Annotated in this window: 50 protein-coding genes; 32 read left to right on the top strand and 18 right to left on the bottom strand. The window is 71.0% G+C overall.

All coding sequences use genetic code 11. The features are described 5' to 3' along the window. Positions 1-279 precede the first annotated feature (279 nt). From leuC to VFV67_RS00255, 3 genes are all read left to right on the top strand, one after another. Positions 280-1,701 (top strand): 3-isopropylmalate dehydratase large subunit, encoded by a 1,422-nt coding sequence (gene leuC, locus VFV67_RS00265; RefSeq protein WP_326466283.1) that lies wholly within the window; start codon positions 280-282, stop codon positions 1,699-1,701. A gap of 21 nt (positions 1,702-1,722) precedes the next feature. Then, positions 1,723-2,328, top strand: coding sequence for a 3-isopropylmalate dehydratase small subunit (gene leuD, locus VFV67_RS00260; protein WP_326466282.1), 606 nt, complete (start codon positions 1,723-1,725; stop codon positions 2,326-2,328). A 155-nt stretch (positions 2,329-2,483) separates the two neighbouring features. After that, positions 2,484-3,095, top strand: coding sequence for an HU family DNA-binding protein (locus VFV67_RS00255; protein WP_326466281.1), 612 nt, complete (start codon positions 2,484-2,486; stop codon positions 3,093-3,095). 147 nt (positions 3,096-3,242) lie between these two features. On the opposite strand, the gene VFV67_RS00250 is transcribed toward VFV67_RS00255, so the two are convergent. The 3 genes from VFV67_RS00250 to cofC are packed head-to-tail and all read right to left on the bottom strand — an operon-like array spanning position 3,243 to position 7,028. Then, the gene (locus VFV67_RS00250) at positions 3,243-4,169 is read right to left on the bottom strand and encodes an NUDIX hydrolase (RefSeq protein WP_326466280.1); all 927 of its coding nucleotides are present in this window, start codon (positions 4,167-4,169) and stop codon (positions 3,243-3,245) included. Between the two features lie 7 nt (positions 4,170-4,176). Beyond that, complete coding sequence (locus tag VFV67_RS00245; RefSeq protein WP_326466279.1) at positions 4,177-6,348, bottom strand: RNA degradosome polyphosphate kinase; 2,172 nt, start codon at positions 6,346-6,348, stop codon at positions 4,177-4,179. A 53-nt stretch (positions 6,349-6,401) separates the two neighbouring features. Beyond that, on the bottom strand, positions 6,402-7,028 hold the full coding sequence (gene cofC / locus VFV67_RS00240) for a 2-phospho-L-lactate guanylyltransferase (protein WP_326466278.1): 627 nt from the start codon (positions 7,026-7,028) through the stop codon (positions 6,402-6,404). Positions 7,029-7,094: 66 nt separating this feature from the next. On the opposite strand from cofC, the gene VFV67_RS00235 reads away from it, so the two are divergent. Both VFV67_RS00235 and VFV67_RS00230 read left to right on the top strand, forming a co-directional pair. Next, positions 7,095-7,829, top strand: a complete 735-nt coding sequence (locus VFV67_RS00235; protein ID WP_326466277.1) for a lysophospholipid acyltransferase family protein — start codon at positions 7,095-7,097, stop codon at positions 7,827-7,829. Next, positions 7,829-8,833 carry an NAD(P)H-dependent glycerol-3-phosphate dehydrogenase gene (locus VFV67_RS00230; protein WP_326466276.1) on the top strand — a complete coding sequence of 335 codons (1,005 nt, stop codon included), beginning with the start codon at positions 7,829-7,831 and terminating at the stop codon, positions 8,831-8,833. Before VFV67_RS00235 ends, VFV67_RS00230 begins: the two co-directional genes overlap by 1 nt. A gap of 24 nt (positions 8,834-8,857) precedes the next feature. Here the strand turns inward: VFV67_RS00230 and VFV67_RS00225 are convergent, their stop codons facing one another. Together VFV67_RS00225 and VFV67_RS00220 are read right to left on the bottom strand one after the other, a co-directional pair. Then, positions 8,858-9,574 carry an anti-sigma factor gene (locus VFV67_RS00225; RefSeq protein ID WP_326466275.1) on the bottom strand — a complete coding sequence of 239 codons (717 nt, stop codon included), beginning with the start codon at positions 9,572-9,574 and terminating at the stop codon, positions 8,858-8,860. After that, positions 9,571-10,170: a sigma-70 family RNA polymerase sigma factor gene (locus VFV67_RS00220; RefSeq protein WP_326466274.1), complete on the bottom strand. Its 600-nt coding sequence runs from the start codon at positions 10,168-10,170 to the stop codon at positions 9,571-9,573. Before VFV67_RS00220 ends, VFV67_RS00225 begins: the two co-directional genes overlap by 4 nt. Positions 10,171-10,308: 138 nt before the next feature. Between VFV67_RS00220 and VFV67_RS36705 the strand changes: the two genes are divergently transcribed. Further along, on the top strand, positions 10,309-10,389 hold the full coding sequence (locus tag VFV67_RS36705; protein ID WP_414636149.1) for a putative leader peptide: 81 nt from the start codon (positions 10,309-10,311) through the stop codon (positions 10,387-10,389). Positions 10,390-10,461: 72 nt separating this feature from the next. Continuing rightward, a complete protein-coding gene (locus tag VFV67_RS00215; protein WP_326466273.1) occupies positions 10,462-10,941 on the top strand; it encodes a cysteine dioxygenase family protein in 480 nt (159 codons plus the stop codon). Positions 10,942-10,960: 19 nt separating this feature from the next. On the opposite strand, the gene VFV67_RS00210 is transcribed toward VFV67_RS00215, so the two are convergent. Then, positions 10,961-11,620, bottom strand: a complete 660-nt coding sequence (locus tag VFV67_RS00210) for a pyridoxamine 5'-phosphate oxidase family protein (RefSeq protein WP_326466285.1) — start codon at positions 11,618-11,620, stop codon at positions 10,961-10,963. Positions 11,621-11,695: 75 nt separating this feature from the next. Between VFV67_RS00210 and VFV67_RS00205 the strand changes: the two genes are divergently transcribed. Both VFV67_RS00205 and VFV67_RS00200 read left to right on the top strand, forming a co-directional pair. Next, the gene (locus VFV67_RS00205) at positions 11,696-13,165 is read left to right on the top strand and encodes a PLP-dependent aminotransferase family protein (RefSeq protein WP_326466272.1); all 1,470 of its coding nucleotides are present in this window, start codon (positions 11,696-11,698) and stop codon (positions 13,163-13,165) included. Positions 13,166-13,253: 88 nt separating this feature from the next. Next, positions 13,254-14,348, top strand: a complete 1,095-nt coding sequence (locus VFV67_RS00200) for a D-alanine--D-alanine ligase family protein (RefSeq protein ID WP_326466271.1) — start codon at positions 13,254-13,256, stop codon at positions 14,346-14,348. On the opposite strand, the gene VFV67_RS00195 is transcribed toward VFV67_RS00200, so the two are convergent. Then, entirely contained in the window at positions 14,340-14,852 is a 513-nt protein-coding gene (locus tag VFV67_RS00195; protein ID WP_326466270.1) for a DUF3515 domain-containing protein, read from the bottom strand. The genes VFV67_RS00200 and VFV67_RS00195 overlap by 9 nt on opposite strands. Before the next feature lie 43 nt (positions 14,853-14,895). Next, the gene (locus tag VFV67_RS00190) at positions 14,896-15,129 is read right to left on the bottom strand and encodes an Lrp/AsnC ligand binding domain-containing protein (RefSeq protein WP_326466269.1); all 234 of its coding nucleotides are present in this window, start codon (positions 15,127-15,129) and stop codon (positions 14,896-14,898) included. 107 nt (positions 15,130-15,236) lie between these two features. Here VFV67_RS00190 and VFV67_RS00185 point away from each other — a divergent pair, with 107 nt between their 5' ends. From VFV67_RS00185 to VFV67_RS00175, 3 genes are read left to right on the top strand one after another with little or no spacing between them, the layout of a single operon-like run. Then, positions 15,237-16,205, top strand: a complete 969-nt coding sequence (locus tag VFV67_RS00185; protein ID WP_326466268.1) for a thiamine-phosphate kinase — start codon at positions 15,237-15,239, stop codon at positions 16,203-16,205. Between the two features lie 8 nt (positions 16,206-16,213). Then, positions 16,214-16,663 carry a GNAT family N-acetyltransferase gene (locus VFV67_RS00180; protein ID WP_326466267.1) on the top strand — a complete coding sequence of 150 codons (450 nt, stop codon included), beginning with the start codon at positions 16,214-16,216 and terminating at the stop codon, positions 16,661-16,663. A 50-nt stretch (positions 16,664-16,713) separates the two neighbouring features. Further along, positions 16,714-17,391: a uracil-DNA glycosylase gene (locus VFV67_RS00175; protein WP_326466266.1), complete on the top strand. Its 678-nt coding sequence runs from the start codon at positions 16,714-16,716 to the stop codon at positions 17,389-17,391. Positions 17,392-17,462: 71 nt separating this feature from the next. Here VFV67_RS00175 and rpmB read toward each other — a convergent pair whose 3' ends face one another. Further along, on the bottom strand, positions 17,463-17,654 hold the full coding sequence (rpmB, locus tag VFV67_RS00170; RefSeq protein ID WP_325159017.1) for a 50S ribosomal protein L28: 192 nt from the start codon (positions 17,652-17,654) through the stop codon (positions 17,463-17,465). Positions 17,655-17,799: 145 nt separating this feature from the next. Here rpmB and VFV67_RS00165 point away from each other — a divergent pair, with 145 nt between their 5' ends. From VFV67_RS00165 to recG, 4 genes are read left to right on the top strand one after another with little or no spacing between them, the layout of a single operon-like run. Next, entirely contained in the window at positions 17,800-19,413 is a 1,614-nt protein-coding gene (locus VFV67_RS00165; protein WP_326466284.1) for a DAK2 domain-containing protein, read from the top strand. A gap of 40 nt (positions 19,414-19,453) precedes the next feature. Then, positions 19,454-19,825, top strand: coding sequence for a MerR family transcriptional regulator (locus VFV67_RS00160; RefSeq protein WP_326466265.1), 372 nt, complete (start codon positions 19,454-19,456; stop codon positions 19,823-19,825). Continuing rightward, positions 19,810-20,133, top strand: coding sequence for a thioredoxin (trxA, locus tag VFV67_RS00155; protein ID WP_326466264.1), 324 nt, complete (start codon positions 19,810-19,812; stop codon positions 20,131-20,133). Before VFV67_RS00160 ends, trxA begins: the two co-directional genes overlap by 16 nt. A gap of 39 nt (positions 20,134-20,172) precedes the next feature. Then, a complete protein-coding gene (gene recG, locus VFV67_RS00150; protein WP_326466263.1) occupies positions 20,173-22,353 on the top strand; it encodes an ATP-dependent DNA helicase RecG in 2,181 nt (726 codons plus the stop codon). Here recG and VFV67_RS00145 read toward each other — a convergent pair. Then, positions 22,260-22,562, bottom strand: coding sequence for a DUF397 domain-containing protein (locus VFV67_RS00145; protein ID WP_326466262.1), 303 nt, complete (start codon positions 22,560-22,562; stop codon positions 22,260-22,262). The two genes, recG and VFV67_RS00145, sit on opposite strands and share 94 nt — an antisense overlap. Then, positions 22,549-23,415, bottom strand: a complete 867-nt coding sequence (locus VFV67_RS00140) for a helix-turn-helix transcriptional regulator (protein WP_326466261.1) — start codon at positions 23,413-23,415, stop codon at positions 22,549-22,551. Before VFV67_RS00140 ends, VFV67_RS00145 begins: the two co-directional genes overlap by 14 nt. A gap of 100 nt (positions 23,416-23,515) precedes the next feature. Here VFV67_RS00140 and VFV67_RS00135 point away from each other — a divergent pair, with 100 nt between their 5' ends. Next, positions 23,516-23,848: a hypothetical protein gene (locus VFV67_RS00135; protein ID WP_326466260.1), complete on the top strand. Its 333-nt coding sequence runs from the start codon at positions 23,516-23,518 to the stop codon at positions 23,846-23,848. Positions 23,849-23,851: 3 nt separating this feature from the next. Here VFV67_RS00135 and VFV67_RS00130 read toward each other — a convergent pair whose 3' ends face one another. Then, complete coding sequence (locus VFV67_RS00130; RefSeq protein ID WP_326466259.1) at positions 23,852-25,435, bottom strand: hypothetical protein; 1,584 nt, start codon at positions 25,433-25,435, stop codon at positions 23,852-23,854. 97 nt (positions 25,436-25,532) lie between these two features. Next, entirely contained in the window at positions 25,533-27,746 is a 2,214-nt protein-coding gene (locus VFV67_RS00125; protein WP_326466258.1) for an MMPL family transporter, read from the bottom strand. Positions 27,747-27,945: 199 nt separating this feature from the next. Here VFV67_RS00125 and VFV67_RS00120 point away from each other — a divergent pair, with 199 nt between their 5' ends. Beyond that, entirely contained in the window at positions 27,946-29,055 is a 1,110-nt protein-coding gene (locus VFV67_RS00120; RefSeq protein WP_326466257.1) for a S8 family peptidase, read from the top strand. A gap of 5 nt (positions 29,056-29,060) precedes the next feature. On the opposite strand, the gene VFV67_RS00115 is transcribed toward VFV67_RS00120, so the two are convergent. Then, positions 29,061-29,738: a GOLPH3/VPS74 family protein gene (locus VFV67_RS00115; RefSeq protein ID WP_326466256.1), complete on the bottom strand. Its 678-nt coding sequence runs from the start codon at positions 29,736-29,738 to the stop codon at positions 29,061-29,063. 72 nt (positions 29,739-29,810) lie between these two features. Here VFV67_RS00115 and VFV67_RS00110 point away from each other — a divergent pair, with 72 nt between their 5' ends. Beyond that, positions 29,811-33,188, top strand: a complete 3,378-nt coding sequence (locus VFV67_RS00110; RefSeq protein WP_326466255.1) for a pyruvate carboxylase — start codon at positions 29,811-29,813, stop codon at positions 33,186-33,188. 12 nt (positions 33,189-33,200) lie between these two features. On the opposite strand, the gene VFV67_RS00105 is transcribed toward VFV67_RS00110, so the two are convergent. Further along, entirely contained in the window at positions 33,201-34,427 is a 1,227-nt protein-coding gene (locus VFV67_RS00105; RefSeq protein ID WP_326466254.1) for an HNH endonuclease signature motif containing protein, read from the bottom strand. 880 nt (positions 34,428-35,307) lie between these two features. Continuing rightward, entirely contained in the window at positions 35,308-37,431 is a 2,124-nt protein-coding gene (locus VFV67_RS00100; protein ID WP_326466253.1) for a HelD family protein, read from the bottom strand. A gap of 91 nt (positions 37,432-37,522) precedes the next feature. Between VFV67_RS00100 and rsmD the strand changes: the two genes are divergently transcribed. Next, on the top strand, positions 37,523-38,089 hold the full coding sequence (gene rsmD / locus VFV67_RS00095; RefSeq protein WP_326466252.1) for a 16S rRNA (guanine(966)-N(2))-methyltransferase RsmD: 567 nt from the start codon (positions 37,523-37,525) through the stop codon (positions 38,087-38,089). Between the two features lie 53 nt (positions 38,090-38,142). Then, a complete protein-coding gene (coaD, locus tag VFV67_RS00090) occupies positions 38,143-38,625 on the top strand; it encodes a pantetheine-phosphate adenylyltransferase (RefSeq protein WP_326466251.1) in 483 nt (160 codons plus the stop codon). Here coaD and VFV67_RS00085 read toward each other — a convergent pair. Beyond that, complete coding sequence (locus VFV67_RS00085; RefSeq protein WP_326466250.1) at positions 38,622-39,071, bottom strand: GNAT family N-acetyltransferase; 450 nt, start codon at positions 39,069-39,071, stop codon at positions 38,622-38,624. The two genes, coaD and VFV67_RS00085, sit on opposite strands and share 4 nt — an antisense overlap. Positions 39,072-39,162: 91 nt before the next feature. Here VFV67_RS00085 and VFV67_RS00080 point away from each other — a divergent pair, with 91 nt between their 5' ends. The 7 genes from VFV67_RS00080 to VFV67_RS00050 all read left to right on the top strand — a co-directional run bounded on the left by VFV67_RS00080 (position 39,163) and on the right by VFV67_RS00050 (position 43,900). After that, positions 39,163-39,852 carry a DivIVA domain-containing protein gene (locus VFV67_RS00080; protein ID WP_326466249.1) on the top strand — a complete coding sequence of 230 codons (690 nt, stop codon included), beginning with the start codon at positions 39,163-39,165 and terminating at the stop codon, positions 39,850-39,852. A gap of 106 nt (positions 39,853-39,958) precedes the next feature. Further along, positions 39,959-40,537 (top strand): DUF177 domain-containing protein, encoded by a 579-nt coding sequence (locus tag VFV67_RS00075; RefSeq protein WP_326466248.1) that lies wholly within the window; start codon positions 39,959-39,961, stop codon positions 40,535-40,537. 40 nt (positions 40,538-40,577) lie between these two features. Continuing rightward, positions 40,578-40,760, top strand: a complete 183-nt coding sequence (rpmF, locus tag VFV67_RS00070; RefSeq protein ID WP_326466247.1) for a 50S ribosomal protein L32 — start codon at positions 40,578-40,580, stop codon at positions 40,758-40,760. A 23-nt stretch (positions 40,761-40,783) separates the two neighbouring features. Then, the gene (gene rnc / locus VFV67_RS00065) at positions 40,784-41,515 is read left to right on the top strand and encodes a ribonuclease III (RefSeq protein WP_326466246.1); all 732 of its coding nucleotides are present in this window, start codon (positions 40,784-40,786) and stop codon (positions 41,513-41,515) included. Between the two features lie 21 nt (positions 41,516-41,536). Further along, positions 41,537-42,394, top strand: a complete 858-nt coding sequence (mutM, locus tag VFV67_RS00060; protein ID WP_326466245.1) for a bifunctional DNA-formamidopyrimidine glycosylase/DNA-(apurinic or apyrimidinic site) lyase — start codon at positions 41,537-41,539, stop codon at positions 42,392-42,394. Positions 42,395-42,456: 62 nt separating this feature from the next. Next, entirely contained in the window at positions 42,457-42,780 is a 324-nt protein-coding gene (locus VFV67_RS00055) for a PadR family transcriptional regulator (protein WP_326466244.1), read from the top strand. Positions 42,781-42,814: 34 nt separating this feature from the next. Beyond that, positions 42,815-43,900, top strand: a complete 1,086-nt coding sequence (locus tag VFV67_RS00050; protein WP_326466243.1) for an HAAS signaling domain-containing protein — start codon at positions 42,815-42,817, stop codon at positions 43,898-43,900. Between the two features lie 62 nt (positions 43,901-43,962). Here the strand turns inward: VFV67_RS00050 and VFV67_RS00045 are convergent, their stop codons facing one another. After that, on the bottom strand, positions 43,963-44,403 hold the full coding sequence (locus tag VFV67_RS00045; protein ID WP_326466242.1) for a hypothetical protein: 441 nt from the start codon (positions 44,401-44,403) through the stop codon (positions 43,963-43,965). Between the two features lie 113 nt (positions 44,404-44,516). Here VFV67_RS00045 and VFV67_RS00040 point away from each other — a divergent pair, with 113 nt between their 5' ends. The 4 genes from VFV67_RS00040 to VFV67_RS00025 all read left to right on the top strand — a co-directional run. Further along, positions 44,517-44,816, top strand: a complete 300-nt coding sequence (locus VFV67_RS00040; RefSeq protein WP_326466241.1) for an acylphosphatase — start codon at positions 44,517-44,519, stop codon at positions 44,814-44,816. Between the two features lie 53 nt (positions 44,817-44,869). Continuing rightward, complete coding sequence (locus tag VFV67_RS00035) at positions 44,870-45,388, top strand: sigma-70 family RNA polymerase sigma factor (protein WP_326466240.1); 519 nt, start codon at positions 44,870-44,872, stop codon at positions 45,386-45,388. After that, entirely contained in the window at positions 45,385-46,149 is a 765-nt protein-coding gene (locus VFV67_RS00030; RefSeq protein WP_326466239.1) for a zf-HC2 domain-containing protein, read from the top strand. Before VFV67_RS00035 ends, VFV67_RS00030 begins: the two co-directional genes overlap by 4 nt. A gap of 91 nt (positions 46,150-46,240) precedes the next feature. Continuing rightward, positions 46,241-46,742 (top strand): AAA family ATPase (locus VFV67_RS00025; RefSeq protein ID WP_326466238.1); only part of this gene is annotated, 502 nt, incomplete at its 3' end.

Raw genomic sequence — 46,742 nt, 5'->3', positions numbered from 1 at the left:
GAGGTCGCGGCCATCCGCTCGGTCGACGCCATCCAGATCGGCAACGGCAAACGCGGCCCGATCACGGCCAAGATTGCGAATGCCTACTTCGCACTCGTCCAGGGCAAGACCGATGACAAACACGGCTGGCTCGACTACGTCGACATGAATGCACCGCGGGCGGTAGTCGCCGGCTGACGAACTGGCGTCGCCGGTCACTCTCGCAAGCGAGTGACCGGCGGCGCTCTCCTCAACATCTCAGTTACGAGAGTGGGTGCCCGGCACCTCGCTCTCCATCAAATGACAACGCAACCGAAAACCATGTTCGAGAAAGTCTGGGACGACCACGTGGTCGTGCCCGAGACTGCCGATACGCCCGCCGTCCTGTTCATCGATCTGCACCTCACGCACGAGGTGACCACGCCGCAGGCTTACACCGAGCTCCGCAATCGCGGCCTCAAGCTTCGCCGCCCCGATCTCACGCTCGCCACGATGGATCACTCCACCCCCACGCGCACCGAGCAGGTGTTCGGCGGCGTGCCGATCTCCATCGATTCCGCCGCGAAGCAGGTGAAGCAGCTCGAAATCAATGCCCAGGAGTTCGGCGTCGAACTCTTCAATCTCCAGGACAGCCGCCGCGGCATCGTGCACATCATCGGGCCGGAGCTCGGGCTCACACAGCCGAACAAGACCATCGTCTGCGGCGACAGCCACACCTCCACGCACGGCGCGTTCGGCGCGCTCGCGTTCGGCATCGGCACCTCCGAGGTCGAGCACGTGCTGGCCACCCAGACGCTGCCGCTGCGCCCGTTCAAGACCATGGCGATCAATGTGGACGGACGGCTGGCCCCCGGCGTCACCGCCAAGGACGTCATCCTGGCCGTGATCGCCCGGATCGGCACCGGCGGCGGCCAGGGCTACGTGCTGGAATACCGGGGCGAGGCGATCCGGGCGCTGTCCATGGAGGCCCGGATGACGGTCTGCAACATGTCGATCGAGGCCGGCGCCCGGGCCGGGATGATCGCCCCGGACGAGACCACGTTCGCCTACCTGAAGGACCGCCCGCACGCGCCCCGGGGATCGGCCTGGGACACCGCGGTCGAGTACTGGCGAGGGCTCTGCACCGATCCGGACGCCGAGTTCGACGCCGAGGTGCACATCGACGCCGCCGCACTGTCCCCGTACGTCACCTGGGGCACCAACCCCGGGCAGGGACTCCCGCTGTCCGACCGGGTCCCGGATCCCGCGCGGATCGCCGACGAGAACGCCCGGCAGGCCGCCGAGAAGGCACTGTCGTACATGGATCTCACCCCGGGCACCCCACTTCGGGACATTTCGGTCGACACGGTCTTCCTGGGCTCGTGCACCAACGGCCGGATCGAGGACCTGCGGGCCGCCGCCGAGGTGTTGCGCGGCCACAAGGTGGCGGCCGGCGTGCGGATGCTCGTCGTGCCCGGTTCCATGCGGGTCCGGGCGGCCGCCGAGGCCGAGGGACTGGACCGGGTGTTCACCGAAGCCGGTGCGGAATGGCGCTCCGCGGGCTGCTCGATGTGTCTCGGCATGAACCCCGACCAGCTCCGGCCGGGCGAGCGATCGGCGTCCACATCGAACCGCAACTTCGAAGGCAGGCAGGGCAAGGGCGGCCGCACCCACCTGGTATCTCCGCTGGTCGCCGCCGCGACCGCGATCCGCGGCACGCTGTCCTCCCCCGACGACCTCTGAGCAGCCGAGGAGAATCCCGTCATGCAACCGTTCACCAGCCACACCGGGGTGGGCGTGCCCCTGCGCCGGTCCAACGTGGACACCGACCAGATCATTCCGGCGGTCTACCTCAAGCGGGTCAGCCGGACCGGGTTCGAGGACGGCCTGTTCGCCGCCTGGCGGGCCGAGGAGGGGTTCGTGCTCAACCTCGAGCCCTACCGGGCCGGCAGCGTCCTGGTCGCCGGGCCGGACTTCGGCACCGGGTCGTCCCGCGAGCACGCCGTCTGGGCGCTGGGCGACTACGGCTTCCGGGTGGTGATCTCCGCCCGGTTCGCCGACATCTTCCGGGGCAATGCGGGCAAGCAGGGGCTGCTGGCGGCCCAGTGTGACCAATCTGACGTCGAGATGTTGTGGAAGCTCCTCGAAACCCACCCGGGCACCGAAGTGACGGTCGACCTGCGGGAGAAGACCGTGCGCGCCAACGAGTTCACCGCACCGTTCGCGGTGGACGACTACACCCGATGGCGCCTGCTAGAAGGCCTGGACGACATCGCGCTGACCCTTCGACACGCTGATTCCATCGCGGAGTTCGAAGGCAACCGGCCGCAGTGGATGCCGTCCACCACCCCTGCCGGAAGGGCCGGCTAGACCCCCTCCAGATAGCCCGCGCGGCAAGGGTTTTGGACGCCTAAGGGACGAATTTGGGCGAGTCGCGTGGAAATTGTGGCGAGAAAGGCATACGGTGTCGTGAAGTCGGCCAAGTGGGCCGAAGACGGCAGTATGTTCTCATGGAGGACTGAAGGGTGAACAAGGCCCAACTCATCGAGGCTCTCTCCGAGCGCCTGGGCGACAAGAAAGCAGCGGGTGCCGCGGTTGACGGCCTCGTCGACGTCATCGTCCGTACGGTCAACAAGGGCGAGAAGGTCAACATCACCGGGTTCGGCGTGTTCGAGAAGCGCGCCAGGGCCGCCCGCACCGCGCGCAACCCGCGCACGGGCGAGACGGTGAAGGTGAAGAAGACGACGGTGCCGGCGTTCCGCGCGGGCACGACCTTCAAGGACGTTGTCAGCGGGGCGAAGAAGCTGCCGAAGGTGGCGACCCGCCCGGCCTCGCGCAGCACCGCGACCGCCAGCCGCAGCACCACGACGGCCGGCCGCACCACGGCTACCCGCACCACGGCCACCCGGGCCGCGGCGACTACGACCCGTTCGCGTGCAACGGCGGCCAAACCGGCCGCACGTGCCACCAGCACGCGGGCAGCGGCAGCCAAGACAACGGCGGCCAAGCCGGCCGCGCGCACGGCGGCCAAGAGTACGGCGGCCAAGAGCACGGCCAAGAAGGCCACTCCGGTCAAGAAGGCCACGCCGGCCCGGACCGCCGCGCGTCCGGCGGCTCGCAAGACCACCAAGAAGTAGCGGTACAACGAGGGAGCCCGGCCCACCCGAACGTGTGGACCGGGCTCTTTTTCATGTCAGTTGGACGCCGAACAGCCGATCGCGCACCGCCCGTTCGCCCAGCGGTGTATCCCGTGCGGGTCTGCTTCGCGACACCGCGTGTGCGCCTCAGGGTTGCGGTTCATAAGTCGCACCGGCCAACCGGATCTCCGGCGCCGGCCGAAAGGACAGCAACCACGCGCTGCCCTTGCGGGCGGCCGGCTCGCGCAACTCCAGCCCCGAGTCCGCGGCCAACCGGGAAAGCAGGTCCGGGATCACCCCGCCCTGACTGCACACCACGGGGGTTCCGCCGGCCGTGACGATCTGCCGCAACCGGGCCACGGCCGCGTCCGGGTCGTCCCGGTAACCCTGTTCGGACAGCAGCGGTTCCTCGACCTCCACGACGCCGATGTCCTCGGCCACCTGCCGCACGGTCTGGACGCAACGCAGCAGCGCCGGGGAGTGCACCCGATCCACCCCGAACAGCGTCAGGAAACCGTGCAGCGCCTTCGCCTGCGCCCAGCCCTCGACGCTGAGCGGGCGCAGGTGGTCCGGTCCCGGCCAGGTGGCCCGCTTGCCCGCCTTGGCGTGCCGGACCAGCAGCACCGTCGTCGTGTTCGCCGGCAACCGGCGGAACTCCTGGAGCACCCGGGCATCCGTGTCGTAGCTCAGCACGGCGGCCGCCTCGCCGGGCGGCAACCACACCAGGGCGTCGACCTCGCGGTTGGGCTGGAACCGTCCGGGACGGGCCCGGGCGGACACGAAGTCCACGGTCTTGTGCCCCCGCACCGGCTCGGTGACCGGGTAGTCGACCCGGCACAGGTGGCGGCGCAGCACCGCGGGGAATCCCGTCTCCTCGGCCACTTCCCGGGCCGCCGCCGCCCAGATCGTCTCGCCCGGCTTCAGCTTCCCCTTCGGCAGGCTCCAGTCGTCGTAGCGGGGCCGGTGCACCAGGGCGATCTCCACCGCGGTTTCGGCCGCGGCGGTGTCCTGGTCCGGGTTCGCGCCGGCCGGGCGCCACAGCACGGCGCCGGCGGCCTGGATCTGCGTTGCCACGTGCCGGTCAGCCCGCGGTGCGGTGGGTGGCCACCAGTTGGGCCTGGTGGTCCCGCACGGACGAACCGTCCTCTGGAGACGGCTTCCACTCCCCGTCCGGCTCGAGCACCCAGCAGCGGATCGCCGGGTCCAGCGCGGAGTCGAACATCGCGTCCAACTCGGCGGTGAGCAGCGGATCGGTGATCCGCACCTGCACCTCGACCCGGCGGTCCAGGTTGCGGTGCATCAGGTCCGCGCTGCCGATCCAGTGCTCGTTCGCGCCGGCGAAATGCAGCACCCGGGAGTGCTCGAGGAACCGGCCGAGGATCGAGCGCACCCGGATGTTCTCGGACAGCCCCGGGATTCCCGGTTTGAGCGCGCAGATGCCGCGGACCACGATGTCGGTGCGGACACCGGCCTGCGACGCCCGGTACAGCGCGTCGATGACCTGCTCGTCCACCAACGAGTTGATTTTGATCCGGATCCCGGCCCGGTCCCCGGCCCGGAAATGCTCGACCTCCTGCTCGATCCGCTCCACGATCCCCTTGCGGATGCCGTACGGGGCAACGAGCAGGCTGCGGTACTCCTCCTGGCGGGCGTAGCCGGTCAGCACGTTGAACAGGTCGGTGAGGTCCGCGCCGATCATCGGTTCCGCGGTCAGCAGGCCGATGTCCTCGTAGAGCCGAGCGGTCTTCGGGTTGTAGTTGCCGGTGCCGATGTGGCAGTAGCGGCGGATCGTCGCCCCCTCCTGGCGCACCACCAGTGCGGTCTTGCAGTGCGTCTTCAACCCGACCAGCCCGTAGACCACGTGCACGCCGGCCTTTTCCAACGTCCTGGCCCACTTGATGTTGGCCTGCTCGTCGAACCGCGCCTTGATCTCCACCAGCGCGACCACCTGCTTGCCGGCCTCCGCGGCGTCGATCAGCGCGTCCACGATCGGCGAGTCACCCGACGTTCGGTACAGCGTCTGCTTGATGGCCAGCACCTTGGGATCGCTGGCCGCCTGCTCGATGAACCGCTGCACGCTGGTGGAGAACGAGTCGTACGGGTGGTGTACCAGTACGTCGCCCTCGTCCCGCAGGGTGTCCAGCACGCTCTTGGGCGTCTCCCGGTCGGCGAAGGCCGGATGCGTCGCCGGGACGAACGGGGGATCCTTGAGCTGCTTGCGGTCGATTCCGTACAGCTGCCACAGGCAGGACAGGTCCAGCAGCCCGCCGACCACGACCACGTCGTTGGGGTGCACCTCCAACTCGCGCAGCAGCCGCTCGAGCATGTGGTCGCTCATGTCGTCGGCGACCTCCAGACGCACCGGCGGACCGAACCGGCGCAGGGCCAACTCCCGTTCCAGCGCCTCGAGCAGGTCCTCGTCCTGGTCCTCCTCCACCTCGAGGTCGGCGTTGCGGGTGACCCGGAACGCGTGCACCTCGGTGACCTGCATGCCGGTGAACAGATCGGACAGGTGCGCGGCGATCAGCGCCTCGAGCGGCAGGAAGGTGTCCGCCTCGGCGGTGGGGCCGCCGTGCACCGGAACCAGTCGCGGCACGTTGTCCGGCACCTTGACCCGGGCGAACCGCTCGACGCCGATCTGCGGATCCCGCACGGTCACCGCGAGGTTGAGGGAGAGCCCGGAGATGTACGGGAACGGGTGCGCGGAGTCCACCGCAAGCGGGGTGAGCACCGGGAAGACCTGCTCGCTGAAGTAGGAGGTCAGCCGCAGCCGCTCGGGGTCGGCCAGATCGGCCCAGCTGACGATCCGGATGCCGTGCTCGGCCAGTTCGGCGCGGACCCGCTCCTCGAACGCGCGGACGTGCTGCTCGACCAGTTCCTGGTTGCGCTTGGAGATGTAGGCCAGCTGCTCGCGCGGGGTGAGCCCGTCGGCGCTGCGCACGGAAAGGCCGGTCTCGGCCCGGCGCTTCAGCCCGGCCACCCGGACCATGTAGAACTCGTCCAGGTTCGAGGCGAAGATCGCCAGGAACTTGGCCCGCTCGAGCAGCGGCTGCGAGGCGTCCTCGGCCAGGGCGAGCACCCGGGCGTTGAAGTCCAACCAGGACAGTTCCCGGTTGAGGTACCGGTCGTCGGGCAGGTCGGTCTCGGCGATTTCCGGCGTGACCGCCGGCGGCGCGGACGGCACACCCCGGGGCTCGGGCAGCTCCACGCCGACGACCTCCTGTGCGATCTCCTGGACGTTCTCCGGGCTCACCACTCCATCATGCGACACCCCGGCCGGACGGAGTAGGGCTCGTTCTCCGGCGTTCACCCAGGTGTCACACAGCCGGCCAGAATGGACGTTCGCGGGCCGAGGCCGAGCCCGGCGGCCACCCGCAGGTCCTCGTCGGTGTCGACGTCGCAGCGCAGCGACGGCAGCGGCGCACGGATCGGCACCGCGCCGCTGTCCGCGTGCGCCGCGGCCGAGCCCGGCCCGAACCGCGGATCCAGCGGCCCGCCGGGCGCGGACAGCAGCAGCGTGCTGCCGGTGCCGGCGCGGTCGGCGCAGAACGCCCGCCGGCCGGCCGCCTCGGCCAGCGCCGTGGCCAACTCGGCCGGCCGCAGTGCCGGCAGATCGGCCTGCAGCGCGCCGACCACGCCGCCCGGCTGCGCCGCGCGCAGCACGGCCGCCCCGAACTCCAGCGCCGCGGTCAGGCCCGGCAACCCCCGCTCGTCCACGCATTCCGCGCCGGTACCCCGCAGCGCGGCCGGAACCCGTTCGTCCTCGCACACCACGAGCACCCGCCGCACGCCCGGGGTCGAGCGGGCCGCGGTCACCGTGTCGACCAGCAGCGCGAGCACCAGGTCGACGTGCCGGGGCAGCACCCCGCGCAGCCGCGACTTGGCGCGGTCCAGGCGCTTGACTGGAACGATGAGGTCCACCACCCGGTCCATCCTGCACGAAGTGGCGACCTGGCATCCTGGTTGGACCAGGAGGGACCGGCGGATGAGGAGGAGCAGTTGGCGAGACGGGAGAAGGGTGGGTTCTGGATCGGCGTGATCGCCGTCTTCTTCTACCCGCTGAGCTGGATAGCCAAGGTCGCCTACCGGGGAGGCGAGCGGATTCCCCGCAAGGGCGGCGTGCTGCTGGTGATGAACCACGTCTCGCACTACGACCCGATCGTCGACGCGGTGTTCATCCACCGCAACAAGCGGGTGCCCCGGATCCTGGCCAAGGAGTCGGTGCTGCGGATCCCCGTGTTCGGCCGGATGGCCCGAGCGGTCGGCACGATCCCGGTCTACCGCGGCAGCGCGGAGGCCAAGCAGAGCCTCACCGCCGCCGTCGCCGCGCTGGGCGAGGGCAAGCTGGTCCTCATCTACCCGGAGGGGACGATCACCAAGGACCCCGAGGGTTGGCCGATGCACCCGCGCACCGGCGTGGCCCGGCTGGCGCTGGACAGCGACGTGCCGGTGCTCCCGGCGGCCCGCTGGGGCACCAAGGCGATCCTCGACGCCTACTCGCGCAAGTTCCGGCCGCTGCCGCGCAAGCGGGTCTGGTACGCGGTGGGCGAGCCGATCGACCTGTCCGGCCACCGCGGCCGCGAAGTCACCCCGGAGCTGCTGCGCGAGGTCACCAACCTGATCATGTCCGGGGTGCGCGACCTGGTCGCCGAGATCCGCGACGAGCCGGCGCCCGCGGAGTTCTACCGGCCGGTCGCCGTGGCGAAGAAGTCCGATGAGGAGCGCGCGAGCTGATGTCCGTGCGGTTCGCGGTGCTCGGCTCGGGCTCGTGGGGCACGGTCTTCGCCAAGGTGCTCGTCGACGCGGGCAGCGAGGTGACGCTCTGGGCGCGCCGGCGCGAGGTCGCCGAGGCGGTCGCGCAGCGCCGGGAGAACCCCGACTACCTGCCGGGGGTCCGGCTGCCGGACGCGCTGGTGTCCACCTCGGACCCGCGGATCGCGCTGGACGGCGCGGACGCGGTGGTGCTCGCGGTGCCCAGCCAGAGCCTGCGGCACAACCTGACCGCCTGGCGCGGACTGATCAAGCCGGAGGCGACGCTGATCAGCCTGGCCAAGGGGGTGGAGCTGGGCACGCTCAAGCGGATGAGCCAGGTGATCACGGAGGTCACCGGCATCAGCGCGCACCAGGTGGCGGTCGTGTCCGGGCCCAACCTGGCCCGCGAGATCGCCGAGGAGCAGCCGACCGCGACGGTGATCGCGTGCACCGACCACGACCGGGCGGTGGCGATCCAGCAGGCGTGCACCACCGGGTACTTCCGGCCGTACACGATCACCGACGTGGTCGGGGTGGAGCTGGGCGGGGCGTGCAAGAACGTGATCGCGCTGTCCTGCGGCATGGCGGCCGGGCTCGGGTTCGGCAGCAACACGCTCGGCACGCTGATCACCCGGGGGCTGGCCGAGATGGCGCGGCTCGGCGTTGCGCTCGGCGCCGACCCGCTGACCTTCGCGGGTCTGGCCGGGCTGGGCGACCTGGTGGCCACCTGCCTGTCGCCGCTGTCCCGCAACCGGGTGTTCGGTGAGCGGCTCGGCCGGGGCCAGACGCCGGCCCAGGCACAGGCGGCGACGCACGGCCAGGTCGCCGAGGGGGTGAAGTCCAGCTCGGCGATCCGCGAGCTGGCCCTGACCCACGGCGTGGAGATGCCGATCACCGAGGTGGTGCACCGGGTCTGCCACGACGGCTTCGACCCGCGCGAGATGGCCGCGGACCTGATCGGCCGCAAGACCAAACCGGAGCGCTGATCCGGGTCGCTGTTTGCCCCGCCCTTACACCACCTGGATCTGGGCGAGTACCGGCAGCGTCGGCGACGTGGAGCCGCCGGCCGGTTCGATGGTGATGCCGATCTCGGTGGTGGCCTCGCCGAGATTGTCGATGGTGAGGCGGTTGCCTTCCATCACGCCGGCGGATTTGGGGTCGCCGTCGCCGAGCTTCCAGGCCTGGTAGACCTTGCCCGCACCGGGGTCGGCCAGGCCCGAGGACAGCAGCAGGGCCTTGTTCTCGACGTCGGAGGAGATCACCGTGGCGGTGCCGCCGTTCACCTCGGCACTCTGCACTTCGGCGTCCCCGGCCTGCAGCAGGGATGCCAGCGCGGCGGCGGACTGCTGGGTGTCGTCGAGGTTGTTCTGGGTGTTGACCAGGGCCACGCCGAGGGCGACGGAGGCGACCAGCAGGACGGCCGCGGCGGCGGTGGTCAGCCGCAGGGCCCAGCCGGGGGTGCGGCGCTGGCCACCGCTGAGCAGGCTCTGCTCCGGCGGGAGCTGGCGGGTCTGGGAGATCCGGGTCAGCACCTGGCCGCGCAGCCAGGGCGGCGGCTCGGCGGCGGCGACCCGGCCGAGCCGGGTGGCGGTCTCGCGCAGCTCGCTGACCTCCTGGGTGCAGGCGTCGCACTGGGACAGGTGACGTTCGAACGCGGCCCGCTCGAGCTCCGGCACGGCGTCCAGTACGTAGGCGCCGGTCAGGGCGTGCACGTCGGGAGTCGTCATCGGGTCACTCCGAGGCAGTCGCGGAGACGGATAAGTCCGTCCCTCAGTCTGGTCTTGATCGTCCCCAGCGGCGTGTCCAGTAACTCACCCACCTCCCGGTAGGTGCGCCCCCCGTAGTAAGCCAGCGTGATCGACTCGCGTTGCAGGTCGGTCAGGGTGCCGAGGCACCGGCGAACCTGCTCGTGCTCGAGCTTCATCGTGACCAGCTCGGCGACCTCGTCGAACGGCCTGGACGCCTCGCTGATGGACACCCGGGTCTCCCGGTCGGCGGCCGACTGGGCGGACCGGACCCGGTCCACCGCGCGCCGGTGCGCAAGGGTCATCACCCAGGTCATCGCCGAGCCCCGCTCCGGGGAGTACCGGGTGGCGGTGCGCCACAGCTCGACCATCACCTCCTGGGCGACCTCCTCGGACTGCGCCGGATCCCGCACGACCCGTCTGATCAGCCCGAACACCGGTCCGATGACCTGGTCGTAGAGCCGCTCGAAGGCCGCCTCGTCGCCCCGCGCGACGGCCTGGAGTAGCTGGTCGGCGTCCGGCTCGGCCCCCTCGGTGGCCTGGCCCCCGGTCGGCACACGTCGAAGCTTTTCGCGCATGGCGTTCTGCTCCCGCACTGGTGGTCCCCTGGCGTTGTCGGGTTTACCGGATGATTCGTGACTAAGGCACCCCCGGATGGGCCCAACTTGGCGACAATCCGTTGACGATCCGGCCGGCCGGATGCTTCCCTATTCCCCATGTTGTTGCGCGCGATGAGTGAGCGGCGGGGTCACATCGACCTGCGCCGTGTCGCCAGCGCGCTGTGTCCTTCTTGCTGAGCAACCCCGCCAATCAATCGAGCCGCCCGTACGGCGGCGACTCCGGCTGCTCCTCGAGAAGGTCACCACATCATGTTCGCAGTGCCCCCGAACACCATCGCACTCGCCACCACACCGGCGTCCGCCCACCCGGCCCTGATCGCCATGGAACTGGCGGCGGACACCGAAAGCTGGCGCCACCTGCTCCGGTTCCACACCCGATCGCGGTTCGTCACCCTGGTCGAACGCACCGAAGCGCAGGAGATCTGGCTGATGACCTGGCTCCCCGGCCAGGGCACCGACCCGCACAACCATGGTGGCGCGACCGGAGCCTTCACCGTGGTCGCCGGCCTGCTCACCGAACACGTCGCGCGCGGGGCGGGCACCGAGCCCGCGACGGAGACCCGCCACCGCGTCACCGCCGGCCAGTCCCGGGTCTTCGGCCCCGGCTACCTCCACCGCGTCAGCAACGACCACCCCACCCCCGCCGTCAGCATTCACGTCTACCGCCCGGCCCGCCTCCCCATGATCACCTACCGGCTCGACTCCGGCACGCCGGAGCGGGTCGTCTAGCACCCGGGTTGCCTGGCGGTCAACCGAGCGTGGCGCGGCCGGCGACGTGTGGCGGCACCGCGTGGCGACCGTCGAGCAGCGGGCAGGACTCGGGAGCGGCCCAGGCTCGGCTGACCGGCAGCACGCCGGCCCAGCGTTCGTCGGCCGCGACGTCGGCGTCGTCGTCGACCGGCGGGCCACTGCGGATCTTCACCGCCGCCTCGCCGAGGTCGAGGGTGAGCAGCGCGGTCGCGGCGAACTCCTTGGGGCTGGGGGCCCGGGCGTAGTCCCACGATCCGGGAGCAAGATGTTCGGTGAGCACCCGCAGGCCGTGCAGCTTCGCCTCCGGGTCGGTGATCGTCTCGGCCCGGCCGTGGATCACCGCCGACCGGTAGTTGGCCGAGTTGTGGAACACCGACCGCCCGTACACGATCCCGTCCAGCAGCGTGACGTTGACGCAGATCTGCGCGCCGCCGGCCGCGACCCGCAGGCTGCCGGCCCCGGTCGAGCCGTGCAGGTAGAGCGTGTCGCCCTCCCGGCCGTATCCGGTCGGGATCACCACCGGCGCCCCGTCGACGACGAACGCGAGGTGGCAGATCAGCCCGGCGTCGAGCACGGCGTACAACTCGGCCCGGTCCAGCACGGCCCGGTTCTTGCCCCGGTTGATCGTGCTCCGAGTGGTAGGCGAGAGCGGCGTCATCGTCATGCCCTTCAGCATGTGCGGATTAGTGGCATGCTTGAATAGCCACAACTTAGCGATTCTGAAAGGCCACTCGTGGTATCCACGCCAGCGCTTCCGGTCTCGCTCGACCGGGACTCCGCCATCCCGCTCGCCGTTCAGCTCGCCGAGGAACTGCGCTCCGCGGCCGGCGACGGCCGCCTGCGCGCCGGCGACCGCCTGCCGTCCACCCGGGCCCTCGCCGCCCAGCTCAAGGTGAGCCGCACGGTCACCGCCGCCGCCTACGAGCAGCTGCACGCCGAGGGCTGGATCGCCGGCCGGCACGGCTCGGGCACCTACGTGACCACAGAACCCCCGGGTGCGATGCGCAGGCCGAGCAAGCGACCGCGCGCCGAGGACTGGGACGACGCCCTCGTCGACCTCACCCCCGGCTCCCCGTGGGCGGGCGGCATCGACCGGGCCGCCTGGCGCCGGGCCTGGCGGGCCGCCGCCGACGGCGTCCCGCTGGCCCGGCCCCAGCGCGCCGGCCTGCGCGCCTACCGCGCCGCCGTCGCCGAGCACCTGTTGCGCCACCGCGGACTCCGGGTCCGCGACGACCTCGGCGACCCGGCCGGATGGCACCCGGGCCACCACAACTCCGCCGGCCGCCACCCCGCCGGTCGCAACCCCGCCGGCCGGGACGCGGGCGAGGCGGTCGTGGCCACCGCGGGCACGTCGGCGGCCGTGGCGGAGCTGGCCGCGTCGGTGCTGCGACCGGGGGACAGCGTGGCCGTCGAGGAGCCCGGGTACCAGCGGGCCGTCGGTGCCATGCGGGCCGCGGGGCTGCGCATCCTCCCCGCACCGGTCGACGCGGACGGCCTGCTGGTCGACTCCGTGCCCGAGTCGGTGCGCGCCGTGTACTGCTCGCCTGCGCACCAGTACCCGCTGGGCGGCCGGATGTCAGCCGGGCGCCGGGTGGCGCTGGTCGAGCGGGCCCGCCGGGAGGGCTGGCTGGTGATCGAGGACGACTACGACGGAGAGCTGCGCTACGACGTCGCCCCGCTGCCGCTGCTCGCCGCGCTGGCTCCCGATGTCGTGGTGCACCTCGGCACCACCAGCAAGATCCTCACCCCGACCCTCGGCGTCGGCTGGATGGTCGCCCCGCCGCCGGTCGTCTCGGCGGTGCTCGCCCACCGGGAGGCCTCCGGCACCGGGCCCGCCCCCGCGGGACAGCTCGTGCTCGTCGAACTCGCCCGCCACGGCGACCTGGGCCGCCACCTGCGCCGTCTGCGCCGCGAGCTCTCCGAACGCCGCTCCATCCTGGTGGACGCCCTGGTCGCCGGCGGCGTCCCCGTCGTCGGCGACGAAGCCGGTGCCCACGTGGTCGTCCTGGTCGACTCCGCCGACAAGGAACGCGATCTCCTGCACTCCGCTCGTCGTCATGGCCTCCTTCTCGACGGGCTGGCCCGCCACCACTGCGGTCGCCCCCGCTGGTTCGGCGTCGCCCTCGGCTACGCCGCCTGCTCCCGCGACCAACTGCACGATTGCCTGCCCATCCTCACCGAACTCCTCCGCCCGACCCGGTAACCGGGCCAGCCGCACCGCGAGTCCCCGTTTCAGGCAGCCGAGTTGCCGGTTCCGGGAGGTCGGAACGCCGTTGGGTAGGGTCGCGGCCATGGCGACCTCCAAGCTTCGAGTGGCAGTGATCTTCGGTGGGCGCAGCTCGGAGCACGCCGTTTCCTGCGTCTCGGCTGCGAGCGTGCTGGCCAACCTGGACCCCGAGCGGTTCGAGGTGCTGCCGATCGGGATCACTCCGGAGGGGGCCTGGGTGCTGGGGCCGGCGGATCCGGAGCGGCTGGCGATCCGCGAGCGGGAAATGCCCAACATCACCACCGGCACGGCGCTGACCCTCCCGGCGGATCCGACCTCGAGCCGGCTGGTCGTGCTCGACCCCGGCCGCGAGGGTGAGGTGCTCTCCACCGTCGACGTGGCGTTCCCGGTGCTGCACGGGGCCTACGGCGAGGACGGCACCGTGCAGGGCCTGCTGGAGATGGCCGGGATCCCGTACGCCGGGGCCGGGGTGCTGTCCTCCGCCGTGGTGATGGACAAGGAGTACAGCAAGAAGCTGCTGGCCGCGGAGGGTTTGCCGACCGGGCGGTACGAGGTGCTGCGGCGCGGGGAGACCACCCTCGACCAGGCCGCGCGCGAACGGCTCGGGTTGCCGGTGTTCGTCAAGCCGGCGCGGGCCGGGTCGTCCACCGGGATCAGCAAGGTCACCGACTGGGCCGACCTGGACGCCGCCATCGCGCAGGCCCGCGCGATCGACCCGAAGGTGCTGGTCGAGGCCATGATCGTCGGCCGCGAGGTGGAGTGCGGCGTGCTGGAGTTCCCGGACGGCCACCTCGAGGCGTCGCTGCCGGCCGAGATCCGGCTGGTCGGCGCGGACGTCGACTGGTACGACTTCGACGCCAAGTACCTGGACGACACCGCCGAGTTGGACATCCCGGCCAAGCTCGACGACCTGGTCACCGAGCGGCTGCGGGCGCTGGCGATCGACGCGTTCCGGGCGCTGGATTGCCAGGGCCTGGCCCGGGTGGACTTCTTCGTCGGGGCCGACGGCACGCTGACGATCAACGAGCTGAACACGATGCCCGGCTTCACGCCGACCTCGGCCTACCCGAAGATGTGGGAGGTCACCGGCGTCGACTACCCGACCCTGCTGGCCACGCTGATCGACACGGCGATCGCACGGGGCACCGGTTTACGGTGACGCCGCCAGGTTCCGCCCGACGGTCTCCGACACCCCCTGCAGCACTCCCGTCCCGGCCCCATCCGGCACGGTGAGCGCGACGAACACGGCCCGGTCCGCGAGGTACCACGTGGTGGCCCTGGCGCCCGGCACCGGCAGCCAACGCACCCCGGAGATCTCCCGCAACTGCGCGGTCGGGGTCAGCTCCGGCGGCCGGTTCAGGCCGCAGCGCAGGACGACCGGCTCCGCGGAGCCGCCGGTGCCCCAGGCCATCGTGGCCGGCGGCGCGGGCGAGGCCAGTGGCAGCCGGTGCAGCACGGCCGAGCCGCTGGTCAGCTCCGCCGGCAGCGCGCCGATCAGGGTCGCGCACGCGGCCGAGCCGGCCTGCGGCGCGTCGACCGACACCAGTGCCACCGGGGATTCGGGATCGCCTGCGGACCCGACCAGCTTGCCGAGCACGATCACGCCGACGACGAGCAACCCGGCAAGCCCGACGGAGACACCGAGGGCCGTTCGGGAAAGCACCCATCAACTAGAGCACAGGACGGGGCGGGGACGGGGCAGCGGGTCAGATGTGGACCACCGGGCAGGTCAGCGTGCGGGTGATGCCGTCCACGTTCTGGATCCGGGCGACCACAAGCTGACCGAGGAGATCGACGTTGTCGGCCTCGGCACGGACGATCACGTCGTAGGGTCCGGTCACATCCTCCGCGGTCGTCACGCCGGCGATCTCGGCGATCTTCTCGGCAACCACTGCGGCCTTGCCGACCTCCGTCTGGATCAGGATGTATGCATGGACCACGGCGCGCCCCTTCGTGTCTGACTGTGCCCAGGAGGTAGGAACGTATCGGGCAACGTACCGCAGTTGACCATCGTTCGGCGATCCGACTTTTCGGGTAGGCAGGCACTATGCGCACGGGACCACATAACGGCAGCGAATCGGTCGCCGACTTGGGTGAGTTCGGTCTCATCCGACGGCTGACCGACGGCAGACCGCAACCGGCGGTCACGCTGCTCGGCCCCGGCGACGACGCCGCGGTGGTGCAGGCCGCGGACGGACGGGTCGTCGCCAGCACCGACGTGCTGGTCGAGGGCGTGCACTTCCGGCTGGACTGGTCCACCCCGGAGCAGGTCGGGCGCAAGGCGGTCGCGGTCAACCTGGCCGACATCGCGGCGATGGGTGCGATACCGACCGCCGTTCTGGTCGGGATCGCCTGCCCGGCCAAGACCGCGGCGAGCATGATCGACGACTTGGTCGGCGGGCTGTGGCAGGAGGCGGCCAAGGTCCGGATCGGCGTGGTCGGCGGCGACGTGGTCAACGCCGAGCACCTGGTGGTGTCGGTGACCGCGTTAGGCGACCTGGAGGGCCGGCCGCCGGTCACCCGGGGCGGGGCGCTGCCGGGTGACGTGCTGGCCGTGTGCGGGCGGTTGGGCTGGGCGGCCGCCGGTCTCGCGGTGCTCGGCCGGGGGTTCCGCTCACCGGTCACCGTGGTCGCCGCGCAGCGAACCCCGGAACCGCCCTATGCCGCCGGTCCGCAGGCGGCGCTGGCCGGGGCCACGGCGATGATCGACGTGTCGGACGGGTTGCTGGCCGATCTCGGACACATCGCCACCGCCTCGAACGTGGCCATCGACGTGCAGAGCGACCTGGTCGAGGTGCCGCAGCGGCTGGTGGACGTGTCCACCGCGCTCGGCGCCGACGCCCGGCACTGGGTGCTGACCGGTGGCGAGGATCACGCGCTGGCCGCGACCTTCCCGGACCCGCGCGGGGTGCCCGACGGCTGGACCACGATCGGCACGGTGACCAGGGGAAACAAGGTCACCGTCGACGGTGCGCGGTACGAGGCGCCGGGTGGCTGGCAGCACTGGTCGCGTTAGATGACGGCGTGGAGATCCGCGTTGTCAGCTACGACCATCCCGATGCGGTGCGGATGATCGACGAGGTCCAGCAGGAGTACGTGGTCCGGTACGGCGGCCCGGACTCGACACCGGTCGATCCGGCGCAGTTCGCCCCGCCGCTCGGCCTGTTCCTGGTCGGCTACCTGGACGGTGTTCCGGTGGCCAGCGGCGGGTGGCGGGCGCACGGCGACGGCATGGTCGAACTGAAGCGGATGTACGTGTCCCCGGCCCGGCGCGGGCGGGGCCTGGCCAGGGCGATGCTCGCGGAACTGGAGTTATCCGCCCGGCGCGCCGGGCACGGCCGGGTGATCCTGGAGACCGGTCCGGCCCAGCCGGAAGCCCTCAAGCTGTACCGGTCCTCGGGTTACACGGACGTGCCGGCGTTCGGCCACTACAAGGACGCGCCCCTGGCCGTGCACCTGGGCAAGACGCTGTAGATCCACCTCGGGACCGGCCGGCTGTGCCCGGCGCGCTAGGGTGCGCATCCGTGGCGCCACAACCGTTGTCCGCGATCGTCGACGCCGGATGGGCCGAAGCGCTCGCGCCCGCAGCCGACCGCATCACCGCGATGGGCGAGTTTCTGCGCGCCGAGGTGGCCGCGGGCCGGCGGTACCTGCCGGCCGGGGAGCACGTGCTGCGCGCGTTCAAGCAGTCGTTCGCGGAGGTCAAGGTCCTGATCGTGGGCCAGGATCCGTACCCGACGCCGGGCCACCCGGTTGGGCTGTCGTTCTCGGTGGCGCCCGAGGTGCGCCGGCTGCCGGGCAGCCTGGCCAACATCTTCACCGAGCTGCGCGACGACCTGGGCTATCCGGCGCCGTCCAGCGGTGATCTCACCCCGTGGGCCGAGCGCGGCGTGCTGCTGCTCAACCGGGCGCTGACCGTCGAGCCGGGCCGGCCGAACTCCCATCAGGGCAAGGGTTGGGAGGAGGTCACCGAGCAGGCGATCCGGGCGCTGGCCGCGCGGGGCGGTCCGCTGGTGGCGATCCTCTGGGGCCGCAACGCACGCAACCTGCGGCCGCTGCTCGGAACCGTGCCGTGCATCGAGTCCGCGCACCCCAGTCCGATGTCGGCGCACAACGGGTTCTTCGGCTCCCGGCCGTTCAGCCGGGCCAACAAGCTGCTCGAGGAGCAGGGCGCCGAGCCGATCGACTGGAAGCTCCCGTAGCACCGGGGCCGGAACGCGGATCGGCACCGGTGCCGTCGGGGATCACCGGTGCCGATTGTCTTTCGGCGAACTCAGCCGCGGGTTACCTTGCCGGCCTTCAGGCAGGAGGTGCACACGTTCATCCGCTTGCGCTGCGAGATACCGATCTTCGCGTGCACGGTCTGGATGTTCGGGTTCCACCGGCGGCTGGTACGGCGGTGTGAGTGCGAGACCGACTTGCCGAAGCCCGGCCTCTTGCCGCAGACGTCGCAAACGGCAGCCACGTCAGACACTCCATTCTCGGTATGCGCTCCCACGAGGTCACAGCGGGCATGCGCCATTCGATCCCGGCCAGCCGGGCAGTCAATACAGGGTAACGGCAGCGGGTCGCGGGGTCCAAACCGGGCCCCGGCTACTCTGCCGCATGTGCTGCAGGCTCTTGACGCCGGCGAGGTGCGGCGCTGGGCGGCGGCGTGCGTCCAGGCCCTCGAGGCGCACCGCGAACTGATCGACCGGATCAACGTCTACCCGGTCGCGGACAACGACACCGGCTCCAACCTGCTGCACACCATGCGATCCGCGCTCGAGCACCTGCCGCTGCCGGCCGCGGGCGGGAGTGCGGGGGAGATGGTGACCGCGCTGGCCAAGGGTGCTCTGGTCGGCGCGCGGGGTAACTCCGGGGTGATCGCTTCCCAGCTGCTCCGCGGGCTGGCCGAGGCGCTGGCCGAGGCCGAGACGGTCAGCGGGACCGGCCTGCACGCGGCGCTGGTCCGGGGTGCGGAGCTGGCCCGGGCGGCGGTCGCCGATCCGGTGCCGGGCACCATGCTCAGCGTGCTGGACGCGGCCGCCGCGGCGGCCGGGGACAGCGGCGCGGCGGACCTGGCCGAGGTGGTGCGGGCCGCGGCCGGCGCGGCGGCCGACGCGCTGGAGCGAACCCCGAGCCAGCTTGCGGTGCTGGCCGAGGCCGGGGTGGTGGACGCCGGCGGCCGCGGGGTGGTGGTGCTGCTGGACGCACTGGTCGCGGTGGTGTCCGAGCAGCCTGCGGCGCTGGCCGCCACGGTCGCCGCGCTGGCCGAGCCGGACAACCCCCTGGTGGTGCCCAGGGAGGCGGGTTCGGAGCAGTACAGCTACGAGGTGATGTACCTGCTGGACGCGGGCACGCGGGCCGCGTCGGTGCTGCGGGACCGGCTCTCCGGGCTGGGTGACTGCGCCTCGGTGGCCGGTGACGGCACCGGGCTGTGGACCGTGCACGTGCACTGCAACGACATCGGCGCGGCGATCGAGGCGGGGGTCGAGTCCGGTCGGCCGCACCGGATCCGGGTGGCCCGGTTCGCCGACGCCGCCGCCCAGGAGCCGGCCCGGTTCGCCGGCGACCGGGCGGTGGTCGTCCCGGTGCGTTCGGCCGAGCTGGCCGAGTTGCTGACCGGCGAGGGCGTCGCGGTGGCCCGGGTGAGCGGTGGCGAACGGTCGATCTACGAGCTGCTCGAGGTGATCACCGGCACCCGGGCCGCGCACGTCACCGTGTTGCCGGAGGACCTCGGCTTGATCGAGGTCGCCGACGAGGCGGCGATCCGGGCCGTGGCCGCCGGGCAGGACGTCGTGGTGGTGCCGTGCTCCGCGCCGGTCCAGGTGCTGGCCGCGGTGGCGGTGCACGATCCCCGCCGGCGCGCGGGCGACGACGTGGTCCGGATGGCGGAGGCGGCCGCGGCGACCCGGTGGGGTGAGGTGGTGGTGGCCGCCGAGGACGCGATCACCTGGGTCGGCCCGTGCTCGGCCGGCGACATGCTCGGCTTCGCCGACGGCGAGGTGGTGCTGATCGAGCCCGGTCCGGCCACGCTCGACGCGCTGGACCTGGTGGCCAGGGGGATCGCCGGGCGGATGCTGAGCCTTGGCGGCGAGCTGCTCACCGCGCTGCTCGGGGTCGGCGCGCCGGACGAGCTGGCCGGGGAGCTTGAGGACTACCTGCGCCGCGAGCATCCGGCCGTCGAGTTGGTGGTCTACCGCGGTGGCCAGGCGGCGGTGCTGGTGCTCGGCGTCGAGTAGGACTGGCCTTTCCGTCGGCGTCAATGTTTAGCATCGGCGCATGCGCATCGGTGAGCTGGCCCGCACGACCGGCACCACGACACGGGCGCTGCGGTACTACGAGGCCCAGGGCCTGCTGACCGCGCCGCGCCGGACCAACGGCTACCGCGAGTACGACGAGTCGCATCTGCGGCTGGTGCGGGAGATCCAGGCGCTGCAGGCGGTCGGGTTCGCGTTGGAGGAGACCCGTCCGTTCGTGGAGTGCCTGCTCGCCGGCAACGCCACCGGGGACGCGTGCCCGGACTCGGTGGCCGTCTACCGGCGCAAGCTCGCCGAGGTGGACGACTGCATCGCGCGGCTGACCGAGGTGCGCCGGGAGATCGCCGAGAAGCTGACCCATGCCTGTGAGGAGCGTCGATGCCCGAAGCGGTGACCGAGGAGACCTTCGCGGAGCGGGTGCTCCGGGCCGACCGGCCGGTGCTGGTGGAGTTCTGGGCGCCGTGGTGCCCGCCGTGCCGGATGATCGCGCCGGTGCTGCGCGAGATCGCCGAGGAGCGGTCCGACTCGCTGTCCGTAGTGAAGATCAACTATGACGAGCACCCGGCGACCGGCCAGCGGTTCGGCGTGCTCGGCCTGCCGACGATGCTGCTGTTCCGGGACGGCGAGCCGATCCGCTCGTTCGTCGGCGCCCGCCCCAAGGCGGCGCTGCTCGCCGAGCTGGACAGCGCGCTCGCCTCCTGACGCCGGGACCGTCGGGCCGGCGCGACATAATCGCGGGCGATGGCTGCACTGGATGACCGGCTCGAGCCGGTGGTGGGCGCGAAGTCGGCGAAGGCGCTGGCCGCCTCGTTCGACCTGTACACCGTGCGGGACCTGCTGCACCACTATCCCCGGCGGTATGACGAGCGCGGCGAGCTGACCGACATCGCGGGGCTCGAGATCGGGGAACACGCGACCGTTCTGGCCCGGGTGAAGTCGGCCAACGAGCGGCGGATGCGGTCCCGCAACGGGTGGATCTTCGAGGTGGTCATCACCGATGGGCACCGGACGATGGACTGCACGTTCTTCAACCAGCGGTTCCAGAAACACAAGTTGCAGCCGGGGTCGAGCGCGTTGTTCGCCGGGAAGGTGTCGGTCTACAAGAACAAGCTGCAGTTGACGAACCCGGACTACCACCTGATCGGCGGGGACGGTGACGATCTGGAGATCGACGCGTTCCTCGGCATGATCCCGGTCTATCCGGCCACGGCGAAGTTGCAGTCCTGGCAGATCGCCCGGTGTGTGCGGCAGGCGCTGGAGCTGCTGGACGACGTCGAGGATCCGCTGCCCAAGGAACTGCGGACGCGGCACGGTCTGCTCGACTACGGCGAGGCGATCCGCAACGTCCATCTGGCCAAGGACCGGGAGAGCGTGCACGTGGCGCGCAACCGGTTGAAGTGGGACGAGGCGCTGGCCGTACAGCTCGCGCTGGCGCAGCGGCGCCGGGCGGCCACCGCGCGCCCGGCCCCGGCGTGCCCGCGGGTCGACGCGGGAATTCGGGCGGCGTTCGACGAGCGGCTGCCGTTCGAGCTGACCGCCGGGCAGCGCGAGGTGGGCGAGTCGGTCGCGGCCGATCTCGAGCTGGAGCATCCGATGAACCGGCTGCTGCAGGGGGAGGTCGGCAGCGGCAAGACGATCGTGGCCCTGCGGGCGATGCTGCAGGTGGTGGACGCCGGCCGGCAGGCGGCGCTGCTCGCGCCGACCGAGGTGCTGGCCGCACAACACGCCCGGTCGCTGCGGGAGATGCTCGGCGACCTGGCCAGCGCCGGGGAGTTGGGCGGTGCCGAGCAGGCCACCCGGGTGGCGCTGCTGACCGGTTCCCTGTCCGCGCCGCAACGCAAACAGGCGATGCTCGACGCCGCCAGCGGCGCCGCCGGGATCGTCGTCGGCACGCACGCGCTGATCCAGGACAAGGTGTCGTTCGCCGACCTCGGGCTGGTCGTGGTGGACGAGCAGCACCGGTTCGGCGTCGAGCAGCGCGACGCCCTGCGGACAAGAGCCGGCGAGAACGTCAGCCCCCACGTGCTGGTCATGACCGCGACCCCGATCCCCCGCACGGTGGCCATGACCGTCTACGGCGACCTGGAGACCTCGGCGCTGCGCGAACTCCCGGTCGGCCGCTCACCCATCGGCACCACCGTCGTCCCGGTCTCCGAGAAGCCGGCCTGGCTGGACCGCGCCTGGCAGCGAATCCGCGAGGAAGCACAAGCCGGCCACCAGGCCTACGTAGTCTGCCCCCGCATCGGCGAAGGCGAAGGCGACGAAGAGTCCACTTCAGACACATCGGACTCGGGTTCGGAAGACCGCCGCCCCCCACTCGCCGTGCTGGACGTCGCCCCCATGCTCCAGGAAGGCCCCCTCAACGGCCTCCAGGTCGGCGTCCTGCACGGCCGCCTCCCCGCCGACGACAAAGACAAGGTCATGCGCGCCTTCGCCGCCGGCGAACTCAACGTCCTGGTCGCCACCACGGTGGTCGAAGTCGGCGTCGACGTCCCCAACGCCACCGCCATGGTCATCATGGACGCCGAACGCTTCGGCGTGAGCCAACTCCACCAACTCCGCGGCCGCGTCGGCCGCGGCACCGCCCCCGGCATCTGCCTCCTGGTCACCGACATGCCAGCCGGCACCGCCAGCCGCGAACGCCTCGACGCCGTAGCCTCCACCCTGGACGGCTTCGAACTGGCCCGCCTCGACCTCGAGATGCGCCGCGAAGGCGACATCCTCGGCGCCGTCCAGTCCGGCCGCCGCTCAGCCCTCAAGCTCCTCTCCCTGCTCCGCGACGAAAAGCTGATCGCCAAAGCCCGAGAAGAAGCCCAAGCACTCATCGCCTACGCGCCAGAACTGACCGAGTTCCCCGGCCTCGCCCGCATGGTCGCCGACCTAGTCAACGATGAGAGGGCCGAGTACCTCGAGAAGGCCTGACTGAACGGCAGCGAGAACGCCAGAACAGGCCCATCCGGATTCTTCGAGTCGCGGACCAACAAAGCGGCAGGGGCCGACGAGACCTCGACGCAGGCACCGTTGCCGCCGCTGAAGCTGCTGGTACGCCAGCCAACCTCAACGCATGCTTCTCCACTGCCGCTGTAGCTGCTCTTCCGCCAGACCAGAGGGCCCGGCTCATGACTGATCATCGTGCTCCTCGTAGCGCGTGGTAGCGATGGTGCCGATCAACTCTCTCGATTGTCCCTCGGCCAAGGCGGTTTCGGCGAGGGCGGAAAGGATGTTGCGATAGGCCTGAGTCTCATCGATCTTCTCCAAGAACAGGCTCGAGGTCTCGCTTTCCAAGTAAGTCACTGGCTTGAAGTCAGCGAACTCCATGAAGGTGAATGGTCCGGCGGTGGAGGCATAAGCGCCGAGTGCGGCTGGCACAACGCGCAAGGTGATGTATGGGCGAACCGACAGTCGCAGCAGATGGTGGAGTTGGTCGGACATTACCTGGGAGCCTCCCACCGGCAGATGTAGGACGAGTTCGTGCAGGAAGAAGGCGAAGCGTGCCGGCCGCTCACGGCTGAACAGGCTTTGGCGGGCGAGTCGCGCGGCCACGCGGTCCTCGACCTCAGACGCGGGTACATTGACATTGCCGCTGATTATCGCGCGGGCATATTCGCCAGTCTGGAGAATTCCGGGAATGATCACGGACTGGAAGAAGCTGATAGCAGTGGCCTTGTTCTCGTGATCGATGAGGGTGACCAGCTGTTTGGGGAGTCCAGAACCATGCTGTTGGAGCCATCCCGGAGTGTTCTGCTCGTGTACCAACGCCATGAGGCGGGCGCGCTCTTTCCCGCGTACGCGGCAGATTCCCAGGAACGAGCCGACATCCGCCTCCGTACAGCCACGTCTTCCGGTCAGCAGCCTTGATACCCAGCTCGGCGACCAGTCGAGAAGCCTCGCTACCTCCGCCCCCGTGAGGCCGGCTTTCTCCATGGCCACGCGCAATCCTTCGCCCAGTTCACGGCTGCGGATGGTGGGCTCCCGGTCGGGCATGGGGATGAACCTAGATGCGAGGTTCGGGGCCTGGCCACAACTTGCACTCGAATGGATGCATTGCGTACGTCTGCCGAAATGGGTTCCGTAGCGTTCGGAGGTGTCGACAATGGACGAATGCGCGGTGCGTGCCGATGCGTATCACCTGCTGCAGCAGGATATCTACCGGCACCTCGAGGAGGCCGAGTACGTCGCCGAGGATCTTCTCGAAGACGACGAGGACTCCATCGAACTCGGCAGCATGCTGCTGGTCGAGCTGTCGGCGATGATCCGCGGAATGCTCGGCCTGCACCGCACCACTCCGACCGGCACCTGCCGGACCTGCGGCGGGCCCTGGCCGTGCCACGTCGTGGGCACCATCTACACGATGGTCAAGGACCCGCAACGCCCGTTCGTCGAGCTGATGCGGCGCTCTGCGGCCGAGTCCGAGTAAGGGCTACTTGCCGTTGGTGGGGGCCTTTGTCTCCATCGGCGGCGGGGGCGCGGGGGTGGCCGGGGCGACGGGCGACTTCAGCTCGGCGGGCGGCTTGAGCTGGGCGGCGAAGTGCTGGCGGGCGTCCTCGAGCAGACCGAACGTGGTGTTCACCTGCTCGTTGACCTGCCGCTCGTACTCGTCGGCCTTGCGGATCCGGGCATTGGCCTCGGCCAGGCGCTGCTCGGCGTCCTCGAGGACCTTCGCCGCCCGGATCTTCGCGTTGGCCTGCTCCTCGGCCAGCTCCCGCTCGATCCGGCCGCGCTTCTCGGCGATGGCCTTGTCGCTGGCCTCGGTGCGCTGCCGGGCGTCCTGCAGCAGCATGTCCGCCTGCTCGCGGGCGGCGGCCTCCTGCTTGGCCAGCACCGCCTCGACGGTGGCCCGCTTGTCGGCGATGGCCGCCTCGGCGGCGGCGCTGCGCCGCTCGGCGTCGGCGATCGTCTCGTCGGCCAGTTCCTTGGCCACGGCCTGCTGCGCGACCAGCTCGGCCTCGACCTTGGCCCGCCGGTCCGCCAGCGCCTTGTCGCTGGCCTCGCTGCGCTCCTTGGCCTCCGCCAGGATCCGGGTCGCCTGCTGCGCCGCGGTCGCCTCGCGCTCGGCCAGCTCCCGGTCCAGGGTGCCGCGCCGCGCCTCGATGGCCTCCTCGATCGCCGCCGCCCTTGCCCGCGCGTCGCTCTCGATCTGCCCGGCCCGCTCCTTGGCGGCGACGGTGCGGGTCTCCAGCTCGGCCTCCAGCTCGCCGCGCCGGGTGGCCAGCGCCGTCTCCAGCTCCAGCTCCTGCGCGGCCCGGCGGTCGGCCGCCGCCGCGTCCTGTTGCTCGCGGCGTACGACCGCCTCGGCGTCCAGCGCCGCGATCCGCTCCGCTGCGGCCTGCTGCATCCGCTCAACCTCGGCCCGGCCCTCGGCCATCATCGCCTCGTGCTCGGCCCGCAGCGCCGCGCGCAGCTGCTCGGTCTCGATCTGCAGCGCCGCGACCTGATCGGCGTACTCGCCCTCGAGCCGGTCCCGCAGCGTCTCCGCCTCGGCCAGCAGCCCGTCGTGCTTGTCCTTGAGCTGCCGGGCGTAGGCCTGCGCCTCGGCCCGCACGTCCAGCGAGTACTCGTCGGCCGCGCCCTTGACCGACACCACGTAGCCGTCGGCCTCGGCCCGGGTCTTGGAGGCGTGGTCGTCGGCGGCCGTGCGGGTCGCGGTGGCGTACTGGTCGGCGTCGCTGCGGGTCGCCGAGGCGTGGCTGTCGGCCTTGGCCCGGGTGGAGTGGCTGTACTGGTCCGCCTCCGCCCGGGCGGTCCGGCTGTACTCGTCCGCCTTCGCCTTGAACTCGGCGATCTCCTCCTCGGCGAGCTGCATCATCAGCCGGACCCGCTCGGTCATGCCCTCCGTGCTGTTCGGGCTGGCGCTGATCCGAGCGAGTCTGGCCCGAGACTCCATGAGCTGCTGCTGAACGCTGCCGAGCGCCTTGGTCAGCTCGGCCACCTTGGACACGGCTTCCTCGCGGCTCTTGGTGGCGTGCCGGAGGTCGTAGGTCAAGCGGGTGACCCGCTCGTTCACCTGACGTTGGTTATAGCCGCGGATAACGGTATCGAAATGGGGCAAACGTGGTGTCGCGTCAGAGTCACCAGCAGACATGTTCGCTCACTTTAGTATGTCATCCGGCTGTGTGAAGACCTGGAGCCACTAATTCACCTTGGAGCTCCGTTCCGGACTCGACACGTCCCGGCATCCGGGCGGGCCACCAGTTCGCCCGGCCGAGCAGGGTCATGATCGACGGCAGCACCAGCACCCGGATGATCATGGCGTCCAGGAAGACGGCGGTGGCCAGTCCGACGCCCATCTCCTTCATCTCGACCATGGACAGGAACGCGAACACCGCGAACACCGACATCATCACCACTGCCGCGCTGGTCACCACCCCTGCCGTGCGGGTGACCCCGTACGCCACCGCGTCCCTGGTGGACATGCCGCGCAGGGCCGCCTCGCGGATCCGGCTGACCACGAACACGTGGTAGTCCATGGACAGTCCAACCAGCACCACGAACACGAACAGTGGGATCCAGGCGATGATCGCGCCGGTGGAGTGGAAGCCGAGCAGGCCCTCCGCCCAGGTGTGCTGGAAGACCAGGGTCAGCACCCCGAACGCCGCCGCCGCGGACAACGCGTTGAGGACCAACGCGGTCAGCGCGATCGCCAGGGAACGGAATGTCAACGCCATCACCACAAATGTCAGCACAAGGACGAAACCGACCACCCACGGCAATGTGTCCGACTGATTCTGTTGGTAATCAACGTTCCGCGCGACATCTCCGCCAACCGCGTAGTCCGCTCCCGGAACCCGGCCGACCGTGGCCGGCACCAACTCGTCGCGCAGCACCGCCATCGACCGCTCCGCCTCCGGCGCGCTCTCCGCGTACGGGGTCGGGATCCCCACCATGCTCACCCGGCCGTCGTCCGAGGTCCGGATCTGCGCCCTTGCGTCGGTGGCGAACAGCGTGTCGCCCCTGGTTCGGTCGAGCAGCTCGGTCAGTGCGGTTCGGACCTCGCCGGCGCGCTCGGCCGGCGCCCGCACGGCGACCTGATGGCTGGTGCCCTCGCTGGGGAACGCCTTGGTGAGGTCGTCCCAGGCGGCCACCACCGGGATCGACTTGGGCAGCGTCTCCGGTCCGGCCGAGCGCAGCGACATGTCCAGTGCCGGCAGGGCCAGGGCCACCATCGCGCCGGCCGAGACGACCAGGGTCACCGCCGGGTACTTCAGCGCCGGGCGAAGCAGCGCCGGCCACACCCGCGGCGGGCCCTGCCGGTTGCTGATCCGCCACAGCAGCGGGACCCGCGGCCGGTCCACCCGGCGGCCCAGCTTGGCCAGCAGCGCCGGCAGCACGGTCAGCGAACCGAGGATGGCCACCGCGACCACGATGATCGACCCGGTGCCCAGCGAGGCGAACACGGCGTCGTTGGCCAGGTACAGCCCGGCCATCGAGACGATCACCGCGAGGCCGGAGACCACCACGGCGCGCCCGGCGGTGGCCGCGGCGATCTCCACCGCCGCCACGTGGCTCCTCGGATTGCCGCCCAGCCGCTCGCGTTCCTCGCGTTCGCGCTTCAGATAGAACAGTGAATAGTCCACGCCGACCGCCATGCCCATCAGCAGGATGACGCTGTTCACCGTCTCCACGGCCGGAACCAGGTGCGAAGCCAGCGCGGTCAGCCCCATCGCCGCGGCCACGGCCGAGATGGCCAGCAGCACCGGAACCCCCGCGGCGACGATCGCGCCGAACGCGATCAGCATGATCAGCAGGGTGACCGGCAGGCTCATCAGTTCGGCCCGGCCCAGGTCCTCGCCGACCCGCTCGTTGATGCCGTGCCCGATCGACTCCGGGCCGACCTGGGCGATCTTGAGGTCCGGATGGGCGCGCTGGGCCTCGTCGGTGGCGCCCAGCAGCGCCTCGATCCGGTCGCCCGCGGTGTCCGGGCTCCCGCTCATCGTCACCGGGATCAGCAGCGCCGAGCCGTCCTCGGCCGGGACCGCCGCGCCGACCTCCGCGACCTCGGACCGGGCCTGCATCCGCTCGGCCACGTCCCGCCCGGCGGCTTCGGCCACGGCCGGATCGAGCCGGCCGGACCGGGCGGTGATCATCACGTTTTCCACGACGGGATCGTCGAAATGCCCGTCCTTGACGATCGCGGCAGCCCGCCCGGACTCACCCAGCCATTCGTCCTCGTCGGTCGCCGTATTCGTACCGGCCATGGTGCCGGCGGCAAAGCACACCGCGACGAACACCATCCATAATCCGATCGCCCGCCACGGATGCGTGGCGCTCCACCGGGCGACCCGCACGGTCACCGGTTGCGTGCTTTCCTTGGGCACCTTGGCATTCCTTCCCACCCAGCCGAATTCGTCGATATTGATCGTGCCGAGGGCGGGGTCGCCGGCACACGGGTGTGTTCCCCCGAACCGCGGGTGGGGTTAGCCCTACCGCCCGTGTGGCAACTGGTGAACCTTGCCGTGACCGGAATGGGGGATTATCGACATATATATGAATATTCGGGCAGGCTTAGGCAGGCGGTTGGCGACGGGACTCCTGACGGTGGGACTCGCCGCGGTCGCTGTGCCCGCCGCGCAGGCGGCACCGATCGAGTCCACCTCCGGCTACATCGTCGCGCTGCGCGCCGGTGGGCCGGCCACCCTCGCCAACCGCTTCACCGGCCGGGTCGAGCACACCTACGACGGAGCCTTCGACGGCTTCTCCGCAAGGCTCACGCGCAGTGAGGCGGCCCGGTTGGCCGCCGACCCCGGGGTCGCCTACGTGGTGGCGGACACCCCGGTGCGGGCGCTCGGCGAGCAGCCCAACCCGCCGTCCTGGGGCCTGGACCGGATCGACCAGCGTCGCCTTCCGCTGGATGCGCTCTACCGGTTCGCCAACACCGCCCCCAACGTCACCGCCTACGTGATCGACACCGGCGTGCGCGCCACGCACGCCGACTTCGGCGGCCGGGTGCGCGGCGGGATCGACCTCGTCGACGACGACGGCAACCCCGACGACGGCAACGGGCACGGCACGTTCATCGCCGGGATCATCGGCGGCAGCCGGTTCGGGGTGGCCAAGGAGATCACCATCACCCCGGTGCGGGTGCTGAACAACGCCGGGTCGGGCACCATGGCCGACGTCATCGCCGGGGTCAACTGGGTCGCGGCCAACGCCCGCAAACCAGCCGTGGCGAACATGAGCCTCGGCGGTGCGGCCAACGCGGCGCTGGACACCGCGGTGCGCAACGCCATCGCGTCCGGGGTGACGTTCGTCGTGGCGGCCGGCTCATCGGCCAGCGACGCCGGCAACTTCTCCCCGGCCCGGGTCCGCGAGGCGATCACCACCGCGGCCACCAGGATGGACGACTGCGTGTTCCCACCGTCCAACTTCGGCCCACTGATCGATCTGTACGCGCCGGGTGAGCGCATCACCAGCACCTGGGCGACCTCCGACACGGCGACGAACACGATCAGCGGGACGTCGTTCTCCACCCCGCACGTGGTCGGCGGCGCCGCGCTGATCCTGTCCACCCGTCCGGCGGCCACCCCCGCGCAGGTGGCCAGCACCCTGATCACCCGCTCCACGATGGGAGTCCTCTGCAACGTGCGGCCCAACACGGCCAACCGGCTGCTCTACACCGGTCCCTGACCGGGCTACCTGCGGCGCCGCAGCACGGCCTCGCCGACGGCACCCTCGGCCTCGGCCACCAACACCCGTAACGGGGTGGGCAGCTGGGCGACCAGCCGCTGCTGGTAGGTGGTGACGTCGGCGAGCGCCGCGGCGCGCAGGTAGGGGTTGAGGCCGGTGGCCCGGACCAGGCCGGCCAGCACGATGTCCGGCAGCACGACCGGTTCCTCCCGGGCGAGCTTCTGGGCCAGGCGGACCAGCGGCCAGGCGGCCGCGTTCAGGTCCACCGGCTGGTAGCCGCCCGCCCGGCGTAGCCGTTTGGTCTGGGGGGCGAGCAGGCCCTGCCGCACCATGCGCTCGGCCACCCGCTGGTAGGCGTCCTCGGCCAGGTAGGTCAACCAGTCCCAGACCGGGGCCGGCTCCGGCTCCCGGCGCACCTCCTCGAACACCAGGTGCGCGAGGGCATCGGGGACCGGCCCCTTCTCCAGCACCACCACGTCGCCGCGACGCAGCGTGATCCGGCGGAACATGACCAGCTCGCCGAGCAGCGCGGCGGCCAGCCCGAGACCGGCCGCCCGCGCGGGCAGCCGGGGTTTGCCGGACACGTCGTCGTGTGCGGCCAGGAACAGATCGTCGGCGAGCAACAACTCCCGCGGCGCCAGCGCGCCTCCGGTTCCGTTGGTCGAGTCCACCGCGGTCCCCAATTTCCCAGGTCTGAAGGCGACCACGGTAGCGTGCTGGATCGGCAGTCCCGACCCGGCAGGAGGTAAGCCGGCATGTTCCGCAAGGTGCTCGTCGCGAACCGCGGGGAGATCGCCATCCGGGCGTTCCGGGCCGGCTACGAGCTGGGCGCCGGCACGGTGGCGGTGTTCCCCTACGAGGACCGGGCTTCGGCGCACCGGATGAAGGCCGACGAGGCCTATCTGATCGGCGAGGCCGGCCATCCGGTCCGGGCCTACCTGTCGGTCGAGGAGATCGTGGCCGCGGCCCGCCGGGCGGAGGCCGACGCGATCTACCCCGGCTACGGGTTCCTGTCCGAGAACCCCGAACTGGCCAGGGCGTGCGAGCAGGCCGGGATCACCTTCGTCGGACCGAGCGCCGACGTGCTGGAGCTGACCGGCAACAAGGCGCGCGCGGTGGCCGCGGCCCGCGAGGCGGGGTTGCCGGTGCTGTCCTCCTCGGCGCCCTCGGCCGACCTGGACACGCTGCTCTCGGCGGCCGAGGAGATCGGGTTCCCGCTGTTCGTCAAGGCGGTCGCCGGCGGTGGCGGCCGGGGCATGCGGCGGGTGGCGTCGGCGGACGCGCTGCGGGAGTCGACCGAGGCGGCGATGCGCGAGGCCGAGTCGGCGTTCGGCGACCCGACCGTGTTCCTCGAGCAGGCCGTTGTGGAGCCGCGGCACATCGAGGTGCAGATCCTGGCCGACGCCTCGGGCAACGTGATCCATCTGTTCGAGCGGGACTGCTCGGTGCAGCGCCGGCACCAGAAGGTGATCGAGATCGCGCCGGCGCCCAATTTGGACCCCGCGCTGCGCGAGCGGATCTGCGCCGACGCGGTCGCGTTCGCCCGGCACATCGGCTACCGCAACGCCGGGACCGTCGAGTTCCTGCTGGACCGTACGGGCCGGCACGTGTTCATCGAGATGAACCCGAGGATCCAGGTCGAGCACACGGTCACCGAGGAGGTCACCGACGTCGACCTGGTGCAGTCCCAGCTGCGCATCGCGAGCGGGGAGACGCTGGCCGATCTGGGGCTGCGCCAGGAGGACATGCGGCTGCGTGGGGCGGCGTTGCAGTGCCGGATCACCACCGAGGACCCGGCCAACGGGTTCCGGCCGGACACCGGGATCATCAGCGCCTACCGCTCGCCGGGTGGCGCCGGCATCCGGTTGGACGGCGGGTCGGCCGGGTCGGGTACCCAGATCAGCGCGCACTTCGACTCGATGCTGGTGAAGCTGACCTGCCGGGGTCGGGATTTCCGGTCGGCGGTCATGCGCGCCCGCCGGGCCGTGGCCGAGTTCCGGATCCGCGGCGTCTCCACGAACATTCCGTTCCTGCAGGCGGTGCTCGACGACGCGGACTTCCAGGCCGGCCGGGTCACCACGGCGTTCATCGAGCAGCGCCCGCACCTGCTCACCGCGCGGACCTCCGCCGACCGCGGCACCCGGCTGCTGACCTACCTGGTCGATGTGACCGTGAACAAGCCGCACGGCCCCCGGCCGAAGGTGCTCGACCCGCGGGACAAGCTGCCCGAGATCGACCTGACCGCCACGCCGCCGTCCGGCTCCCGGCAGCGGTTGCTGTCCCTGGGCCCGGAGGGGTTCGCCCGAGAACTGCGCGAGGCCACCGCGGTCGGCGTCACCGACACGACGTTCCGGGACGCGCACCAGTCGCTGCTGGCCACCCGGGTGCGCACCCGGGACCTGGTGACCGTCGCGCCGCACGTGGCGCAGACCCTGCCCGGCCTGCTGTCCCTGGAGTGCTGGGGCGGCGCCACCTACGACGTGGCGCTGCGGTTTCTGGCCGAGGACCCGTGGGAGCGGCTGGCCGCCCTGCGCGCCGCGGTGCCCAACATCTGCCTGCAGATGCTGCTGCGCGGCCGGAACACCGTCGGCTACACGCCGTACCCCACCGAGGTGACCGAGGCGTTCGTGCACGAGGCCACCGCGACCGGAATCGACATCTTCCGGATCTTCGACGCCCTCAACGACGTCGAGCAGATGCGTCCGGCGATCGACGCCGTGCGGGAGACCGGCACCGCCATCGCCGAGGTCGCCCTGTGCTACACCGCCGACCTGGCCAACCCCGCCGAGACCCTGTACACCCTGGACTACTACCTCAAGCTCGCCGAGCAGATCGTCCGGGCCGGCGCGCACGTGCTGGCCATCAAGGACATGGCCGGACTGCTCCGTCCGCCCGCCGCCGCCCAACTGGTCACCGCGTTGCGCCGCGAGTTCGACCTTCCGGTCCATTTGCACACCCACGACACGGCCGGCGGCCAACTCGCCACCTACCTGGCCGCCATCCAGTCCGGAGTGGACGCCGTGGACGGCGCGGTGGCCTCGATGTCCGGCACCACTTCGCAGCCGTCGCTGTCCGCCATCGTCGCCGCCACCGACCACACCGACCGCGCCACCGGCCTGTCGCTGACCGCGGTCTCCGACCTGGAGCCGTACTGGGAGATCGTCCGCAAGGTCTACGCCCCGTTCGAGGCGGGTCTGCCGGCACCCACCGGCCGCGTCTACCACCACGAGATCCCGGGTGGACAGTTGTCCAACCTGCGCACCCAGGCCATCGCTCTCGGCCTCGGCGATCGTTTCGAGGAGATCGAGGCGATGTACGCGGCGGCGGACCGCATGCTCGGCCGCCTGGTCAAGGTCACCCCGTCGTCCAAAGTGGTCGGCGACCTCGCCCTGCACCTCGTCGGCGCCGGCGTCAACCCCAAGGACTTCGAAGCCGACCCCGGCCGCTTCGACGTCCCCGACTCCGTCATCGGCTTCCTCCACGGCGAACTCGGCGATCCTCCCGGCGGCTGGCCCGAACCCTTCCGCCGCAAGGCCCTCGCCGACCGCCCCGCCCCCCGCGGCATGACCCCCCTCACCGATTCGGATCGCGCCGGCCTGTCCTCCGACCGCCGCGCCACCCTCAACAGACTGCTCTTTCCCGGCCCCACCAAGGATTTCCTCGCCCACCGCGCCCAGTTCGCCGACACCAGCGTCCTGGCCAGCAAGGACTTCTTCTACGGCGTCGAACCCCGCAAGGAGTACACGGTAGCCCTGGACAAGGGCGTCACCCTCCTCATCGAACTCGAAGCCATCGGCGAAGCAGACGAACGCGGCATCCGCAACGTCATGGCCAACCTCAACGGCCAACTCCGCACCATCCAGGTCCGCGACCGCTCAGTAGCATCTGACCTCCCCGTCGCCGAAAAGGCAGATCGCAGCAACCCCAACCACATCGCCGCCCCCTTCGCCGGCGTGGTGACCCTGGCGGTCGAAGAAGGCGCCGACGTGAAGGCCGGCGCCACCGTCGCCACCATCGAGGCAATGAAGATGGAGGCCGCCATCACCGCCCCGACGTCGGGCAAGGTGGAGCGCCTTGCGATCGGCTCCGTGCAGCAGGTCGAGGGTGGCGACCTGCTGGTAGTGCTCAGCTGAAGCTGTCCGGGGTTATTGTCGAAGCACGTTGCGCAGGAGTTTGCGCTGCGGGTCGAGCCATTTCGGAGGTGTGAAGTAAGGTAGCCCCTTCACCATTCGAACGGACCATTCTGAATGGTGCACCAGGCGGTGGTGACGTCGGCAGAGCAGGACCAGATTATGGAGGTCGGTCAATCCGCCCTCCGACCACAGTTTGATGTGATGCGCGTCCGTCCAGCGCGCCGGCAGGTGACATCCGGGAAATGCGCAGCCCCGATCCCGGGCGATCAACGCATTGCGTTGACTGGGTTTGACCAACCGGTGCTCCTGGCCGAGGTCCAGGGGGACACTGTCGCCGTTGAGCACGACCGGGATGACCCCGGCGTCACAGGCAAGCCGCCGGGCCGCACTGGCCGGGAGGAAGGCTCCACCGTCCATGGTGGCGGTGCCGATGCCTTCCAGCAGGGTGTTGAGGTCGAGGAACAGGTGCAGGTGCGGCTTGTTTCCACCGGCGGTTTTCCGGTCGATCTGGGCGGCGCTGTGGAATAGCTGCACAAAGCCGTCGCCCCGCCGCCGTTCCACCGAGCGCGGATCCGGGACTCCTTCGGTTGGTGACTGGGGCAGGCTCAGCTCGCCGATCAACCCGATGAAGACTTCGCCGGCCTCGGGGTCGATGGTGCCCCGGAACTTGACCCACCCGTTGGGCTGGGTCTGGATGTGCAGCTCGTTGGCTGGTTCGGCGAGGTTGTCTTCCTGGTACGGGTCCGCCCCGTCCTGGTCGATGCGCGCCAGGAGGATTCGTCCGTACCGCTTGACCACGCGAGGGTCGGAGATACGGGCAGTCTCGATCAGTGCCGACTCGACGATTTGTTTGTTCTCTGTCCCCGCCCAGCCCGGAATCGCCTTGATGGTTTCCGCGATCACTTCGACGTGCTCAGCGTCGATCGCGCCTTCGTGGAGGGCGTCGCGCACCAACGGCAACACGGCCGGCGCGACGTACCCGGTGGGTGTCACGGTCTCGGCAACCTGCTCGGCCTGCGCAATGAGCCCAGTGGCCCTACGAGTGGTGATGCGGAGTAGATCCGACAGGTATTTGGCTCGACTCGGGTATTCAGCGGCCTCTTCGATCTGCCGGCTCCCCATTTCATGGATGATGTCCAACATCTCCGCGTGGAGCTTACGAATCTGAATCATCCGCGAAACCAGCGCAGCCGGAAGCTCCGAACCCCGCAGGGCCGTGTATTCCTGGACTGCGCTCATGCCGCCATTCTATCGGCTCGTTGCCGTGGTTTCGAGAATGTTCACTCGATCAGGTGTTCGACGGATGAATGTGCCATTCGCGTGGTTTTCGAGTTGCGGCGCAGGGAACCTTTGCTGGTTGGCAGGAGTTCCCGGCTACATCGGAACGCTCGGGGTGGACGCCTTGGCAGGGCTGGGCCCGGCGTTCCGCAGCACGGCTGTGGACAGACCGGTTCGTGCACGGGCGCGGGGCGCGGGCCTGCCCACAACCGTGCACCGGACAGGGAACGTCGCCTTGGCAGGGCCGCCCGGTGCGGTCGGCCCGAACCGGGATTCGGCTGCTGGGCACGGCAACTCGCCTGCTGCAACCAAGAGTTCAGTTGCTGGAGCCGGGAACTCGGAGTGGTGGGAGCAACTCAGCTGTGCGAACAGGGGTCGGTAACTCGGCTGTGCGGGTTGGGGTTTCGGTTGCTCGGGTCGGCGGCTCGGGTGTTGAGGTCGGCGGTTCGGTTGCTGGGGACGGGAACTCGGGTGCTGGGGCTGGCAACTCGGCTGCCTGAGCTGAGGTCGGTAACTCGGCTGTTGGGGTTGAGGGTTCGGTCGCTGGGATCGGCGGCTCGGAGTGGCGGGGTTGGGAACTCGGTGTCGGGCGCCAAACTCGGGACTCACTGGTACCGGGGAACCTGGTGTCCATGGGTCCGGGGCGGGGCGGGGTTGATCAGGCAGGGCTTCGCCCTGCCCCGTGGTAGCCCAAGGCACCGCGCGAGGCTCCTTGTCAAGGGTCGCGAAGCGATCGCGCAGCGACGCCGAAGGCGCCCTTGACAAGGAGACGCGGTGCCTTAGCCTCCCGGCCCGCCCCGGACCCCACCCCGACGCCCCGCACCCCAGCGGAAACCCGACGTCACCGAGGCCACTTCGGATCCGCCGTCACCACTGTAAGCCGCTGCGTCGCCCGAGTCAGCGCAACGTAGAGCGTGCGCGGACCAGTCGTCGACTCCGCTTCCAACTCGGCCGGCTCCACAACCGCGACCCCGTCGTACTCCAGGCCCTTGGCCTCCAGGCCGTCGACCACACGCAGCCGGCCCGGCTCGAGGGTGGCGACCGCGTTCCGCACCTCGGACACCCGGGCAGCGGAGGTGATGATGCCGACCACACCGTCCACTTCGGACAATAGTTGCTTCGCGGCGGCGACCGTCGCATCGGTCAGCTCGGCCGGCGGGACCACGTGGACGATCGGGTCGATGCCCGTGGTGCGAACAGCGTGCGGGAGCTGGTCCGGGGTGGCGACCCGGGCGACGACCGACGCGGCCAGCCGGAAGATCTCGGCCGAGTTGCGGTAGTTCGTGCGCAGGGTGAACCGGCGGCGGGTGGTGCGCGGGCCGAGCGCGCCGATCCGGGCCCGTTCGGCTTCGGCGGGGTCGGGCCACGAGCTTTGTACCGGATCGCCGACGACGGTCCAGCTGGCCCAGCGGCCGCGGCGGCCGATCATCCGCCACTGCATGGGCGAGAGGTCCTGGGCCTCGTCCACGACGATGTGCGAGTACTCGTCGTAGTGGTCGGGGCGGCGGTAGCTGGACGTGCTTGGCCGGACGTCCAGATGCGGGCGGCGCCTGCGGCGTTTGGGTGGCCGGCCGAGCAGGAGGCGGAGCTCGTCGAGCAGCGCGGCGTCGGCCACGGTGGGCGGCAGCGTGGGATCGGCCCAGGACGCGGCCAGGGCGGTGAGCTCGTCGGCGGTGAACGAGTTGCCGGCGGCGCGGGCCAGCCGGCGGCGGTCGCCCAGCCAGGCGAGCACCTCGGCGGGCTCGAGGATGCGCCACCAGACCACCACGAAGCGGTGGAAGTCGATGCGCTCGCCCAGCTCGGTGATCAGGTCGATCCGGCGGGAGTTGGCCGCGGCCGGATCGGAGGAGCCGGCGTCGTCCCGGTAGGACTCTGCCTTGCGCCACAACGCTTCCAGCAGCGCCTCGGCGGCATCCACCCGGGACTCGTTGGGGGCGCGGCCGGCGCTGTGCACCGAGCGGCGGACCTTGGTCAGCTCCCGGGCGGTCAGCTTGAGCACCTCGCCGCGGTAGACGATGCGCAGCTCGGTCGGAGCGTCCGGGGGCGCATCGCGCATGGCCTGCTTGAGCACCCGGCGCATGCGCAGGGAACCCTTCACCGCGGCCACCGGAGCCGGGTCGAGCCGGGTCGCCTCGACGCCGTCGAGCAGGTCGCCGACCGCGCGCAGCTCGACGCTGTCCTCGCCCATGGACGGCAGCACCCGGGAGATGTAGGAGGTGAACGCGGCGGACGGGCCGACCACCAGCACGCCGGCGCCGCCCATCCGGCGGCGGTCCCGGTACAGCAGGTAGGCGACCCGGTGCAGGGCGACGGCGGTCTTGCCGGTACCCGGCCCGCCGGTGATCTCGGTGACGCCCCGCCACGGCGCCCGGATCACCTCGTCCTGCTCCTTCTGGATCGTGGCGACGATGTCGCGCATGGTCTCGCCGCGCGCCCGGGCCAGGCTGGCCATCAGCGCGCCCTCGCCGACGACGGCCATCCCGTCCGGCCGGTGCTCGGGCATCAGCAGGTCGTCGTCGATGTCCACGACCGACTGACCGGTGGACCGGATCACCCGGCGGCGGATCACATCCATCGGGCGCTCGGCGGTGGCCTGGTAGAACGCCGCCGCGGCAGGCGCCCGCCAGTCGGTGACCAGGTTGTCGAAGTTCGCATCGCGCACCCCGAGCCGGCCGACGTGCATGGCCTCGCCGGAGGTGTCGTCCAGCCGCCCGAACACCAGGCCCTCGTGCTCGGCGTCGAGGCTGCGCAGGATCTGGTTGGCGTGGTAGACCATCACGTCCCGCTCGAACAGCATCGCGGCCTGCTCGAACACGGCCTCGTTGCGGGCGCCGTGGGCGAGCCGGTCGCCCCGGTCCCGCATGGCCTGCGCCTCGGCCCGCATCTCCTCGACGCGCGCGTAGACCAGATCGATGTGTGCCTGCTCGGCCTCGATCTCAGTCTCGCGCACAGAGGCTTGCGACACGCACGCTCCCACCGGTACCCAACGAACAGGATGAAACAGCCTACGTGAACCGGATGTTCCGTGGGTGCGCCGTGTGGGCAGACTCAACCCCGTGACCAGGATCGTGGCCGGAACCGCCGGTGGGCGGCGGTTGGCCGTGCCGCCGCGTGGCACCCGTCCCACGTCGGAGCGGGTCCGGGAAGCCCTGTTCAGCGCGGTGCAGGCGGCCATGGAGCTGCCCGGCGCCCGGGTGCTCGACCTGTACGCGGGCTCCGGCGCGCTCGGCTTCGAGGCGCTGTCCCGGGGGGCCGCCACGGCCACCTTCGTCGAATCCGACCGTTCGGCGCTTGCGGTGCTTGAGCGCAACGTGGCCGCCGTCGGCCTGCCCGGTGCCGAGGTGCGCCGGGGCAAGGTCCGCGCGGTGCTCGCCGGGCCGGCGCCCGCGCCGTACCACCTGGTGCTCGCCGATCCGCCCTACGACCTGGCCGGGCCGGAACTGGCCGCCGTGCTCGGCGCGCTGGTCGCGGGCGGCTGGACCGGGCCGGACACCCTGGTCGTGGTGGAGCGGGCGCGCCGGTCCGGCCCGCCGGACTGGCCGGAACCGTTGCGGCCCACGAAGGTCCGCCGGTACGGGGACACCGAGCTGCACTGGGCGACCCACGGTGAACCGGAAGGGTGATCACCACCACGACGCGGGGTGTCCGCAGGTGGTGACTGATACGGTCCGGCCCTATGAGGCGCGCGGTGTGTCCAGGCTCGTACGACCCGCCGACCAACGGCCACCTCGACATCCTGGAGCGAGCCTCGAGCCTGTTCGACGAGGTCGTCGTCGCCGTGCTGATCAACAAGAACAAGCAGGGCCTGTTCAGCGTCGAGGAGCGCATGGAGATGCTCCGTGAGGTCAGTGCGCACCTGCCCAACGTCCGGATCGACTCCTGGCACGGCCTGCTGGTGCACTACTGCCAGCAGAACGACATCCAGGCCATCGTGAAGGGCCTGCGGGCGATCAGCGACTTCGACTACGAGCTGCAGATGGCCCAGATGAACCAGCAGCTCACCGGGGTGGAGACGCTGTTCATGCCGACCAAGCCGCCGAACAGCTTCCTGTCCAGTTCGCTGGTCAAGGAGGTGGCCACCTACGGCGGCAACGTGTCCCACCTGCTGCCCGAGGCGGTGCACAAGCGCCTCGTCCAGCGGCTCGGCCAGAACGGCTAGAGCGCCAGCTTCAGGCCGACGTGGCTGGCGGTGAAGCCGAGCCGTTCGTAGAACCGGTGCGCGTCGACGCGGGTGGCGTCGCTGGTCAGCTGGACCATGACGCAGCCGCGCTCACGGGCCCGCTCGATCGCCCACTCGACGAGCCGCTGGCCGAGCCCGGCGCCGCGTTGGTCGGACCGCACCCGGACGGCCTCGATCTGTGCCCTGGTCGCGCCCACCCGGGACAGCCCGGAGATGAACGTCAGCTGCAGCGTGCCCACCACCGCGCCGCCGGCCTCGGCGACCGCGAGCAGCTGGTGCGGCTCGGCGTCCAGCGCCGCGAACGCCTCGGCGTAGTGCGGGTCGCCGGGTCGCTCCCGGGTGGCGCCAAGGGGATCGTCGGCCAGCATCGCGACGATGGCGTCGACGTCCGCCGCGCGCGCCCGGCGGATGGTCACCTCGGTCATAAAGCCAGGCTGCCACGCCGGGCGAGGTCCCCCGCGCCGGCCCGGGCAGCGGGCACACTGGGTCACGGTTGATCGGGGTTGGAGGGACGACGTGTACCGCGTGTTCGAGGCACTGGACGAGCTGGTGACGATCCTGGAGGAGGCCAGGGGGCTGCCCATGACGTCGAGCTGTGTGGTGCCCCGCGGCGACGTCCTCGATCTGCTCGACGAGATCCGCGACGCGCTGCCCGGCGAGCTGGACGACGCGCAGGACGTGCTGGACCGGCGGGACGAGATCGTCGGCACCGCCGATCACCAGGCCGAGCAGGTGCGCAGCAAGGCGCGGCTGGACGCCGAGCAGGTGCGCACCGAGGCGGACCGGGACATCGATCGCCGGCTAGCCGAGGCGCAGGCGCATGCCGAGCGGCTGATGGCCGACGGGCGGGCCGAGTACGACGCCGCGGTGGCGCGGTCCAAGGGCGAGGTCGACCGGATGCTGCAGGCCGGCCGGGAGGCCTTCGAGCAGGCGGTCGAGGACGGCCGGATCGAGCAGGCCCGGCTGCTGTCGCAGACCGAGGTGGTGCAGGCCGCGCACGCCGAGTCGGCGCGAATCCTGGACGCGGCGGCCGAGGAGGCGGCCCGGCAGCGCAAGGAGTGCGACGAGTACGTCGACGGCAAGCTGCGCGAGTTCGAGGACCTGCTGGCGCACATCCTGCGCACGGTCGGCAAGGGCCGCACCCACCTGCGCGGCACGCTGAACGGCGCGGCGCCCGGCGTGGTCCCGTTCGACTACCGCGCCTGACCGCGATTTCACCCAACCGGTCCACATCCCGTACCCTTGACGGGTTGGCCGTAGGCGGGATCACCGTGCGGCGAAGCAAACCACGAAGGCATTGATCGAGTTCGCCATGTCTCCACAGCGTTACAGCGGAGCCCGGCCCGCGGTGGCCAGCCCCTGGGTGCTCGACACCCGGGAGCTCGGCCGCCGCCCGGGAACCAGCCGGGCCGTGCGCAGGAAGGCGCCGGCCACCAACCCCCTCGGCGTCGAGGGGGTGATCGCCGTGCCCGCGGGCACCGAGGTCGAGCTGGACCTGCTGCTGGAGTCCGTGGTCGAGGGCGTGCTGGTGTCCGGCACGGCCACGGCCCCCACGGCCGGCGAGTGCTCGCGCTGCCTCGACCCGATCGACGGTCAGGTCGAGGTGGAGATCACCGAGCTGTACGCCTACCCGGACAGCGCGACCGACGCGACCACCGACGAGGACGAGGTCGGCCGCCTGGTGGGCGATCTCGTCGACCTGGAACCGGTGGTGCGGGACGCGATCGTGCTCGCGCTGCCGCATGTTCCGTTGTGCCGGCCGGACTGTGCCGGGCTGTGTCCGGACTGTGGCGGTAAGTGGGCCGACCTCGGTCCGGATCACCGGCATGAGACGATTGACCCCCGATGGGCCGCGCTGACTGAGCGGTTCTCCGAGGATCGCGACCAGTAGTCGTGCCTGACCGGCACGCGTTGTTGGAGGAGAAGTAGTCGTGGCCGTCCCGAAGCGAAGGATGTCGCGCTCGAACACCCGTTCGCGCCGCTCGCAGTGGAAGACCAGCGCCCCGCAACTGGTGGCGTGCTCGAACCGCGCCTGTCGCAAACCGAAGCCCCCGCACATGGCCTGTCCGAACTGCGGCCAGTACGCCGGTCGCCAGGTCACCGCTCCGGCCTGAGCCCCGCGAAGGTAATTCTCCGCATGGGGGTTCGGGCGAACCGGGGCCCGTCCGTCGACCCAGGATCGCTACTGCTGGCGCTCGACGTCGAACTTGACGCCGAGCTCCTCACGCTTGCCCTGACCCACCGGTCCTACGCCTACGAGAACGGCGGACTGCCCCCGAACGAACGGCTGGAGTTCCTCGGCGACGCCGTGCTGGGCTTGGTCGTCACCGATCATCTGTACCGCACGCATCCGGAGTTGCCCGAGGGCCAGTTGGCCAAGCTGCGGGCCAGCGTGGTGAACATGCACGCGCTGGCCGGGGTGGCGCGTGGCCTCGGTGAGGGCGGGCTCGGCGCGCACCTGTTGCTCGGCAAGGGCGAGGAGCTGACCGGCGGGCGGGACAAGGCCAGCATCCTGGCCGACGGCATGGAGGCGGTGATCGGTGCGGTGTACCTCCAGCACGGCATCGACACCGCGCGGCTGCTGGTGCACCGGCTGTTCGACGGGTTGCTGGCCGAGGCCCCCCGGCGCGGCGCGGGCCTGGACTGGAAGACCAGCCTGCAGGAGCTGACCGCCTCGGCCGGGCTGGGCGTGCCCGAGTACCGGGTGCAGGAGGCCGGGCCGGACCACCGCAAGGAGTTCTCCGCGACCGTGGTGGTCGGCGGCGACGAGTTCGGCACCGGGGACGGCCGAACCAAGAAGGAAGCCGAGCAGAAGGCCGCCGAGGTGGCCTGGCGCGCGCTGTCCGAGAAGATCAAGTCCGACGTCTGACCCGTCGGGCACAATGCCCGGGTGCCTGAGCTACCTGAGGTCGAGACCGTCCGGCGCGGGCTGGCCGATCACGTTCTGGGGCGGACGATCACCGAGGTCGAGGTGTTCCATCCGCGATCGATCCGCCGGCATCTGACCGGAGCCGTCGACTTCGCCGGGCGGCTGGTCGGGCACCGGGTGGAGGCGGTAAGCCGGCGGGGCAAGTACCTGTGGGCGGAGCTGAGCTCGGCCGAGGCGTTGCTGGCGCACCTCGGGATGAGCGGCCAGATGCTGATCCGGCCGGGAAGTGCGCCGGCCGAGATCCACCTGCGGGTGCGCGTGCGGTTCGCCGACGACGGGCCGGAGCTGCGGTTCGTGGACCAGCGGACGTTCGGCGGCCTGTCCGTCGAGGAGCTGACCGTGGTGGACGGGACCACGGTGCCGCTGCCGGTTGCGCACATCGGCCGGGATCCGATGGATCCGCTGTTCGATCTCGAGGCCGTGGTGGCCGCCATGCGGCGCAAGCGGACCGAGGTCAAGCGGGCGCTGCTGGACCAGAACCTGGTGTCCGGGATCGGCAACATCTACGCCGACGAGGCGTTGTGGCGGGCCCGGCTGCACTGGGCCCGGCCGACCGACCGGCTGTCTGTGGCCAAGGTGCGTGAGCTGCTGGCCGCGGCCACCGAGGTGATGGCCGAGGCGCTGGTGGCCGGCGGGACCTCGTTCGACGCGCTCTACGTCAACACCAACGGCGAGTCCGGCTACTTCGACCGTTCGCTCGCGGCGTACGGGCAGGAGGGTCTGCCGTGCCCGCGGTGCGGTCGCCCGATCCGCCGCGAGCCGTTCATGAATCGCTCCTCGTTCTCCTGCCCGCGCTGCCAGCCGCGCCCCCGGAGCTGACACCTGTCGCTACTACGCAATGCGTGGTAGTGTCCTTCGCGTAGGAGCGAGGGGGTGTCACGTTGGAAACCAGTCAACTGCTCAAGGGCGTTCTCGACCTCGCCGTGCTCGCCGTGCTGCGCGACGAGGACGGCTACGGCTACGACGTACTGCGCCGGCTGCGCCAGGCCGGGCTGGAGGAGGTCGGCGACGCCTCCGTGTACGGGACGCTGCGCCGGCTGTTCAACGCCGGGGCGCTGACCTCGTACGTGGTGCCGAGCGAGGAGGGGCCGCACCGCAAGTACTACGGCCTCAACGACACCGGCCGGCAGCGGCTGGCCGAATCCGGCAAGACCTGGCGGGCCTTCGCCGACACGATGGACAGCCTGTTGGGAGCCGCAGCATGACCGACGTCGTTCTCCCTCCCGCGGAGGAGGCATCATGACCGTCAAGACCCATCCCGCCGTGGCCGACTACCTGGCCCGGACCAAGGCAGCCCTGGCCGATCTGCCGGCCGGCGAGGTCGAGGAGATCGTCGACGACATCGGCCCGCACCTGAGCGAGGTCGCCGCGGAACTGGGCGAGGAGGTGTCGGTCGAGGCGCTGAGCCAGCGGCTCGGCACGCCCGAGCAGTACGCCGCCGAGCTGCGCGCCGCCGCCGGCTACCCGCCGGCCGCACCCGGCCCCCCGGCGGGTAGCCGCCGACCGGCCGTGGCCACGGCCCGGTTCGCGCTGTGGGCGCTGGTGCTGGGGGTGCTGATCGCGTTCTTCGCCGGCCTCGCCTTCGCGGTCCTTGGCCGGTCGATCGCCTCGCTGCTGCTGCTCGCGCTGCCGTTGTTCGTGGCCATCGTGCTGGTCTTCACCGACACCGTGCGGCCGTCCGATGTGGACGAACTGCCCGAGTCGCGGGCCGGCCGGCGGGCAGGCCGGCGGCTCGTCAAGGTCTTCCCGGACGCGATGGTCGACTACCTGCGGGCACTGCGGCCGGCCTGGTGGGGACTGCGGGTGCTGGTGGTCGGCGGCGTCACCCTGGTCGCCGGGGTCGCGGGCGGCCCCGTTTACCTGGTGCCGGTCGGGGCCGTGCTCGTGGTGCTGCTGATGTTCGGCAAGCGGGCCCGCACCGACCGGCGATACCGCTGGGTGGTGGCCCCGGCCAACTTCTTCGCCGCGGGCCTGGTGCTGACCCTGCTCGCCGCGCTGATCGCCTACCTCACCGGTCCCCGGTGGGAGAACCTGCCAGGCGAGGTCTACGCACCGAGCATGCCGTCGAACTTCTACGGCTTCGGGCCGAACGGCCAACCGCTGCCCGAGTTCTACCTCTACGACCAGGACGGCCGGCCGGTCTACGTCTTCCACACCAGCTGCGGGCGCTACGACGCCGGCAACGCCGAGACCAACCGGTTCCCGCAGCCGCGCGTGGAGTTCGATCCGCGGACCGGTGACTGCGTCGAGCGCACCGACGTGCCGTTCGTGATCGCCGTGCCCACCTCGGCGCCGACGACGACACCGCCGCCGCCGTCCAAGTGACGAGGGGGAGGAGGGGTGGGGAGTGGACTCGGGGCCCACTCCCCACCTGACTCACGCCTGGATCAGGGTGCGCCCGGGTCCGTGGTGGTCGTCGTGGGGGGCGGCGTGGTCGTGGTGGTCGTCGGCGGTGGGGGCGGCGGTGGCGGTGGGGGCGGGGGAATCGGGGTGGTGGTGTTCGGCGGCGTGGTGGTGCGCGGCGTCATCGCGGGGCGGCGCCGGGTGGTGGTCGTGGTCGTGGTGGGGGGCGGCGTGGTGGTGGCCTCGGGGGCGGCGGGAAGCGCGGACTCGGTCGTGGTGGGCAGGACCGAGCTGGTCCGGGACGACGAGCTGGTGATCGGGGCGTCGTTGTTGACGGGGGTGGGGGACTGGGCTTCCTCGCGCCCGCCGGCAAGGGCGGCGACGGTGGCGAAGACGGTGGAGACGACGATTCCGGCCACCGCGAGGATGGTGTACGGGGCCCGGCGGCCGGTCGCGTCGTCCGGGCGGTCGGGTGAGTCGGTCATGCAGCTCCTTCACGGACGGCCACGGCCCGGTTACCCGGATGACGCATCACAGCGCGGTAACGTATCACCAGCACACACCGTTAATGCTTCACCCCGGAGATGTCACCGAACGTATGCAAGATCGCGAAACGTTAACCGGCGAGACGGTCCGGCTGACCGTCTGGGTGCACGGCCGGGTCCAGGGTGTGGGTTTCCGGTGGTGGACCCGGCGCACCGCGCAGGCGCTCGGCCTGTCCGGATACGCCGGCAACCTCAGCGACGGCCGGGTCGAGGTGGTGGCCGAGGGACCCCGGGACGACTGCGTCCGGTTGCTGGCCGCGCTGCGGTCCGGCAGCACCCCCGGAAGGGTCGATACGGTGCGGGAACAGTGGTCAACCGCTACCGGTGACCATGCCGGGTTCGTGGAACGTTGACCAGTTCGATACCCGGTTGAACCCGGACGGCCCGGCCGGCGTAATAAGGCGATGTGGGGCACACCCCGGAGCAGGATGACGATCTGGTCCGCGAACTGTACAGCCGTTACCGGCGGCCATTGCACGGCTACGTGCTGCGCGCGGTCGGCGGCGACTACCAGCGGGCCGAGGACGTGGTCCAGGAGACACTCCTTCGCGCCTGGCGCAACGCGGAGATCCTGGACGCCGAGCACGCCGGCCCCTGGTTGTACACCGTCGCGCGGAACCTGATCATCTCCGGGTACCGTCGGCAGAGCGCCAGGGTGGCCGAGGTCCCGATCCAAGAGGGGGACTGGGCGCGCGGCACCGACGACTTCGACCGTGTTCTGCAGGGGTGGCAGGTGGCCGAGGCGATGCGGGCGCTGTCCAAGGACCATCGTGCGGTCATCGCCGAGCTGTTCTACCGCAGGCGCACCGTCGCCGAGGCCGCGGCCGCGCTGGGTGTCCCGGCCGGCACGGTCAAGTCGCGCTCGTTCTATGCGCTGCGGGCGCTGCGCGACGCGCTTGAGGAGAGGGGGGTGACCGAACCATGACCTGCACGCACGCATCGACGTTGGGTGTGTACCTGCTCGGCGCGCTAGAACCGGAGGAGCGCTCCCAGTTCGAGGCGCATCTGTCCGGCTGTGACGTATGCCGCTCGGAGCTGGTCCGGCTGGCTCCCCTGCCCGGGCTGCTCAACCAGGTCACCCTGGCCGACTTCGAGGACGCCGGCGAGCTGGCCCGGCCGGTGGACGTGCTGCCCGGTGCCGAGGAGTTCGCCGCGGTCGCCACGCTGGCCACGCCGGTGATGCTGGACCCCTCGGCCGACCGGCCCGAGCCGGAACCCGAGCCGCAACCGCAGCGCCGGTCCGGACCGCGCCACGCGCTGCCCCGCCGCTGGCTGATGGTGGCCGCGGCCGCCGCGGTGATCGTGCTCACCGCAGGCGGGATCATCGCCTATGAGGCGCTCAGCGCACCCAGGGTGCAGCACGCCGAGGGCATCGTCTGGGCCGGCACCAACCCGGAGAACGGGGTGCACGCCGAGGCCCGGATGATCACCAGAGACTGGGGCACCGAGATCCAGATCAGCATGGCCAACGTCCCGCCGGGGGCCAGCTGCCGGCTGGTGGTCTGGGCCAAGGGCGTGAGCGGCTACAAGGAGACCGCCGGCTGGTGGGCGATCCCGACCGGGGACGAACCGGACCTGCCGCACGCCGAGATCCCGGGCAGCACGTCGATCGCGCTGTCCATGATCTCCAAGATCGAGGTCGTCTCGGAGGACAGCGAGCTGCTGATCGGGATCCACCGCCCGTGACATGAGGGCCAGCCTCCCGGGCAAGCGGACGGTGCGCCGGTAGTGTCTCATTGATGCTGGAGTCCGTCCGCGCCCGAGAGGTCCACGCCTGGTGCATCTGAAGAGCCTGACGCTGAAAGGCTTCAAGTCCTTCGCCTCAGCGACGACGTTGCGCTTCGAACCCGGGATCACCTGCGTCGTCGGGCCCAACGGGTCCGGGAAGTCCAACGTGCTGGACGCGCTGAGCTGGGTGATGGGCGAGCAGGGAGCCAAGTCGCTGCGCGGCGGCAAGATGGAGGACGTCATCTTCGCCGGGACCTCGGGCCGCCCTCCGCTTGGGCGCGCCGAGGTGGCACTGACGATCGACAACTCCGACGGCGCGCTGCCGATCGAGTACACCGAGGTCTCGATCACCCGCCGGATGTTCCGGTCGGGCGAGAGCGAGTACGAGATCAACGGCGACTCCTGCCGGCTGCTCGACATCCAGGAGCTGCTCAGCGACTCCGGCATCGGTCGCGAGCTGCACGTCGTCGTCGGGCAGGGCCAGCTCGACTCCGTGCTGCAGTCGCGTCCCGAGGACCGCCGCGCCTACATCGAGGAGGCCGCGGGCGTCC

It is taken from the genome of Actinophytocola sp. (genome assembly GCF_035762905.1).
In the GTDB taxonomy this organism is placed as follows: domain Bacteria; phylum Actinomycetota; class Actinomycetes; order Mycobacteriales; family Pseudonocardiaceae; genus DASYTH01.
Note: the sequence above shows the minus strand (reverse complement) of the source record. Positions and strands in the feature narration are given on the sequence as shown.

What these genes read in the sequence shown, in the direction of transcription:
- leuC (WP_326466283.1), top strand. Translation starts at nt 280, where the DNA reads ATGACAACGCAACCGAAAACCATGTTCGAGAAAGTCTGGGACGACCAC.
- leuD (WP_326466282.1), top strand. Translation starts at nt 1,723, where the DNA reads ATGCAACCGTTCACCAGCCACACCGGGGTGGGCGTGCCCCTGCGCCGG.
- cofC (WP_326466278.1), bottom strand. Translation starts at nt 7,028, where the DNA reads ATGGACCGGGTGGTGGACCTCATCGTTCCAGTCAAGCGCCTGGACCGC.
- VFV67_RS00230 (WP_326466276.1), top strand. Translation starts at nt 7,829, where the DNA reads ATGTCCGTGCGGTTCGCGGTGCTCGGCTCGGGCTCGTGGGGCACGGTC.
- VFV67_RS00225 (WP_326466275.1), bottom strand. Translation starts at nt 9,574, where the DNA reads ATGACGACTCCCGACGTGCACGCCCTGACCGGCGCCTACGTACTGGAC.
- VFV67_RS00220 (WP_326466274.1), bottom strand. Translation starts at nt 10,170, where the DNA reads ATGCGCGAAAAGCTTCGACGTGTGCCGACCGGGGGCCAGGCCACCGAG.
- VFV67_RS36705 (WP_414636149.1), top strand. Translation starts at nt 10,309, where the DNA reads ATGTTGTTGCGCGCGATGAGTGAGCGGCGGGGTCACATCGACCTGCGC.
- VFV67_RS00215 (WP_326466273.1), top strand. Translation starts at nt 10,462, where the DNA reads ATGTTCGCAGTGCCCCCGAACACCATCGCACTCGCCACCACACCGGCG.
- VFV67_RS00210 (WP_326466285.1), bottom strand. Translation starts at nt 11,620, where the DNA reads ATGACGCCGCTCTCGCCTACCACTCGGAGCACGATCAACCGGGGCAAG.
- VFV67_RS00200 (WP_326466271.1), top strand. Translation starts at nt 13,254, where the DNA reads ATGGCGACCTCCAAGCTTCGAGTGGCAGTGATCTTCGGTGGGCGCAGC.
- VFV67_RS00185 (WP_326466268.1), top strand. Translation starts at nt 15,237, where the DNA reads ATGCGCACGGGACCACATAACGGCAGCGAATCGGTCGCCGACTTGGGT.
- VFV67_RS00160 (WP_326466265.1), top strand. Translation starts at nt 19,454, where the DNA reads ATGCGCATCGGTGAGCTGGCCCGCACGACCGGCACCACGACACGGGCG.
- trxA (WP_326466264.1), top strand. Translation starts at nt 19,810, where the DNA reads ATGCCCGAAGCGGTGACCGAGGAGACCTTCGCGGAGCGGGTGCTCCGG.
- recG (WP_326466263.1), top strand. Translation starts at nt 20,173, where the DNA reads ATGGCTGCACTGGATGACCGGCTCGAGCCGGTGGTGGGCGCGAAGTCG.
- VFV67_RS00145 (WP_326466262.1), bottom strand. Translation starts at nt 22,562, where the DNA reads ATGATCAGTCATGAGCCGGGCCCTCTGGTCTGGCGGAAGAGCAGCTAC.
- VFV67_RS00140 (WP_326466261.1), bottom strand. Translation starts at nt 23,415, where the DNA reads ATGCCCGACCGGGAGCCCACCATCCGCAGCCGTGAACTGGGCGAAGGA.
- VFV67_RS00110 (WP_326466255.1), top strand. Translation starts at nt 29,811, where the DNA reads ATGTTCCGCAAGGTGCTCGTCGCGAACCGCGGGGAGATCGCCATCCGG.
- VFV67_RS00105 (WP_326466254.1), bottom strand. Translation starts at nt 34,427, where the DNA reads ATGAGCGCAGTCCAGGAATACACGGCCCTGCGGGGTTCGGAGCTTCCG.
- coaD (WP_326466251.1), top strand. Translation starts at nt 38,143, where the DNA reads ATGAGGCGCGCGGTGTGTCCAGGCTCGTACGACCCGCCGACCAACGGC.
- VFV67_RS00085 (WP_326466250.1), bottom strand. Translation starts at nt 39,071, where the DNA reads ATGACCGAGGTGACCATCCGCCGGGCGCGCGCGGCGGACGTCGACGCC.
- VFV67_RS00075 (WP_326466248.1), top strand. Translation starts at nt 39,959, where the DNA reads ATGTCTCCACAGCGTTACAGCGGAGCCCGGCCCGCGGTGGCCAGCCCC.
- rnc (WP_326466246.1), top strand. Translation starts at nt 40,784, where the DNA reads ATGGGGGTTCGGGCGAACCGGGGCCCGTCCGTCGACCCAGGATCGCTA.
- VFV67_RS00050 (WP_326466243.1), top strand. Translation starts at nt 42,815, where the DNA reads ATGACCGTCAAGACCCATCCCGCCGTGGCCGACTACCTGGCCCGGACC.
- VFV67_RS00045 (WP_326466242.1), bottom strand. Translation starts at nt 44,403, where the DNA reads ATGACCGACTCACCCGACCGCCCGGACGACGCGACCGGCCGCCGGGCC.
- VFV67_RS00040 (WP_326466241.1), top strand. Translation starts at nt 44,517, where the DNA reads ATGCAAGATCGCGAAACGTTAACCGGCGAGACGGTCCGGCTGACCGTC.
- VFV67_RS00030 (WP_326466239.1), top strand. Translation starts at nt 45,385, where the DNA reads ATGACCTGCACGCACGCATCGACGTTGGGTGTGTACCTGCTCGGCGCG.